Annotated in this window: 63 protein-coding genes and 1 tRNA gene (2 of these 64 only partly in view); 51 read left to right on the plus strand and 13 right to left on the minus strand. The window is 33.3% G+C overall.

What is annotated here, in order from left to right:
• Together pckA and ACFQ0I_RS12605 are read left to right on the plus strand one after the other, a co-directional pair.
• Window positions 1–319: the 3' end of a phosphoenolpyruvate carboxykinase (ATP) gene (gene pckA / locus ACFQ0I_RS12600; RefSeq protein ID WP_379942790.1), read on the plus strand. Its footprint begins 1313 nt before the window's first position; 319 of the gene's 1632 nt are visible here — the last part of the coding sequence; its start codon lies beyond the left edge, outside the window; it ends in the stop codon at window positions 317–319.
• A 158-nt stretch (window positions 320–477) separates the two neighbouring features.
• The gene (locus ACFQ0I_RS12605; RefSeq protein ID WP_379942791.1) at window positions 478–1134 is read left to right on the plus strand and encodes an HAD family hydrolase; all 657 of its coding nucleotides are present in this window, start codon (window positions 478–480) and stop codon (window positions 1132–1134) included.
• Between the two features lie 7 nt (window positions 1135–1141).
• Here the strand turns inward: ACFQ0I_RS12605 and ACFQ0I_RS12610 are convergent, their stop codons facing one another.
• From ACFQ0I_RS12610 to ACFQ0I_RS12620, 3 genes are all read right to left on the minus strand, one after another.
• A complete protein-coding gene (locus ACFQ0I_RS12610) occupies window positions 1142–1300 on the minus strand; it encodes a hypothetical protein (protein WP_379942792.1) in 159 nt (52 codons plus the stop codon).
• An 8-nt stretch (window positions 1301–1308) separates the two neighbouring features.
• Window positions 1309–4494, minus strand: a complete 3186-nt coding sequence (ccsA, locus tag ACFQ0I_RS12615) for a cytochrome c biogenesis protein (RefSeq protein ID WP_379942794.1) — start codon at window positions 4492–4494, stop codon at window positions 1309–1311.
• Between the two features lie 106 nt (window positions 4495–4600).
• Window positions 4601–4990 carry a group III truncated hemoglobin gene (locus ACFQ0I_RS12620; RefSeq protein WP_379943047.1) on the minus strand — a complete coding sequence of 130 codons (390 nt, stop codon included), beginning with the start codon at window positions 4988–4990 and terminating at the stop codon, window positions 4601–4603.
• 116 nt (window positions 4991–5106) lie between these two features.
• Between ACFQ0I_RS12620 and ACFQ0I_RS12625 the strand changes: the two genes are divergently transcribed.
• From ACFQ0I_RS12625 to ACFQ0I_RS12675, 11 genes are all read left to right on the plus strand, one after another.
• On the plus strand, window positions 5107–5874 hold the full coding sequence (locus ACFQ0I_RS12625) for a Rossmann-like and DUF2520 domain-containing protein (RefSeq protein WP_379942796.1): 768 nt from the start codon (window positions 5107–5109) through the stop codon (window positions 5872–5874).
• Window positions 5855–6385, plus strand: coding sequence for a KdsC family phosphatase (locus ACFQ0I_RS12630; RefSeq protein ID WP_379942797.1), 531 nt, complete (start codon window positions 5855–5857; stop codon window positions 6383–6385). The genes ACFQ0I_RS12625 and ACFQ0I_RS12630 overlap by 20 nt, the downstream gene beginning before the upstream one ends.
• 55 nt (window positions 6386–6440) lie before the next feature.
• Entirely contained in the window at window positions 6441–7355 is a 915-nt protein-coding gene (locus ACFQ0I_RS12635) for a geranylgeranylglycerol-phosphate geranylgeranyltransferase (protein WP_379942799.1), read from the plus strand.
• 1 nt (window position 7356) lies between these two features.
• Window positions 7357–7950: a Maf-like protein gene (locus ACFQ0I_RS12640; RefSeq protein WP_379942800.1), complete on the plus strand. Its 594-nt coding sequence runs from the start codon at window positions 7357–7359 to the stop codon at window positions 7948–7950.
• A 75-nt stretch (window positions 7951–8025) separates the two neighbouring features.
• A complete protein-coding gene (locus tag ACFQ0I_RS12645; RefSeq protein WP_379942802.1) occupies window positions 8026–8571 on the plus strand; it encodes a mechanosensitive ion channel domain-containing protein in 546 nt (181 codons plus the stop codon).
• 20 nt (window positions 8572–8591) lie between these two features.
• Complete coding sequence (corA, locus tag ACFQ0I_RS12650; protein WP_379942804.1) at window positions 8592–9659, plus strand: magnesium/cobalt transporter CorA; 1068 nt, start codon at window positions 8592–8594, stop codon at window positions 9657–9659.
• 126 nt (window positions 9660–9785) lie between these two features.
• The gene (locus ACFQ0I_RS12655; protein WP_379942806.1) at window positions 9786–12311 is read left to right on the plus strand and encodes a PIG-L family deacetylase; all 2526 of its coding nucleotides are present in this window, start codon (window positions 9786–9788) and stop codon (window positions 12309–12311) included.
• 114 nt (window positions 12312–12425) lie between these two features.
• Window positions 12426–14138, plus strand: coding sequence for a sodium:solute symporter (locus ACFQ0I_RS12660; protein ID WP_379942807.1), 1713 nt, complete (start codon window positions 12426–12428; stop codon window positions 14136–14138).
• Complete coding sequence (locus ACFQ0I_RS12665; RefSeq protein ID WP_379942809.1) at window positions 14116–15102, plus strand: Gfo/Idh/MocA family protein; 987 nt, start codon at window positions 14116–14118, stop codon at window positions 15100–15102. Before ACFQ0I_RS12660 ends, ACFQ0I_RS12665 begins: the two co-directional genes overlap by 23 nt.
• Before the next feature lie 115 nt (window positions 15103–15217).
• Entirely contained in the window at window positions 15218–17701 is a 2484-nt protein-coding gene (locus tag ACFQ0I_RS12670) for a DUF2339 domain-containing protein (RefSeq protein WP_379942811.1), read from the plus strand.
• Window positions 17694–18908: a hypothetical protein gene (locus tag ACFQ0I_RS12675; protein ID WP_379942813.1), complete on the plus strand. Its 1215-nt coding sequence runs from the start codon at window positions 17694–17696 to the stop codon at window positions 18906–18908. Before ACFQ0I_RS12670 ends, ACFQ0I_RS12675 begins: the two co-directional genes overlap by 8 nt.
• 71 nt (window positions 18909–18979) lie before the next feature.
• On the opposite strand, the gene ACFQ0I_RS12680 is transcribed toward ACFQ0I_RS12675, so the two are convergent.
• Together ACFQ0I_RS12680 and ACFQ0I_RS12685 are read right to left on the minus strand one after the other, a co-directional pair.
• The gene (locus tag ACFQ0I_RS12680; RefSeq protein ID WP_379942814.1) at window positions 18980–19831 is read right to left on the minus strand and encodes a DUF2911 domain-containing protein; all 852 of its coding nucleotides are present in this window, start codon (window positions 19829–19831) and stop codon (window positions 18980–18982) included.
• 158 nt (window positions 19832–19989) lie between these two features.
• On the minus strand, window positions 19990–20691 hold the full coding sequence (locus ACFQ0I_RS12685) for a DUF1003 domain-containing protein (RefSeq protein ID WP_379942816.1): 702 nt from the start codon (window positions 20689–20691) through the stop codon (window positions 19990–19992).
• 100 nt (window positions 20692–20791) lie between these two features.
• Here ACFQ0I_RS12685 and ACFQ0I_RS12690 point away from each other — a divergent pair, with 100 nt between their 5' ends.
• A complete protein-coding gene (locus ACFQ0I_RS12690) occupies window positions 20792–21691 on the plus strand; it encodes an alpha/beta hydrolase (RefSeq protein WP_379942818.1) in 900 nt (299 codons plus the stop codon).
• An 8-nt stretch (window positions 21692–21699) separates the two neighbouring features.
• Here the strand turns inward: ACFQ0I_RS12690 and ACFQ0I_RS12695 are convergent, their stop codons facing one another.
• A complete protein-coding gene (locus tag ACFQ0I_RS12695) occupies window positions 21700–22047 on the minus strand; it encodes a hypothetical protein (RefSeq protein ID WP_379942820.1) in 348 nt (115 codons plus the stop codon).
• Window positions 22048–22185: 138 nt separating this feature from the next.
• Between ACFQ0I_RS12695 and ACFQ0I_RS12700 the strand changes: the two genes are divergently transcribed.
• The 16 genes from ACFQ0I_RS12700 (at window position 22186) to ACFQ0I_RS12775 (ending at window position 33142) form a co-directional block, all read left to right on the plus strand.
• Window positions 22186–22842, plus strand: coding sequence for a TetR family transcriptional regulator C-terminal domain-containing protein (locus ACFQ0I_RS12700; RefSeq protein WP_379942822.1), 657 nt, complete (start codon window positions 22186–22188; stop codon window positions 22840–22842).
• 5 nt (window positions 22843–22847) lie between these two features.
• Entirely contained in the window at window positions 22848–24158 is a 1311-nt protein-coding gene (locus tag ACFQ0I_RS12705; RefSeq protein WP_379942824.1) for an ABC1 kinase family protein, read from the plus strand.
• Window positions 24158–24793, plus strand: a complete 636-nt coding sequence (locus ACFQ0I_RS12710) for a flavin reductase family protein (RefSeq protein ID WP_379942826.1) — start codon at window positions 24158–24160, stop codon at window positions 24791–24793. Before ACFQ0I_RS12705 ends, ACFQ0I_RS12710 begins: the two co-directional genes overlap by 1 nt.
• A gap of 1 nt (window position 24794) precedes the next feature.
• Complete coding sequence (locus ACFQ0I_RS12715) at window positions 24795–26219, plus strand: SDR family oxidoreductase (RefSeq protein WP_379942828.1); 1425 nt, start codon at window positions 24795–24797, stop codon at window positions 26217–26219.
• A gap of 85 nt (window positions 26220–26304) precedes the next feature.
• Window positions 26305–26736, plus strand: coding sequence for a hypothetical protein (locus tag ACFQ0I_RS12720; protein ID WP_379942829.1), 432 nt, complete (start codon window positions 26305–26307; stop codon window positions 26734–26736).
• Window positions 26733–27005, plus strand: a complete 273-nt coding sequence (locus ACFQ0I_RS12725; protein ID WP_379942831.1) for a TIGR03643 family protein — start codon at window positions 26733–26735, stop codon at window positions 27003–27005. The genes ACFQ0I_RS12720 and ACFQ0I_RS12725 overlap by 4 nt, the downstream gene beginning before the upstream one ends.
• A 54-nt stretch (window positions 27006–27059) precedes the next feature.
• Window positions 27060–27758 (plus strand): GTP cyclohydrolase I FolE, encoded by a 699-nt coding sequence (gene folE / locus ACFQ0I_RS12730; protein WP_379942833.1) that lies wholly within the window; start codon window positions 27060–27062, stop codon window positions 27756–27758.
• Window positions 27759–27762: 4 nt separating this feature from the next.
• Entirely contained in the window at window positions 27763–27993 is a 231-nt protein-coding gene (locus ACFQ0I_RS12735; RefSeq protein WP_379942835.1) for a hypothetical protein, read from the plus strand.
• Between the two features lie 5 nt (window positions 27994–27998).
• Complete coding sequence (locus ACFQ0I_RS12740; protein ID WP_379942837.1) at window positions 27999–28682, plus strand: SDR family NAD(P)-dependent oxidoreductase; 684 nt, start codon at window positions 27999–28001, stop codon at window positions 28680–28682.
• 30 nt (window positions 28683–28712) lie between these two features.
• A complete protein-coding gene (locus ACFQ0I_RS12745) occupies window positions 28713–29228 on the plus strand; it encodes a glutathione peroxidase (RefSeq protein ID WP_379943049.1) in 516 nt (171 codons plus the stop codon).
• Between the two features lie 5 nt (window positions 29229–29233).
• Window positions 29234–29416 carry a Lacal_2735 family protein gene (locus ACFQ0I_RS12750; RefSeq protein ID WP_379942839.1) on the plus strand — a complete coding sequence of 61 codons (183 nt, stop codon included), beginning with the start codon at window positions 29234–29236 and terminating at the stop codon, window positions 29414–29416.
• The gene (locus ACFQ0I_RS12755; RefSeq protein ID WP_379942841.1) at window positions 29403–29864 is read left to right on the plus strand and encodes a TspO/MBR family protein; all 462 of its coding nucleotides are present in this window, start codon (window positions 29403–29405) and stop codon (window positions 29862–29864) included. Before ACFQ0I_RS12750 ends, ACFQ0I_RS12755 begins: the two co-directional genes overlap by 14 nt.
• A gap of 2 nt (window positions 29865–29866) precedes the next feature.
• Window positions 29867–30361 (plus strand): SRPBCC family protein, encoded by a 495-nt coding sequence (locus tag ACFQ0I_RS12760; RefSeq protein WP_379942842.1) that lies wholly within the window; start codon window positions 29867–29869, stop codon window positions 30359–30361.
• Window positions 30362–30364: 3 nt separating this feature from the next.
• Window positions 30365–31669, plus strand: coding sequence for a cryptochrome/photolyase family protein (locus ACFQ0I_RS12765; protein ID WP_379942844.1), 1305 nt, complete (start codon window positions 30365–30367; stop codon window positions 31667–31669).
• 135 nt (window positions 31670–31804) lie between these two features.
• The gene (locus ACFQ0I_RS12770) at window positions 31805–32020 is read left to right on the plus strand and encodes a hypothetical protein (RefSeq protein WP_379942846.1); all 216 of its coding nucleotides are present in this window, start codon (window positions 31805–31807) and stop codon (window positions 32018–32020) included.
• Window positions 32021–32191: 171 nt separating this feature from the next.
• Window positions 32192–33142: a TIGR01212 family radical SAM protein gene (locus ACFQ0I_RS12775; protein WP_379942848.1), complete on the plus strand. Its 951-nt coding sequence runs from the start codon at window positions 32192–32194 to the stop codon at window positions 33140–33142.
• A 6-nt stretch (window positions 33143–33148) separates the two neighbouring features.
• On the opposite strand, the gene murA is transcribed toward ACFQ0I_RS12775, so the two are convergent.
• From murA to ACFQ0I_RS12790, 3 genes are all read right to left on the minus strand, one after another.
• Window positions 33149–34459, minus strand: a complete 1311-nt coding sequence (murA, locus tag ACFQ0I_RS12780; protein WP_379942850.1) for a UDP-N-acetylglucosamine 1-carboxyvinyltransferase — start codon at window positions 34457–34459, stop codon at window positions 33149–33151.
• A gap of 6 nt (window positions 34460–34465) precedes the next feature.
• On the minus strand, window positions 34466–35119 hold the full coding sequence (locus ACFQ0I_RS12785; protein ID WP_379942852.1) for a DUF4290 domain-containing protein: 654 nt from the start codon (window positions 35117–35119) through the stop codon (window positions 34466–34468).
• A gap of 64 nt (window positions 35120–35183) precedes the next feature.
• Window positions 35184–35477, minus strand: a complete 294-nt coding sequence (locus tag ACFQ0I_RS12790; RefSeq protein ID WP_379942854.1) for a DUF493 domain-containing protein — start codon at window positions 35475–35477, stop codon at window positions 35184–35186.
• 314 nt (window positions 35478–35791) lie between these two features.
• On the opposite strand from ACFQ0I_RS12790, the gene ACFQ0I_RS12795 reads away from it, so the two are divergent.
• From ACFQ0I_RS12795 to ACFQ0I_RS12815, 5 genes are all read left to right on the plus strand, one after another.
• Entirely contained in the window at window positions 35792–36331 is a 540-nt protein-coding gene (locus ACFQ0I_RS12795; RefSeq protein ID WP_379942856.1) for an AAA family ATPase, read from the plus strand.
• Entirely contained in the window at window positions 36332–38236 is a 1905-nt protein-coding gene (locus tag ACFQ0I_RS12800; RefSeq protein ID WP_379942858.1) for a RecQ family ATP-dependent DNA helicase, read from the plus strand.
• A gap of 76 nt (window positions 38237–38312) precedes the next feature.
• A complete protein-coding gene (gene fmt / locus ACFQ0I_RS12805) occupies window positions 38313–39260 on the plus strand; it encodes a methionyl-tRNA formyltransferase (RefSeq protein WP_379942860.1) in 948 nt (315 codons plus the stop codon).
• A 189-nt stretch (window positions 39261–39449) separates the two neighbouring features.
• The gene (locus ACFQ0I_RS12810) at window positions 39450–39722 is read left to right on the plus strand and encodes an HU family DNA-binding protein (RefSeq protein WP_117178369.1); all 273 of its coding nucleotides are present in this window, start codon (window positions 39450–39452) and stop codon (window positions 39720–39722) included.
• 122 nt (window positions 39723–39844) lie between these two features.
• On the plus strand, window positions 39845–40405 hold the full coding sequence (locus tag ACFQ0I_RS12815) for a YqgE/AlgH family protein (RefSeq protein WP_379942862.1): 561 nt from the start codon (window positions 39845–39847) through the stop codon (window positions 40403–40405).
• Here the strand turns inward: ACFQ0I_RS12815 and ACFQ0I_RS12820 are convergent.
• On the minus strand, window positions 40402–41244 hold the full coding sequence (locus tag ACFQ0I_RS12820) for an aminotransferase class IV (RefSeq protein WP_379942864.1): 843 nt from the start codon (window positions 41242–41244) through the stop codon (window positions 40402–40404). The genes ACFQ0I_RS12815 and ACFQ0I_RS12820 overlap by 4 nt on opposite strands.
• A gap of 138 nt (window positions 41245–41382) precedes the next feature.
• Window positions 41383–41772 carry an START-like domain-containing protein gene (locus ACFQ0I_RS12825; RefSeq protein WP_379942866.1) on the minus strand — a complete coding sequence of 130 codons (390 nt, stop codon included), beginning with the start codon at window positions 41770–41772 and terminating at the stop codon, window positions 41383–41385.
• 131 nt (window positions 41773–41903) lie between these two features.
• On the opposite strand from ACFQ0I_RS12825, the gene ACFQ0I_RS12830 reads away from it, so the two are divergent.
• A tRNA-Met gene (locus tag ACFQ0I_RS12830) sits at window positions 41904–41977 on the plus strand.
• Window positions 41978–42122: 145 nt separating this feature from the next.
• Here ACFQ0I_RS12830 and ACFQ0I_RS12835 read toward each other — a convergent pair.
• A complete protein-coding gene (locus ACFQ0I_RS12835; RefSeq protein WP_379942868.1) occupies window positions 42123–43100 on the minus strand; it encodes a D-cysteine desulfhydrase family protein in 978 nt (325 codons plus the stop codon).
• A 684-nt stretch (window positions 43101–43784) separates the two neighbouring features.
• On the opposite strand from ACFQ0I_RS12835, the gene ACFQ0I_RS12840 reads away from it, so the two are divergent.
• The 10 genes from ACFQ0I_RS12840 (at window position 43785) to ACFQ0I_RS12885 (ending at window position 52500) form a co-directional block, all read left to right on the plus strand.
• On the plus strand, window positions 43785–44108 hold the full coding sequence (locus ACFQ0I_RS12840; protein ID WP_379942869.1) for a helix-turn-helix transcriptional regulator: 324 nt from the start codon (window positions 43785–43787) through the stop codon (window positions 44106–44108).
• A gap of 255 nt (window positions 44109–44363) precedes the next feature.
• Entirely contained in the window at window positions 44364–45200 is an 837-nt protein-coding gene (locus ACFQ0I_RS12845; protein WP_379942871.1) for an RteC domain-containing protein, read from the plus strand.
• 241 nt (window positions 45201–45441) lie between these two features.
• Window positions 45442–45732 carry a helix-turn-helix domain-containing protein gene (locus tag ACFQ0I_RS12850; RefSeq protein WP_379942872.1) on the plus strand — a complete coding sequence of 97 codons (291 nt, stop codon included), beginning with the start codon at window positions 45442–45444 and terminating at the stop codon, window positions 45730–45732.
• Window positions 45729–46376, plus strand: coding sequence for a hypothetical protein (locus tag ACFQ0I_RS12855; RefSeq protein WP_379942874.1), 648 nt, complete (start codon window positions 45729–45731; stop codon window positions 46374–46376). Before ACFQ0I_RS12850 ends, ACFQ0I_RS12855 begins: the two co-directional genes overlap by 4 nt.
• Window positions 46360–47016 (plus strand): ATPase, encoded by a 657-nt coding sequence (locus ACFQ0I_RS12860; RefSeq protein ID WP_379942876.1) that lies wholly within the window; start codon window positions 46360–46362, stop codon window positions 47014–47016. The genes ACFQ0I_RS12855 and ACFQ0I_RS12860 overlap by 17 nt, the downstream gene beginning before the upstream one ends.
• Before the next feature lie 12 nt (window positions 47017–47028).
• Window positions 47029–48123: a hypothetical protein gene (locus ACFQ0I_RS12865; protein ID WP_379942878.1), complete on the plus strand. Its 1095-nt coding sequence runs from the start codon at window positions 47029–47031 to the stop codon at window positions 48121–48123.
• 128 nt (window positions 48124–48251) lie between these two features.
• Window positions 48252–49277, plus strand: a complete 1026-nt coding sequence (locus ACFQ0I_RS12870; RefSeq protein ID WP_379942880.1) for a CBASS cGAMP-activated phospholipase — start codon at window positions 48252–48254, stop codon at window positions 49275–49277.
• A 3-nt stretch (window positions 49278–49280) separates the two neighbouring features.
• On the plus strand, window positions 49281–50279 hold the full coding sequence (locus ACFQ0I_RS12875; protein ID WP_379942882.1) for a CBASS cGAMP synthase: 999 nt from the start codon (window positions 49281–49283) through the stop codon (window positions 50277–50279).
• Window positions 50279–52027, plus strand: coding sequence for a ThiF family adenylyltransferase (locus ACFQ0I_RS12880; protein WP_379942884.1), 1749 nt, complete (start codon window positions 50279–50281; stop codon window positions 52025–52027). The genes ACFQ0I_RS12875 and ACFQ0I_RS12880 overlap by 1 nt, the downstream gene beginning before the upstream one ends.
• Entirely contained in the window at window positions 52024–52500 is a 477-nt protein-coding gene (locus tag ACFQ0I_RS12885; RefSeq protein WP_379942886.1) for a Mov34/MPN/PAD-1 family protein, read from the plus strand. Before ACFQ0I_RS12880 ends, ACFQ0I_RS12885 begins: the two co-directional genes overlap by 4 nt.
• Before the next feature lie 25 nt (window positions 52501–52525).
• On the opposite strand, the gene ACFQ0I_RS12890 is transcribed toward ACFQ0I_RS12885, so the two are convergent.
• Window positions 52526–53164, minus strand: a complete 639-nt coding sequence (locus ACFQ0I_RS12890) for an N-acetylmuramoyl-L-alanine amidase family protein (RefSeq protein ID WP_379942888.1) — start codon at window positions 53162–53164, stop codon at window positions 52526–52528.
• A 110-nt stretch (window positions 53165–53274) separates the two neighbouring features.
• On the opposite strand from ACFQ0I_RS12890, the gene ACFQ0I_RS12895 reads away from it, so the two are divergent.
• The 5 genes in view from ACFQ0I_RS12895 to ACFQ0I_RS12915 are tightly spaced (at most 34 nt apart) and all read left to right on the plus strand, a layout consistent with a single transcriptional unit that may run on beyond the window.
• The gene (locus ACFQ0I_RS12895; protein ID WP_379943051.1) at window positions 53275–53601 is read left to right on the plus strand and encodes a TrbC/VirB2 family protein; all 327 of its coding nucleotides are present in this window, start codon (window positions 53275–53277) and stop codon (window positions 53599–53601) included.
• A 34-nt stretch (window positions 53602–53635) separates the two neighbouring features.
• Entirely contained in the window at window positions 53636–53908 is a 273-nt protein-coding gene (locus ACFQ0I_RS12900; protein ID WP_379942890.1) for a hypothetical protein, read from the plus strand.
• Window positions 53901–56297 (plus strand): TraG family conjugative transposon ATPase, encoded by a 2397-nt coding sequence (locus tag ACFQ0I_RS12905; RefSeq protein ID WP_379942892.1) that lies wholly within the window; start codon window positions 53901–53903, stop codon window positions 56295–56297. The genes ACFQ0I_RS12900 and ACFQ0I_RS12905 overlap by 8 nt, the downstream gene beginning before the upstream one ends.
• 11 nt (window positions 56298–56308) lie before the next feature.
• Window positions 56309–56878, plus strand: coding sequence for a conjugal transfer protein (locus ACFQ0I_RS12910; protein ID WP_379942894.1), 570 nt, complete (start codon window positions 56309–56311; stop codon window positions 56876–56878).
• 2 nt (window positions 56879–56880) lie between these two features.
• Window positions 56881–57545, plus strand: the 5' portion of a protein-coding gene (locus ACFQ0I_RS12915) for a hypothetical protein (protein WP_379942896.1). Its footprint extends 178 nt past the window's final position; only the first 665 of its 843 coding nucleotides appear in the window; the start codon lies at window positions 56881–56883; its stop codon lies off the right edge, out of view.

Here is a 57545-nt window from a genome sequence, read left to right on the forward strand (position 1 = left end):
TGGTGTTGGATCTCGCATTAAATTAAAATATACTCGAACCATGATTTCTGCCATACTTAATGGTGATTTAGACAAAGTAGACTACGAACAAAACTTTATTTTTGGCTTGTTCATGCCTAAATACTGCCCGGGAGTACCTACCGAAATGTTGGATCCAATGAACACTTGGTTACAAAAAGGTGCCTATGTTGGGAAAGCGATTCAATTGGCACATTCATTCCACTTAAACTTTGAGAAATTTGCGAGTCAAGCTTCTGAACAAATAATTGAAGGCGGTCCGCTAATTGATGAACATCATCATTTACACGAACACTTTTAATACGTTCTTTTTAATAGCAAAAGGAGTTCTTAACGAGCTCCTTTTTTGTTTAAATATAGAATGGTATTTGTCACCAAGCTTTCTCAAAAAAGGCACTTATTTAAAATTTTTATAGGGTATTCCTTAGCATTCTAATATCTTCGCAAAAAAAAATAAAAATGCTAAAAGCTGTAATTTTTGACATGGATGGTGTGATAATTGAAAGCGAACCATTACACCACGCAGCCTATCATAATATGTTTAAAGATGTAAATATTAAGGTTTCTACGCCCTTATACGAATCTTTTACAGGAAAATCGACCATAAACGTTTGCAAGCAAATTTGTGAATTGTATAATTTGGAAGAAACACCCGAATACTTAGTGTCGTTAAAACGAAAACATTTTGATTATATTTTTAATAATGATACTAATTTCGATTTAATTGATGGCGTTTTAGACATCATACAAGAGTATCATAATAACGGACTTACGCTTGTTTTAGCGTCATCTGCCACCATGTCGAGCATTGAACGCATTTTTAATAAGTTTGATTTAAATCCATATTTTAAAGCAAAATTAAGTGGTGCCGATTTAAAACAATCGAAACCCCATCCTGAAATTTTTATGAATGCGGTTAAAGAAACAGGTTATAACACACAAGAATGTATAGTTATAGAGGATTCTACAAGTGGTATTGCAGCTGCTAAAGGTGCAGGCGTATTTTGCGTTGGGTTTGATAGCTTCCACTCTAAAAACCAAGATTATAGTAAAGCAGATTTAGTGATAAAAAAGTTTGAAGAAATTAGTTATGCCAACATTAAAAATTTAATTTAAGCAATAACTAATTATCCTCATTTTCTTTTTTTGCCTTTTGAATAATGGCTTTTAATCTTTCTTTTCTGAGCTGTTCTTCGGCCTTTTTCTTGTTCTTTTTTTGAAGCATTAACTTAGAGTGCTTCGCTTTGTTTTTTGTGTTTTTATCGCGCCCAGTTTTTGCCATTACAACACTTACTTTTTATAATGCTTCGCATAACCTCGGTATGCAAAAAATGCAAGTAATGCAATTAGTCCAAAAGCAATTGCAATCGCATTAAAACTCGCTATTTGCTGACCAGACTGATACGAATGTAACCCTGAAAGGTAGAAATTAACACCAAAATAGGTGAAAATTATACTTGCAAACGCCACAATAGACATCAAACTAAAAAACCAACGACCACGAAGTCCAGGAATTAATCGCATATGTATAACAAATGCGTAAACCATGATGCTTATTAGCGCCCATGTTTCTTTTGGATCCCAACCCCAGTAACGTCCCCAACTTTCGTTGGCCCACATTCCGCCTAAAAAGTTACCAATGGTTAACATTACTAAGCCTACGGTTAAGGCCATTTCGTTTATTATGGTAAGTTCTTTAATATTAACATCCATTTTTGCTTTATTGTTTTTCGTAGTGAAAATCATAAGCAATAATGCCACAATGCCTAGAATCATTCCTAAAGCAAATGGCCCATAACTTGCCACAATAACTGCCACATGAATCATTAACCAATAACTATTCAATACAGGTTGCAGATTTGCAATTGCTGGATCCATCCAATTCCAATGCGCAATCATGAGCAACATGGCGGTTACAAATGCGGTAGAAGCTACGGTTAAATCACTTTTTCTTCCAAAAGCTAATCCGAAAAACATCACAGACCAAGCCACATAAATCATCGATTCGTAAGCATCACTCCAAGGCGCATGACCCGAAATATACCATCGGGTTATCAACCCTAAAGTATGCACTATAAACAATCCTAAAATGATGACTTTAAAAACCGTTACCGAAATATTAATCGCTTTATTTTTCTCTTTAAATATTTGAACAATCAATAACACAAACAACAAACTACCAGCATATAAATACCAGCTAAATAACTTTTTAAAAATATCGTATTTGTTGTATAAAACTTCGGCATTAATTTTCTTATCGGTAAGCATCACTGCAGCACCAATATCATGCTGTGTTTTTTTGAACGCTTCTAAAAGTTTTTCTGCTTCGGAATAATTACCCGTTTGTTTGGCATTATTTAAAGTATATAAATACATTTTGAATCCGTTCTTAATGAAGTTTCCGTATAAGGAATCTTCAACTTTAACCGTTCCATATTGGTAATCGTAAGCCGAAATCCATTTGTTGTTTTTATCATTTGGAATAGGAAATATTTTTAAAGACATCCCTTCAACGGTATTGTATAAAAGATTAACCCGTTGATCGGCTTCTTTAAATTCCTTCTGAAATCCGTTAGGCGCTAAAGCTTTATAGGCATCATCTAAATACGGTGACAATTTATATTCGCCGCGCTCGGTAAAAAAATCGGCCAGCGATACGTATTTTTCACTTTCAGCAACCCCTATAATATGTCTTAAAGAATCGGCCTTTTTTAATGCTAAGTAAATAATGGGCACGTTATACCATAACGTTGGACTTTCCTGAATAGATAAAAATACCTGATTGGCATCATAACCTTCATAATGATCACGCTTACTCAGTTTACGAAGCATTTCAGACGCATAGGTATTTACAGGCATCATTCGTCCGCTTAAATCTTGTATTACTAAACGCCCAAACAAATCGGCATGCTCTTTAGATGGCATATTTGCTGCTAAAACAGAATCAATCTGTGTTTTTGTTGGCTTATTATGATTATGGCCGTCATTTTCAGAATGCGTTTGAGAAAACGAATGCATTGCAAAACCCAACAATAAAACCGCTAACAATTTTGCTTTTTTTGCTTTCACTTTATTTAACTGTTTCTTTAAATCGCCAAACCTTGAATTTTTAGTAAATAAAATGGCCATTAAACCAAAATAAAGTAAAAAATAACCGATGTATGTTAACAAAGTCCCCCAATAATCGTGATTTACAGAAAGCACTGTTCCTTTTTCGTCGGGATCGAAACTTGATTGAAAAAAGCGATAGCCACCATAATCTAAAATGTTATTCATATAAATTTTATAATCAAAACTCTCTGCCTTTTCATCTATAACGGTAACCTGACTCGAGAACGACGAATAGCCCTTTTCTGTACCTGGGTAACGCTCTGCTTCGAAATCATTAAGCTTAATTGCGAATGGTAATTCTATAACTTTAGAACCATACTTAAAAGCAAAATCTAATCCACCAACTTTTATTTGCTTAAAGGCATTGTTCAATCCTTTACCACCTAAAAAACCGATGCTTTTAGATTCACCATTGGTAGTCACTCTCAGGACTACGCCAGCATCATCTTGTGGTGTAACTTCTTCTTTTTGAACGATACCAAATTCTCCTTTTACCAGTGGTTCTGGAAATACCATTTGCATATTCCCAATGATATAACGAGAGCGTAATATTAATGGCTGTATACTATCTTTAACCAATTTACCTTCTGCCATTGTAGCCATGGTCATGTACTCACCTTCAAACGGCGATTGTATGGTAAACGCATTGTCTTTATGCATAATATTTATGGCGCCATTGGTAGGATTATTAAGAGATATTAAAGTACCATGAAAACTTTTAATTTCGCCATCTTTCAAATAGTGTGTATGCCTCCCATCACCTCCGGCTTCAACAATTTTTAAATACGCACTTCCGTTTTCATCCGGAATAATTGCTTCTTCTGCACCTTCAATAAATTTTTCTAATTCTATAGTAACAGGCTGCTGATTGTATTTCGTTTTTATTTTAAAACGGTTATTTAAACGCGCAGAAAAATCAACTTCACGCTCTAAAGGTAAACGCTGTGGTACACCATCTATTAAATAATCGCCATCAATGTATGCCGTGATATATGTTTTTTGAGATAAAAATCTGTTTTCGGTAGCGCCTTCGCGAATGGCAATCATACCTTCATAACTTACATAACGGGTAACAAATGCCCCAAGCAAGATAAAAATGAATGACAAATGCAAAACCAAAGTAACCCATTTCTCTTTTTTATGTAATTTAAATCTGAAAATATTCCCTACAAAATTTACCACAAATAGCAGCATGATAGCTTCAAACCACCAGGCATTATAAATTAAATTTCGGGTATAAGGTGTTGGAGATGTATCCTGTCCTGCATCTAAAAAAGTACCTGTTGCCATTGCTGCAGCAAATACAATAAATAAGATACCAGTAAGTCGAGTTGAAAAAAGAATTTTGGCGAGTTTATTTTGCATAATGAGTTCTCTTTTTTTGAGGTCATGCAAATTTATGGGATTTATTTCATTCAGAAATGATAAAGGTCATATAAATAGAAGTGAAAAAAGAATTATTATTATGATTTTATTTATTCCGAGCCTGAAATATATTGAGATACAAAAACGTACTCATTTTTCTAGCGCGCTGTTTGGCATTGTTAGCATAATCGCCTACAAAAAGTTCATCAATGGTTTCAAACCATAAATTTAGCCATAATCCAAAATGCTCTTGTGTAATGGCGCTATCATGTGCTTTATCTACCTCAATGTGAACCTCGAGCGGATTACCTAAATACTTACTTTTCAAAAATAAACTCGACTCCCAAAACGAGGTTAAGTTTTCCAGATGCGCATCCCAGTCTTTTATGGTTTCATTAAAAAAAGGCCCTAAAACATGGTCGTTTCTCACCTTTTTATAAAAGGAGGTCACCAATAAAAAAATATCTGCTCTTGTTTGAATGTCTGTTTTCATCATCATCAAAATTACGGCTAAATTTATAAATAATCTTAATGTCTTTATTCTTTAAAAAGAGTTGTTAACTTTTAACTTTATACGCATAACTTTTAACATAACTTATGTATTTTTGCTGCATGGTTTCAGTAGTAATTCTTGGTGCTGGCAATGTCGCCACACATTTATTTAAGGCTTTTAGTAACACAAATCAAGCGGTCGTTATTCAATGGTATAATCGGAATTTAAACGCGTTAAAAAGTTATAAAACTTCGGTTGAAATTACAGATGATTTATCGCAACTTAAAGAAGCCGATTTATACATTTTAGCAGTAAGTGATGATGCCATAAAACCACTTTCATCGTTACTTCCTTTTGAAAACAGATTGGTGGCTCATACTTCTGGCAGTGTAAGTTTGTACGATATTGATAAGAAACACAAACGTGGTGTTTTTTACCCGTTGCAATCGTTTAGCAAATCTGCAGACATCAATTTTGCCGATGTTCCCGTTTGTATTGAAGCACTAAAAAGCGACGATTATCACGTTTTAAAAAATTTAGCCATTGCCATTGGCAGTCCGACTAAAAAAGTGAACAGCGACCAACGCAAAGTATTGCATTTAGCTGCGGTTTTTGTTAATAATTTTACCAATCAGCTTTACCGCATTGCCCATGAAATAACCGAAAGTGAAGGCGCCGAATTTGATGTGTTAAAACCACTAATTTTAGAAACTGCAAAAAAAGTTCAGGATTTATCGCCTTACATGGCACAGACAGGACCTGCAAAACGCAACGATAAAAAAACCTTAAGGAAGCATTTAAAACTTCTAAAAGACCCACACCATAAAGACATTTACAATTTATTAACCAGTTCGATACAACGCACCCATGGAAGAAAAAAGCTATAAAGAAATTTTAAATCAGATTACCACGTTTATTTTTGACATCGATGGTGTATTAACCGATGGCTCTGTTTTGGTAACCACTACGGGCGAACTTTTAAGAACCATGAACATTAAAGATGGCTATGCACTAAAAACGGCTATAGACCAAAAATTTAATATTTGTATTATTTCGGGAGGATCGAATGAAGGTGTTAAATCAAGATTAGAAGCTTTAGGTATAAAAGATATTTATCTGGGAACCCACGATAAGATTAAGCATTTAGAAGAGTTTTTAAATAAATACAACATTAAAAAAGAAAATGCGCTTTATATGGGCGATGACATACCCGATATGCTGGTAATGAAATTAGTTGGTTTACCTTGCTGTCCGCAAGATGCCGTACCAGAAATTAAAGCAATTTCAAAATACATATCGCACAAAAAAGGCGGCAAAGGCGCTGCAAGAGATATTATTGAGCAAGTATTGAAAGTTCAAGGAAAATGGCTGGGTAGTTTTGATGCCAAATATGATTAATTGGGTATATCTAGCATCGTTATCACGAAACATGTCATTAATAACCGTTCACTAAATGCGCAGTATTTTAAACCTAATCCGCTGGAAAAATTTACTTATGATTGCTTTAGTGCAATTATTAATAAAATACGCGCTTTTAGAACCGTTCGGGGTTCATACAAGTTTAAACACTTTAGGTATTTTACTGTTAATTTTTGCGACTACCAGTATTGCTGCTGCCGGAAATATTATAAACGACATTTATGATGTTGAAACAGATTTTATAAATAAACCAAGCAAGCTTATTGTCGGGAAAACTGTTTCAGAAAAAACTGCTTACAATTTATTTATCATTTTTAATGTTATAGGTGTTGGAGTTGGGTTTTATTTGTCCAACTATGTGGGCAAAAGTGCCTTCTTTTCCATATTCGTAATTGTTTCGGCTTTACTTTATATTTATGCAAGTTATTTAAAACAAATGCTTTTAATAGGCAACATAACCATTTCTTTTTTAGTTGCTCTTAGTTTAATTGTGGTTGGAATTTTCGAATTGCTTCCAGAGATTACCAATTTAAATAGACAAACGCAATTAACCTTTTTTAAAATAATTTTCGATTACGCTACTTTTGCGTTCATCATTAATTTACTTCGAGAAATTACAAAAGACATTGAAGACATTGACGGCGATTACAAGGTGGGCATGAATACATTACCCATTGTAGTTGGACGAGAACGCGCTGCCAAAATATTGTTTGCACTGTCATTTATTCCTATATTGGTAGTTGGGTATTATGTTGTGAATTCACTTTATAAAAATCAGTTCGCGGTACTTTATTTTTTAATGCTCATTATTGGTCCGTTACTTTATACAAGTATTAAAACATTTAATGCCACAACCAAAAAAGAGTTTCATCATATAAGTAGTCTTTACAAACTAATCATGCTATCTGGAATGCTTTCTTTACTTTTATACAAGTTTATTTTACTATAAAATGTTAAACGAAAAACTTAAAAATCATCACATTATTCTGGCATCTGGTTCACCCAGAAGACAAGCGTTTTTCAAATCGCTGGGTCTTGATTTTGAAATACGTTTAAAACCCGTTACCGAAGACTTTCCGCCGCGATTAAAACATTTTGAAATAAGTGATTATTTAGCGCAGTTAAAGGCATTACCCTTTAAAAATGAGTTAAAGGATAACGACATTTTAATTACAAGCGATACCATTGTATGGCACAATAATCAAGCTTTAGGAAAACCAAAGCATGAAGAAGAAGCCTTCAACATTTTAAAATCGCTAAGTAACGCAACTCATGACGTGATAACTTCTGTGTGTTTTACAACCAAAACTTTCGAAAAAACATTAAACGCTGTTACTAAAGTGAGTTTTAAAAACTTAACAGACGAAGAAATTCTTTACTACATAAAAACCTGTAAACCATTTGATAAAGCCGGTGCGTATGGCATTCAAGAATGGATTGGAGAAATAGGAGTTACCAAAATAGAAGGTTCGTATTTTAACGTTATGGGATTACCAACACACATCGTTTATAAAACATTGAATGATATTGTTAATGAATTGTAAAAACCAGAAAATCCTAATCACGGTTTTATTTTCTAACGTATATTTGTCTACCTATCAATCTTAACAGAACAACAAATGCATTTTATAGAAAAATTTCAAAGTGAATTAATTATAACCGGATTTGTTCTCCTTTTTTTACTCATTGTACGTTACAGCACTAATTTTGCAATAACAAAGATTGCACGAAAAAGTGGGATTAATGAAGCAAGAATCCGATTGATAAGACGTTACGTTACTGTAACTTTAGTGGTTATTGCTTTTCTTATTGAATCGTTTGTTTTTGGCACCAACCTAGAAAAAATTGCTTTTATTTTCTCATCGGTTTTTGCCGTATTAGGGGTTGGTTTATTCGCCATTTGGTCCATTTTAAGCAACGTTACTTCGGGCATCATTATGTTTTTTAATTTCCCTTACAAGGTGGGCGATAAAATAGAAATACATGATAAAGATTTCCCAATTACCGCAGTTATTGAGGATATTAGGGCATTTCAATTACACCTAAGAATAGATAACGGAAATCTTGTAACCTATCCTAACAATTTAATGCTTCAAAAAGCGGTTACTTTAATTGAAAAAGATGCCATTGAAGATGATTTTGATTCTGATATTGATGCCATTTAAAAATTCCATATATTTATAAAATGGGGAAGATTAAAACCAAAAGGCATCATAAAAAAGTAGGAAAAGCTCCGGGAAGTATGATTTATACGGGGCATAAATCTTCTAAAAAACTATTTATTGAAGCTTTTGATTACAACGTTGAACGATGTATAGAAAAAGAACTCAATAATGTAGAAGAAATATTTCAAATAAATCTATCCAACTCCATTACATGGATTAATTTAAATGGCTTAAACCATGTTACCGAAATTGAAAAATTAGGGAAACATTTCAATTTACACCCCTTAGTTTTAGAAGACATTGTAAGTATTTCGCAACGACCAAAAATAGATGAGCACGAAGATTACCTATTCGTTGTACTTAAAATGCTTTACAATGATAAAGATGATAATATAGTCTCAGAGCAGGTTAGTTTTATACTAGGCACAAACTATGTGCTAACTTTTCAAGAGTCTGAAGGCGATGTTTTTGATACCGTTAGAGAACGCATCCGCCACGGAAAAGGAAGGGTTCGCACCATGAAATCAGACTATCTTCTCTATATTTTAATGGATGCCGTAGTAGATCATTACTTTACAATTATTGAAACTATAGGTGATAAAATTGAAGTTTTTGAAACCGATATTTTCTCAGGCAACGTCGAAAAATCTATCAATAAAGACATTCAAGACTTAAAAAGAGAAATTCTTAGAATGCGTCGTGCCATTTTTCCGCTTCGCGAAGTTATTAACCGCATTGAAAAACACGAAAGCGAACTTATTCAACCCAAAACAAAAGCCTTTTACCGCGATATTTACGACCACTTAATTCAGGTTTCTGAAAATCTGGATATATATCGGGAAATGATTTGGAGTTTAATGGATATGTACATGACCTCCATTAGTAATAAAATGAACGAAGTGATGAAAGTACTAACCATTATGGCTTCTATCTTTATTCCACTTACATTTATTGCTGGTATTTATGGTATGAATTTCGATTATATCCCAGAATTGCATTATAAGCATTCTTATTTTATTTTATGGGGTGTAATGATTGTTCTTTTTCTTGGAATGCTCCATTACTTTAAACGTAAAAAGTGGCTTTAAACTAGTTAATAAGTAATCGTTATTAACCATAACAATCAAGAGACAATTTAACGTTAAATAAACATTAAAAGCAGCGTCTTCCCTATTTTACTTTGTTATATTTGGTTTTTAGCTAACCCTAACTCTATGCAAAAAATAATACTTTCATTAGTACTAACGCTTTTTTCTTTCTCTTTTCTAACGGCTCAAAAACCAATAACACCAAGTTCTACTCAGATTTTTGAATCCGTTCAAAAACTAAATTTTTTAGGTACGGTATTATATCTTGCGGCGCATCCCGATGATGAAAACACCCGATTAATCGCCTATATGGCTAACAATATTAAGGCAAGAACAGCTTATTTATCGTTAACCCGCGGTGATGGCGGACAAGACCTTATTGGTCCGGAAATAAGAGAATTATTAGGGGTTATACGAACTCAAGAATTGCTAGCAGCGCGAAGGATTGATGGTGGTGAACAATTTTTTACACGCGCCAACGATTTTGGCTTTTCTAAACACCCAGACGAAACTTTAACGATTTGGAACAAAAACGAGGTTTTAAGCGATGTAGTTTTAGCCATTCGAAAAATTAAGCCAGACATTATTATCAACCGGTTCGACCACAGAACACCAGGAACCACGCATGGTCACCACACAAGTTCTGCGATTTTAAGCGTTGAAGCTTTCGATTTGGCAGGCGATAAAAATGCCTTCCCCGAATTACTAAATCAGACCAGTACATGGCAACCAAAACGATTGTTTTACAACACCAGTTCGTGGTTTTACCGCAACCAAAAAGAATTTGATGATGCTAACAAGGATAACAGAATACGATTTGATATTGGCACCTACTACCCGCTTAAAGGATTATCTAACAACGAAATAGCCGCTGTTGCAAGTAGTCAACATTTAAGTCAAGGCTTCGGGCGTTTATCTCAACGCGGAACACAAAACGAATATTTAGAGTTTTTAAAAGGCAATGCACTAAAAGATAGCAACAACATTTTCGAAGGAATTGACACGTCTTGGAATCGTATAAAAGGAGGAAAAGCTATTGGGGATATTTTATATAAAGTGGAAACTAATTTCAATTTTAAAAACCCTGCTTCGCACCTTAATCAATTACTTGACGCGTACAAATTACTTCAAACTATTGAAGACACCCATTGGAAAAATCAAAAAACAAAAGAACTCAAAGCGATTATTGAAATGTGCGCTGGCTTGTATTTAGAAGCTTCGGCAAACCAATCTTCGGTAACGTTAAATCAGCAAGCTACTATAAATATTGAAGCCATTAACCGAAGCAATCAAAGCATCCTTTTAGAAAGTATTACACAAGGCGACGGCAAACTCATTTCAAAAAATATAGAACTTAAAAATAACGCTTCAGAAAAATTTGATATTGACTATTTTATTTCATCTAAAGAAAATTTCACATCACCATATTGGTTAAATAAAAAAGGCAGTTTAGGCATGTATGAAGTGGAAGATACTGCATTAATTGGACTGCCTGAAACACCCAGAAATATTAAAATCAAATTCAATTTAAAAATCAATAATGTACCAATTACTTTTGAAAAGGATGTAATTTACAGATATTCGAAACCTGATAAAGGCGAGCTTTATCAACCTTTTGAAGTGATTCCGGAAGCCTCGGCAAAAATCTCTGAAAAAGTCATCATTTTTGAAAACGACAAACAACGCGATATTACGGTAATAGTAAAAGCAGGTCGGGATAACCTAGAAAGTTATGTTGAAGTATGCCACCCAAAAGACTGGAATATCTTTCCCGAAAAACAGAAAGTATCTATCACAAACAAAGGTGAAGCGCAAACAGTAACATTCACCATTATTCCTCCAAAAAATCAAAGCGAAGGCATTATAAGTCCTATTGTTCATGTAAACGATAATGCCTATACCAAAGAGCTCATAGAAATAAATTACACTCACATTCCCGTGCAAACGGTTTTACTTCCAAGCGAAAGCAAAATAGTACGTTTAGATATTAAAAAGAAAGGCGATAACATAGCCTACATTGCTGGCGCTGGCGATGTGGTACCCGAAAGTTTGCAGCAAATTGGTTACAATGTTTTAACCTTAAAACCAGAGGAACTCAATGCCCAAACTTTAAGCAGATTTGATGCTGTTGTTGTAGGTATTAGAGCCTATAATACTGTAGAAAATCTTGAATTTAAACAGCAAGTGTTATTCGATTTTGTGGCGAATGGCGGCAATATGATTGTGCAATACAATACAAGCAGAGGGTTGATAACAGACAACATAGCACCATACGATTTAAAATTATCGAGCGATCGCGTTACCGACGAAAATGCCGAAGTTAAATTTATAAACCCAACCCATCCTGTTTTAAACTACCCCAACAAAATAACTCAAAAAGATTTTGAAGGCTGGACACAAGAGCGCGGTTTATATTTTCCTAATTCTTGGGCCAAAGAATTTACGCCCATTTTTTCTATGAACGATAAAAATGAATCGCCTAAAGAAGGCAGTTTACTTATTGCAAAACACGGAAAAGGCCATTATATATACACTGGTTTAAGCTTTTTTAGAGAATTTCCTGAAGGCGTTTCGGGAGCCTACCGATTATTTGCCAATATGTTATCTTTAGGAAAAGAAGATTTAAAACCTAACACCAAACTAAACGATTAAATATGAGTCAAGAAAAGCAAACCAAACAACCATGGCTAAAACTTTACTCGATAGTTTTAATTGCCAATGCCATCTATTTTATCGTGTTTTATTTAATCATGCAAGCCTTTTAATATGCACGCACTAAACTGGGTAGATTGGGTTGTAATGAGTGCCACGTTATTGGCTATTGTTATTTATGGTACTTGGCAAACCAGAGGAAGTAAAAATGTTCAAGATTATCTAAAAGGAGGTAATACGTCTAAATGGTGGACCATCGGTTTATCGGTTATGGCAACCCAAGCAAGCGCCATTACTTTTCTATCAACACCAGGGCAAGCCTTTAACGACGGTATGGGCTTTGTGCAATTTTATTTTGGTTTACCCATAGCAATGGTGGTTATTTGCATGGTATTTATTCCTTTATATCATCGTTTACAAGTTTATACAGCTTACGAATTTTTAGAAAATAGATTCGATTTAAAAACCAGAACCTTAACAGCCATTCTTTTTTTAATTCAGCGTGGTTTAGCGGCAGGAATTACCATTTTTGCACCTGCTATTATTTTATCGGTGGTACTAGGTTGGGATCTATTAACCCTTAATATTATAATTGGTTTTTTAGTGATTATTTACACCGTTTCTGGTGGCACACGAGCCGTTAACGTGACCCAAAAACATCAAATGGTGGTAATATTTATTGGCATGCTGGTGGCATTTTTTTTAATAGTTGATAAGCTTCCGCAAGACATTACTTTTAGTAAAGCCCTAAGTATTGCGGGTGCTGGCGGAAAAATGGAGATTCTAGATTTTTCAATCGATTTAAACAATCGCTATACGTTTTGGAGTGGCATTATTGGCGGTACGTTTTTAATGCTTTCTTATTTTGGAACAGACCAAAGCCAAGTGCAACGTTATCTTTCAGGAAAATCTGTAAAAGAAATGCAATTGGGGCTCATTTTTAACGGCTTGTTAAAAGTGCCCATGCAGTTTTTTATTTTGCTAGTTGGTGTCATGGTATTTGTCTTTTATCAATTTAATCAGGCACCTATCAATTTTAATCCCACAGCAACCGAACTCGTTCTAAATTCTGAATATTCGAATGATTATAAAGCCTTACAACAAGAACAACAAGCCGTTTTCGAAGAGAAACAAATTCTTATTAATTCATTTTTAAAATCGGAACAAACCGATGCAGATTCTACTATTTTGGCAGCAAACAAGCGTAGTGATTCGCTTAGAAATGAAGCTAGAAACATTATTGATAAAGTTGCCAAAAACCAAAGTATAAAAGTTGAAAGCAACGATAAAGACTACGTGTTTATTCATTTTATCTTAAAGAATTTACCACGCGGACTTATTGGATTATTATTAGCGGTTATTTTAAGTGCAGCAATGTCCAGCACTTCAAGCGAGTTAAACGCTTTAGGATCGACTACCACAATAGATTTATACAAACGAAATACTTCCGAAAAAACAGAAGCTCACATGGTAAAAGCTTCTAAATGGTTTACGTTTGGATGGGGCATCATCGCTATTGGTGTTGCTTGTATTGCCAATCTTGCCGAAAATTTAATACAATTAGTAAACATTATCGGCTCCATTTTTTATGGCAATGTTTTAGGAATATTTCTATTAGCTTTTTTCTTCAAATTTGTAAAAGGAAATGCTGTTTTTATAGCGGCTTTAGTCACTCAAGTTATTATTATTGGGTTATATCTATTAGATTTATACGAGCTAATTAATCTGCCATTTTTATGGTTAAACTTTGTAGGTTGCTTTATTGTTATTTCAATGGCCTGCATATTTCAATTAATTAAAAAAAATGAAAACACACTCAAAACCTAAAAAAATTAAATGGGGCATTATCGGATTGGGATCTATTGCCAGCAAATTTGCAACCGATTTATTAACTATTGAAGACGCCGAATTGTATGCCGTAGGTTCCAGGTCGCAGGAAAAGGCAGATGAATTTGCCAAAAAATTTGGAGCCACTAAAGCATATAATAGTTACGAAGCCATTGCAAACGACCCGAATATTGATGCGGTTTACATTGCAACCCCACATGCACTGCACAAGGAAAACGCATTGATGTGTTTAGAAAATGGCATTGCTGTTTTAGGCGAAAAACCTTTTGCTATGAACGCAGCCGAAGTAGACGAAATGATAGCCAAAGCACAAGAAAAAAATGTACTGCTTATGGAAGCCCTTTGGACCTACTTTCTACCCCATTATCAATACGTTTTAAATCTTTTAGAAAACAAAACTTATGGAAACATTCTAAAGATAGAAAGCAATTTTGGTTTTGCGCGTCCTTATAATACGGATGCAAGACTTTTTAATAAATCGATGGGTGGAGGTAGTTTATTAGATATTGGTATCTACCCTATTTTCACGGCGCTTTCAACACTTGGTGTACCTAAAAACATGGATGCTTCGGCCACTTTTTTTGAAAATGGAACTGATTCAACTTGTTCTATGACATTTGATTACGCCAATAATATAAAAGCACATTTAAAAAGTTCTCTTATAGAAGTTTTGCCAACCGAAGCCATTTTTTATTGCGAAAAAGCAACCATTAAGATTAACACCATGTTTCATATGCCAACTACCGTGTCAATAATTATTGACGGGAAAGAAGACATTAAAGATTTTGGATACAATACCATTGGGTACAATTTTGAAGCCATTCATTTTAATCAACTTTTAAGAAAAGGAAAAAAAGAAAGCGACATTATGACTTTTGATTTTAGTAAACAACTTATAAAAACACTTGATACTGTTAGAAGTTTAATCGATTTAAAATATTAAACCACGCTATAGATTTTCCTCCTTATTTTGTTCTTTTAGAGATACATTAAGTAAATAATTGAATCTCTTTTTTGTAAAAAATAGATTATATTTGGTTTTACACTAAAAACATATTATGGAGGGTTTTCTACTAATAATTATCCTAATCTTAGTCATTGTAATTCTATCTAAAAGCAATACCCATTACAAAAATTTAAACAATTCTATAGACGATATCCATCAACGATTAAATCAACTAAAAAAGGACTTATCGTCTATTCAAACGCTTGAAAAAACAAAATCGGACGAAAAACCAGCTCCAAAAACAGCGCCCGACATAATAAAACAAGTTGAACAAAAACCAATTGTTGTTCCGCCTAAACCAAAGGCGGCTGATGCGGTTTCAAAGCCTGTTGCTGTAACAAAACCAGCTCCAGTTTCAGAACCTGTAAAACCAGCAATTCCAAAAAAATCTTGGTTTGAAACGTTTAAAGATAACAACCCCGATTTAGAAAAATTTATTGGCGAAAATCTCATCAATAAAATTGGCATCCTCATATTAGTTTTAGGCATTAGTTTTTTTGTAAAATACGCTATTGATAAAAACTGGATAAATGAATACGCCCGTGTTGGAATAGGTATATTGTGTGGTTCGCTAGTTATGGCCATTGCCCACAGACTCAAAACCAATTATGCCGCTTTTAGTTCGGTAATGGTAGCTGGAGCCATTAGTATATTTTATTTCACGATTGCTATCGCTTTTCATGAATACCATTTGTTTAATCAAACCGTGGCATTTGTTATTATGGTAATTATTACTGCTTTTAGCGTTTTAATTTCGGTGGCTTATAACAGACAGGAACTTTCCGTTTTATCGTTAATTGGTGGTTTTGCTGTGCCTTTTATGGTGAGTACCGGTAGTGGAAATTACATAGTATTATTTACCTATATTGCTATTTTAAATATCGGCATTTTAGCGATTTCGTATTTTAAAAAATGGAACATTGTTACCATATTATCGTTCGTTTTTACTTCCCTCCTGTTCTTTTCGTGGATTATAAAAGAACTCTTTAACGATTCGCTACCACATTACGGAGCACTTGCTTTTGCAACTTTGTTTTATTTTATTTTCAGCATAACAGTCGTACTAAACAACCTAAGAAATAAAGGCACATTCTCAATAATTGAATATGGTATCCTTATAGCGAACACCTTCTTTTTCTTCGGAATGGGCTTAACAATTATTCATGATTGGGAACTGCAGATAAAAGGATTGTTCACACTTTCATTGGCAGTTTACAACTTAATATATGCTGCTATTCTTTTTAAAAAATTTGGATTCGACAAAACAGCCATTTACCTTTTAATAGGCTTAACATTAACCTTTGTTACGCTAACAATTCCGATTCAATTTAAAGGAAATTATATCACACTCTTTTGGGCAGCCGAAGCCGTTTTATTGTTCTGGCTATCTCAAAAATCTAAAATTAATGGCTTTAAATTTGGTGCTATTATAGTTCAGTTTTTAAGTATTTTTAGTTTAGTGATAGACTGGGGGCAAAAATACCTGCTTTCTCAAGACGACTTTCTACCTATTCTTTCTAACGGGATATTTATTACAGGGCTCGTTAGCTTAGCGGGATTAATAGTAAGTTACTACATTATTAAAAAAGAAACCTATAGTATTAAAATTTTAGGTTACGATATAAATCTGTCGTTATACAAAAGTTTACTTTTAATCGCAGCCGTTGGTATTGGTTATTTTGTTGGTCTTTTCGAAATTAGTTACCAATCCAATCAATACATTGCCAACCAGCCATCTGCCCTGGCATTTGCTGTTACCTATCATTTTGTATTTAGCGCAGGTTTATTATACTTTGGATTGATAGCCAAAAGCACGATCTTTAAGAAATTTGTTTCGATACTCGCCATAGTAAATATTGTAGTATACATTCTTTTTTATTACAAGCTTTCTTCAAACGAAATGTCTGCAAATTATTATTTAAACACTACTTACAACTATGCTTTTTTGTTTCATTATGTTATTCTTGGATGCTTAATTTACTTTGGTGTTCAACTAGTAAAGCAATCAAAAGACAAACCTGTTTTTAAATTTCTAAATTCGAACTTAGCGCTTTGGATATTCGCTTTTGCCACTGTTTATGTCTTTAGTAATGAGGTGATTATTCATAGTTTAAAATTCACTCCAGAATTAGTCGATGTAAACGAACTCAATGCAAGCTTTCCTAAAACAGTTTCAGACAATTACTATTATGAAGATTACGGTAGATCGAGTTTTATTAACGTTGAATTTAATGCTGTTAAACGCCAAATTATAAAAATTGGATATCCTATTTTATGGGGAGTTTTTTCGTTTGTATTTCTAATTATTGGCATAAAAAGACAATGGAAACAGCTGCGCATTATCGCTCTTTCACTTTTAGGAATCACCATCATAAAACTATTTGTTTACGATATTAATAACGTTTCTGAAACTGGAAAAATAATTGCTTTTATACTTTTGGGCATACTTATTTTAGTAATTTCTTTTGTTTACCAAAAAATAAAAAAATTAGTAGTAGATACCGATTCTTCCAAAAACCTCGATACCGATGCATAAAAAGATTTTCACTATTATATTAATACTTATCACCGCTACTGCAGTTTCTCAAAATTATAAAGGAACTATTGAAGGCATCAACGAAAGCGGATTTCATAAAATACTGCTATCTCCAGAAGTACGTTCGGCAAGTGTATCGAACCTTAATTATTTCCGAATTTTAGATTCTAAAAAAAATGAGGTGCCATATGTGTTGTTAAATGAAGAAAGCACCATGCAATCTTCGTTTTCACCATTCACCTTTCAAACCATTAACAACGCCAAAGACTCCATTACTACGATAATTATTGAAAATAAAAACAAACTTAAACAAGATCATTTCACCCTTAAAATGGCGAATACAAAGGTAAAAAAGACCTTTACCATAAGCGGAAGCAATGATAAAAAGGAATGGTACGGACTTGCCACCAATCAATTGTTTTTAGGCTTGAATGAAGCTGAAAAAACCACCGTTGAACAAACGTTTTCTTTTCCTTTAACCGATTATGCCTTTATAAAATTTGAGTTTAACAACAAAAATTCCCTACCGCTTCAAATTTTAGAAGTTGGTGTGTACAACAACCTTTATTCGCTGGTTTCTCAAGTAGAAATTAGCAATTTCAAAATTAAAAACAACACCGATAAAGAAAAGAAAACAACACAATTAACAGTTAGCTTCTCGATGCCTCAGCATATTGAAAGCATGACTTTTGATATTGATAATGAGGTATTTTTACGTGATGCCAAAATTTTAGTAAACAAAACCAGAACTATTAAAAAACGAATAGAACCCTATCAAGAGCAGGTGTTTAATTTTGTTTTGCACTCGGGTACGCACAACAACTTTGAGCTGCCTTTTATTTTTGAAAAAGAAATAATTATTGAGATAGAAAATAATGATAATCCGCCGTTAAATATTAAGCAACTAAAATTCTTTCAGAAGCCACTTTATGTTATTTGTAATTTAAAAAGTGGCGAAACCTATGAAGCGATAATTGACTCAACTTTACAAAAACCGATTTACGACTTGGTTAATTTTAAAGCATCTTTTAATACCGATTTACCCCAAGCACGAATTACAAATCTGAAGAAATTAAATACTCAGAATAAATCTTCAGCAAATAAATCGTTTTGGCAAACTAACGCATTCATGTGGCTTTGCATTTTGTTGGCAATCGTCGTAATTAGTTATTTTGCTTTGGGCTTGCTTAAAGATTTAAAAAAATAAAAATCCTCAGAAGTATTAGAACCACTGAGGACTTTTAAATTTTTTATTCTAACGCAGAACGCTTTAAGAATTTATTTTGTTTCCCACTCTTTTATTGAGTCTGTATTCATCTTAACATAATCTGCATTTCCAGCAACTTCGGCAGCAGCCAACGATTTTTTTGCAATCGCGATAGCGCCTTTTTTATCTCCAGATTTCGCATAAATTAACGACTGTTGTCTTAATTGCCAAAATTGCACTTTATCACCTGCCATAGAAATGGCTTTATCAATCCAAGTTTTGGCTTGCTTTATATCTTTACCTTCTTGTAAATAGTAAACTGCAGCAGCATAATAATCATTTGCCGTTGGGGTACCATTCATAACATCATTTATGTTAGTTAAAACCATGTTGTCTGTTGGAACTTCAATTTTAACACCCACATACACTGCTTCCCAAAGCATGCCTAAAACAGCACTACTACTGGTTAAATCATCAAACGTCATTGTAAACGTTTCCACATTCATTGGCATTGGGTAAATTTCTGCAGTTAGCATTGCAACCACTTTAGAATCATCCCAATTTTTTGGTAATCCCGAATTATTAGCGTCGCTGTAAAACATAACATTCCAAGAAGTTTCGCTAGGAATGGCGTAAATAGCATACGATCCAGCCTTTACATTATAATCTCCAATAGTTACGTCGGTACTAAATGTAATTTTTGTGTTCGCATTTGCTCCTAAACGCCAGGTTTTTCCATAAGGAACCAAGTCGCCAAAAATAGTACGTCCGCGCATACTTGGTCTTGAATATTCTAAAGTAATATCGGTAAGCCCGACTTTTTGCTCAATTTTGGCAAACGGACTCGGTTGAGGGCTTTTAATTTGTCCGCTAACATTTATACTAAAAGTAAGCAGCAAAACAATCAATAAAAGTTTTTTCATAACGGTTGTATTTAATTATATGTTTTAGTTAGTCATAAATTTACGCATACAATTTCCTTTTATTGTTAACAAAACCTTAAAATACGTTGTGTTTAATGCTTCGGAAATTGAATTTTTAATTTCATTTGAAAAACACTCATGATTTTATAAGATGCATATTATTTTGCTTTTATCTGTTTCATGATATCTTCCATCATTTCTACCTGAACTTGTTGAATGGTAAGCAGTTCTTGTTGTTGATGAACAATTAAATGATCTATTTTTTCGTGTAACATTCTAATTTCTAATTCCGATTTTAAATTTACCATATAATCTTGCTTAGAACGCTCTCTATCTTTTTCTTCCTGACGATTCTGGCTCATCATAATAACGGGAGCTTGTAATGCCGCTAAACACGAAAGAATTAAATTTAATAAAATAAATGGATACGGATCGAAGGCCTTACTGGCTAAGAAAATAATATTGATTAGCATCCAAACCAGAATAAAGATTCCGAACATCATGATAAATTTCCAACTACCTCCAAAAGAAGCAATTTTATCTGCCAATCGTTGCCCATAAGTAAAGCCGGTTCTATCAGATTCAATGGCTATTTTACTGGAAATAGTTTCTTGATTTTGCAATGTTTTAAGCACATCTTCTTCCAATTCATTTAACTCTCCAACTTCCTGAATTAAGTATTCGGCAATATATTTTTGTCGATACTGATTGAGTTCTACAACGGCTATTAAACTCTTTGAATTAAACTCCGGATGTTCTTTTTTTATTAAATCAAAAATGGATTTTCTAATGGCACTGGCATGAACCTTTTCACTTTCTTGAAATTCTACTTGAGAAATACTGCTTACAAATGTTTTCATACTTAAAAATTTATAAAATACTAATTTGTTAAACCTATTAATTTTACAACTACTTTAGCCGAAATTTTGACAATCAAAAAATAGTTGTCTTTTAATAATTATGAATACCAAGATAGCAACTTATATACTTATATTTTCAAACTTAATTGCCTTTTCTCAAACCCGATATGTAGATGCTGTTTTTGAAAACGCAACGGTTAAAACCTACAACTATTCGGTGCGCAATAAAGACACCTTAAAGCTAGATATATATGAACCTGAAAACGATAGTATCAACAAAAGACCGCTCATGGTTTTGGTACATGCAGGCGGGTTTACTTCGGGTGAACGAAATAGTAATTCCCTGGTTTATATAGCCGAAAACATTGCGAAAAAGGGCTATGTTGTCGCCTCGATAGACTACAGATTATACAAAGCTAGAGCTTGGAATTGCAGCTTACCTGCTAAAAACAAAATAAAAGTATATGCGAATACCGCAGAAGATTTACTGAATGCCCTATCTTATTTAGTAAATTATAAAGAATCGTTTAATATTGATGATAGCAAAATAATATTATTTGGTGCGAGTGCTGGTGCCGAAACCGCTTTAAATATAGTGTATAACAGGGAATTTTTAATCAAATCTTCAGAAGCTTATAAAAGCATTAAACCAGCTGCGGTTATATCCATTTCTGGCGCTATTCTGGAAGCCAGTTTAATTACCAAAGAAAATGCGATTCCAACAGTACTCTATCATGGTGTTAATGATAAAGTTGTACCGTATAATACCAGTGCGCATCAATCATGTTTACCCACAGCTCGAGGCTTTTTACTAATTTCTGGATCGAAAACAATCGCCGAAAAATTAGAAAATAATAACACTAGTTTTTTACTCTACAGCTATCAAAATAAAGGGCACAACATCTTTAATTTACCTAATGACGACTTATACCAAGCATTTGTATTTTTAAATAAAACGGTTTTCGATAAAAAATTCTATCAAGCAAAGATTACACAATAAAGCTTGCGCTATTCTTCGTCTGGAATATGCAAAATATGCAATAACCGATGAGCAATGGGCGCAAAAATTACTGCGACTGTACTTAAAAACACAATACCACTAAAAAGCGCATAAAACGAAGCAAATAATTTTGCCGCGGTGGTGTGCATTTCATTTACAGGTCCCATCCCGGTTAAAATTAAAGAAGCATTATAAAACCCATCGATCCTGGAAATTTCCCCATAATAATGGTACCCCAAAGTGCCAATCGCTAGCGACAACACAATTAACAAACTAGAGAATAAAAAATACTTAATAACCCTTTTTATAAAGTCTTTAAGCGGAAGTATTTGCCGGTTAAGTTGTTTTGTTTTCATATATACCTAATTAGTACTACTAAAGATACCGATTTTATTAGCTTATAGCAATAGCATAAAAAGCGAATTTTTATTTTTTGTTTAACTTTTTGTGTATTTTGTTAAACATTTTGTATATTTGCTAAACAAATCAAAATCATGGCAAAAAAAGCACAAATTTCAGAAAAAGACATTGTTACATTTTACATGGACTATGTTTTAGAGCATAATGAGAAACCCTCATCGGTTTATTCATTTGCAAAAGCAAATAACTTTGAAGAATCGAAGTTTTACGAATTTTTCGGATCCTTTGAGGCGATCGAAAAGCATATTTTTAAAGTGTTTTTCGATAATTCTATGCTGGCGTTGAATAATAGCGCTGAGTTTCAAAAGTTTGATGCGCGAAACAAACTATTAAGCTTTTATTTTACATTTTTTGAGAACTTAACAGCCAATAGAAGTTATGTGCTTCATGCGCTGAATGAGCATAAAAATGCTTTAAAAAATCTGGCTGTACTCGCCAATATAAGAAAACCGTTTACGCAGTTTATAAAAGACCTAGATATCGAAACGATTGATATAAAACAAGAACAGCTGCAAAACTTTCAAAATCGCGCATTACAGGAATCGGCTTGGATACAGTTTCTTTTAACTATTAAATTCTGGATGGACGATACTTCGCCTTCTTTTGAGAAAACAGATATTTATATAGAGAAATCGGTAAACACGAGCTTTGATGTTTTAAATGTGGTGCCACTAAAAAGTGTGATTGACTTTGGAAAATTCATTTTCAAAGAAAAAATGCACATGAATTAAAACTTATGAAAACAATAGACACCATTCCGGTTTCCAAAATACAACGTGCCTCAAAGTTAGTCTCAACAGGTGCTAAAGTTGGCGTTAATTACCTTAAATATTACGGTGATAAACTAACCAAAACTGAAGTCGAAGCCAGAGCCACGTTAAACGAAAACAATGCCGGCGATATTTACGACAGTTTAAAACAGCTTAAAGGAAGCGCTTTAAAAGTAGCGCAAATGTTAAGTATGGAAAAAAGCATCATGCCTCAGGCTTATGTAGAAAAATTTTCGTTAGCTCAATTTTCCGTACCGCCTTTATCGCCGCCGTTGGTATTAAAAACCTTCAAAAATTATTTTGGCAAATTGCCGAACGAACTATATGATTCCTTCAACTCAACATCAGTAAACGCTGCCAGCATCGGACAGGTGCATGTGGCAGAAAAAAACGGGAAAAAACTTGCTGTGAAAATCCAATATCCTGGTGTTGCCCAAAGTATCGCGTCTGATTTGGCTCTGGTTAAGCCAATTGCTATGAAAATGTTTAATATCAAAGGGAAAGACTCAGACAAATACTTTAAGGAGGTTGAAGGGAAGTTAGTTGAGGAAACAAATTATGTGTTAGAAATTAAGCAGAGCAAGGAAATTGCTGCTGCTTGCTCTCACATTTCTAACCTTTTGTTTCCTCAATATTATGAAGAACTCTCGTCCGACAGAATTATTACCATGGATTACATGGAAGGTGAGCATCTATCGGAATTTACCGCCTATAACACCAATCAAGCTACTGCTAATACATTAGGACAGGCGCTTTGGGATTTTTACATGTTCCAGATTCACAACTTAAAAAAAGTGCATGCAGATCCGCACCCGGGCAATTTTTTAGTATCTAAAAATTCTCAATTAATTGCTTTAGATTTTGGCTGCATGAAAATTATTCCAGACGATTTTTATATTCCCTATTTTGAATTAGCGAAACCCGAGAACATTACCAATAAGGCATATTTTGTTTCTAAATTATACGAACTCGAAATTCTTAGAAAAGACGATTCGGAGGAAGAAATCGCTTTTTTTACTGAAATGTTTCACGAATTATTAAGCTTGTTTACCCAACCGTTTCATGTGGAAACCTTCGATTTTTCGGATGCTGGTTTCTTCGGAAAAATAACCGAATTAGGACAACGCTATTCTAAAAACACAGAATTGCGCAAAATGAATGGGAATCGTGGTTCTAAACACTTTATTTATATGAATCGCACCTTTTTTGGTTTGTACAATTTAATGTTCGATTTAAAAGCAAAAGACATCAAAATCAATAATTTTAAGAATTTATAATGCCACACTTCAGTACAAACGATTTCAATAATATGCATCATGTATACCGCATCAACCTTATTAATAGTTGTTCCGGTTTTAAATCTGCAAACTTAATTGGTACGAAGTCTTCCAGCGGTATTTCAAACGTTGCCATTTTTAGTTCGGTAACACATATTGGTTCAGACCCTGCCTTGTTAGGTTTCTTTTTACGACCAACCACCGTTGTTAGGAATTCGTACGATAACATTAAAGAAACCGGCTGTTTTACTATTAATCACATTCACGAATCTATTCTAAAAGATGCACACCACACCTCTGCTAAATATGATTCACAGATTTCTGAATTTGATGTCACCCAATTAACCGAAGATTACAAAAATGGCTTTTACGCCCCTTTTGTAAAGCAATCGCCCGTACAAATGGCAATGACTTATGTTGAAGAATATCCTATTAAAGCCAACGGCACTATTTTACTTATTGGAGTCATAAAAGATTTATATATTCAAGATAACTTGCTTGAAAAGGATGGTTTCGTTAACTTGTCTGAAGCAAATGTTGCCGCTATAAACGGACTTGATGGTTATGCGCTACCAAAATTGAAAACCAGATTAGCATACCAAAGACCAAAAGATTTATCCACTCTAAAAACATAAAATGAAAATACTCGTTACAGGTTCTACAGGCTACATTGGTAAGCGGTTAATACCAATACTTATTAATGAAGGCCATCATGTAGTATGTGCTGTACGCGATGCTTTAAGAGCGGATAAAAATTACATTGACGACGATAACGTAACCATTGTTGAAGCTGATTTTTTAAATCCAGAATCGCTTAAAAACATCCCAAACGATATTGATGTTGCCTATTATTTAATTCATTCAATGTCTAATTCTTCTAAAGATTTTCAAACTTTAGAAGCCAATTGTGCTAGCAATTTTAAGAATTTCTTCGAAACCACAAAACTTAAACAGGTTATTTATTTGAGTGGCATCACCAATGAAGATGAACTATCTAAACATTTGCAATCACGAAAAAATGTTGAAGATATCTTAAATTCAAACACCTATGCACTTACTGTTTTTAAAGCTGGTATTATAGTCGGTTCTGGAAGTTCTTCCTTTGAAATTATACGCGATTTAGTAGAAAAACTACCCGTAATGATTGCTCCTAAATGGCTTAATACCAAAACACAACCTATTGCTGTTCGCGATGTGTTGGCAATCTTATCGAGAGCAAAAGGTAACAAAGTACTTTACAACCAATCTTATGATATTTTTGGGCCAGAGGTTTTAACCTATAAGCAAATGCTTTTAGAATTTGCAGAGGTTCGGAAACTTAAAAGACATATTTTAACGGTTCCTGTAATGACGCCTAAATTATCATCTTATTGGTTGTATTTTGTAACATCTACCTCGTATAAGCTTGCTTCAACACTTGTGGATAGTATGGGCGTAGAAATAATTGGCAAGAAAAGCGACATTAATGCGATTCTTGATGTTTCCCCTATTTCGTACAAAGAAGCTGTAAAACTTGCTTTCGAAAAAATAGAACAAAACAGTATTGTTTCTAGCTGGAAAGATTCCATGATTAGCAGTGGCAGGTTAAAAAACAACCTTCATAAATATATTAACGTTCCAAAATTTGGATGTTTTAAAGATTATAAAGAAGCCAAGGTAACATATAGCGACAAAACCATAGATAAAATTTGGGCAATTGGTGGCGAAACCGGATGGTATTACGGCACCTATTTATGGAAACTTAGAGGTTATTTAGATAAACTAGTGGGTGGCATTGGTTTAAGACGTGGGAGAACGAGCCCTACAGAACTTCATGTAGGCGATGCCTTAGATTTTTGGCGAGTTATTTTTGCCGACAAATCAAAGAAAAAACTATTACTATACGCCGAAATGAAATTACCCGGTGAAGCGTGGCTAGAGTTTAAAATTGAAGATAATATACTAAAACAAACAGCCACATTTAGACCGCATGGTATTGCAGGCAGAATATATTGGTACAGCGTATTACCGTTTCATGGGATTATTTTTAATGGCATGATAAAACAACTTGCCAAATCATAGCCTAAAAAATTTTAAATTGTTAATTTTTGTTTAATCTTTTTGATTATTTCTTAAACATTTTAAAATATTTTATTATCTTTATGCTATGATACTGGAAACCACCTATACTATCAAAGAACATAAAGAATTAATCAACGATTTAGTTGGAAAACCCTATGGCTTTTTTCAGGCGATAAAAATAAAAGGTATTGGCTCCAAACGAATGATAATCGACGATGCCAGTGTTAACATGAAACAATACATAAACGACATTGCAGATACGACCTATGCCAACATAGAATTACGCCCCATTGGTGTGCTAATAAGAATAAATAAAGGCTTAAGAAATTTTACTTGGGTCATTCCATTTTATCAACTTGTTATTTACAAAACCGATGGTATTAGCATTCATGCTCAAGGGCGCTATGTTCATTTTAAAAATAGCATCACGTTAAGAGAAAATAAGAACTTTTTTAAGAAGATGCTAAATGCAAAATTGAAATACAACTCGAAATTTAAATTATCAATCGTACAATGACCTATTCAGACCGTGATATTGACCGCATTATAGAAATGGCTTGGGAAGACCGCACCCCTTTTGAAGCCATAACCTATCAATTTTCACTCTCTGAACAACAAGTAATTGCCCTGATGCGCAAGGAAAAGAAACCTAGCAGTTTTAAAATGTGGCGTAAGCGTGTACAAGGTAGAACAACCAAGCATCTCAAACTAAGACGCTTCGAAACGGGACGATTTAAATGTTCCAGACAAAAACAAATAACGCACAACGCCATTTCAAAACGATAACGTGACTTTGCTTTTCATAATTCATAAAAAAAGACAGCACATAAAAAAGACGCTATGACAACAGAAACAATCACATTAAAGAAAAAAAATCATTTTAAATTAAACGGATTTTCTCATGAAGATATTGGGGATGACCATTTGTATACAGGTTTAGAAACGCCTATGAAACCCGATGCGTTTAAACTTTCTGATACCGAGAAAAAACAACGAATTGCCTTATTGTTTGAAGAAATTATGGAGGTTATGGGTTTAGATTTAACCGATGATTCTCTTAAAGGCACACCCGAACGCGTAGCTAAAATGTACATTGATGAAATATTTTCTGGTTTAAACCCTGCAAACAAGCCAAAAATAGCCCTGTTTGACAACAAATATCAATACGACCAAATGCTGGTTGAAAAAAACATTAGTTTTTATTCCAACTGCGAGCATCACTTTGTGCCGATCATAGGAAAAGCCCATGTAGCGTATATCTCTTCAGGGAAAGTTATAGGGCTATCTAAATTAAATAGAATTGTGCAATATTATGCCAAAAGGCCACAAGTTCAAGAGCGTTTAACCAATCAGATTGCCGAAGATTTAAAACATATTTTAGGCACCGAAGATGTTGCAGTCATCATTGATGCCAAACATTTATGCGTCTCATCCAGAGGTATAAAAGACGAATCGTCTGCAACCGTAACCGCCTATTATGGTGGACAATTTAATACCCCATCGAAAATAGCAGAATTACAAAACTATCTTAAAGATTAAAATCATGGATATTATAAACGAAGCATTAGAATTTGAAAAAACTAAATTTAGATCGCTTTCTACAAGCGACAGAATTGAAATTTCAAGAAGAGCAAAAGCATTAATATTAGGCCTTAACGAAATATACAAGCGTAAGAAGGATGAACAACTCATGGACATCATGAAACGGTTAACAGCCATTAAACGAAAAGTTGAAAAGCGCTTAAACGGTAAACATCTTATCGCTAACATATAAAAAACATGAAAACCTTAGTTGTAATTGGCGGAAGTAAAGGCATCGGTAATGCGATAATTAACACATTAGTGGATGATTATAAGATTATTAATCTTAGCCGAACTGAACCAGAATTAAAACATCCAAATTTAATACATTACACGTGCGATATTCTTAAAGACGAATTACCCGAAATAGACTCTGTAGATAGCTTGGTTTATTGCCCAGGAAGCATTAACTTAAAACCTATATCTAGATTGAGTTTAGATGATTTTAGGGAAGATTTTGAAATTAATGTATTAGGTGCTGTAAAAGCTATTCAACACTATTTAGAGGCTTTAAAGAAGGGTAATAAACCATCGGTTTTACTTTTTAGTACAGTCGCCTCAAAATTAGGAATGCCGTATCATGCCAGTATTGCTACTTCAAAATCTGCTGTTGAAGGTTTGGTAAAATCTTTAGGAGCCGAATTAGCTCCAACTATTAGAGTAAACGCCATTGCTCCAACGGTTACAAACACAGATTTAGCTTCAAAATTATTACGAAACGACAAAATGATTGAAAACATAACCGACCGTCATCCTTTAAAAAAGTTTTTAGACCCTCAAGAAGTTGCAGATATGGCGGCGTTTTTACTTTCGGATAGTGCTGCTTCTTTATCTGGACAAATATTCGAAATGGATTGTGGTATTGTGTCTTTTAAAATTTAAAAAATGAAATTATTAATTATAACCTATTGTATGTTTTCACTATTTAGTAGTTCACAGCCAAAAACCGACCCAACAGAGTCGATTTACAACATAAAAATAAATGCGCTTAATGGAGATCCTATAAACCTATCCGATTATAAAAACAAATACATTTTATTTGTAAATGTGGCTTCTAAATGCGGGTTTACAGGTCAGTACGAAGACTTGCAAAAGCTCTACGACATTTACAAAGATAAACTTATGATTATTGGGGTGCCGTGTAATCAATTTGGTGCTCAGGAACCTGGAACAGCCAACGAAATTCAAACATTTTGCCGTCAAAATTACGGCGTTTCGTTTTTAATGACCGAGAAAATGGATGTTAAGGGAACGAATCAGCATCCGCTTTATCAATGGTTAACAAAACAAGAAAAGAACGGAAGCTCCAGTTCGACAGTAAAATGGAATTTTCAAAAATATCTTGTCGGAAAAAAAGGGGAATTAATAGACTATTATTATTCTGTTACAAATCCGATGAGTAGTAAAATAACAAATCACATAAAATAATTGCTATGTTTAATTTATTCAGAAAAAAATCAGAAATAGAAAAATTAGAATTAAAGTTTAAAAAACTAATGAGCGAATGGCATGAATTGTCGAGTATAAATAGAAAACTAAGCGACGAAAAATATGCTCTTGCTCAGGCATTAATTCCTAGAATTGATCAATTAAAAAAAAGACATGAAGCTTATTAAATTAATTGCTGTCTTTCTAATTATTAATTTTTCGGCTTTAGGCATAGGAAGTTGGTTAATGAATAATGGCCCTCGAAGTGCGTGGTACACAACATTAAATCAAGCCCCTTGGACACCACCCGGGTGGGCATTTGGTGTAGCATGGACAAGCATTATGGTCTGCTTTTCAATTTATATGGCATACTTGTATTTAAAAACACCAACCACAAAAGTCATACTTCTTTTTGGTGTTCAATTTATGTTAAATGTTATCTGGAATTATATATTTTTCAATCAACATTTAATTGGCTTAGGTTTGGCAGTTATTGTAGCTTTAACATTAGTTGTTGCGGCATTTTTACTGGTTTTTAAAAACGAGTTAAAATTAAAAACCCTGTTAATAGCACCTTATTTTGTTTGGCTTTGTATTGCCACCTCGCTTAATGCCTACATTTTATTTAACAACTAAACATGAAAATATATACGCTTCATAAAAAGCAAAATTTACCCATTTCAATACAAGAAGCCTGGGATTTTTTATCAAATCCTAAAAACTTAAAAGTAATTACGCCAGATTATATGGGTTTTCATATCTTATCTGGTGCCAACAAACCTATGTTTGCAGGACAAATAATTCAGTATATTGTAACGCCTGTTTTGGGCATTAAAACAAAATGGGTAACCGAAATCACCCATGTTATTGACAAACATTATTTTGTGGACGAGCAACGTTTTGGTCCGTACGCTTTATGGCATCACAAACATTTTATAAAAGAAATTGATGGCGGAGTTGAGATGGAAGACATTATTGATTACAAAGTCCCTTTTGGAATTTTAGGTCAATTAGTACACCCTATAATAGTAAAACCAAAATTGGAAGAAATTTTTAATTATAGAACTAAAAAGCTCGAGGAGCTATTCGGAGTTTATGATGTATCTATCTCAACGCAAACCAAGGCCATTTAAACTATGAAAAAAGCTATTAACATTTTCTGGTTTCGGCGTGATTTAAGATTGGATGACAATAAAGGATTCTATGAAGCATTAACAGGAAACAATCCTGTTTTACCAATTTTTATTTTTGATTCTGAAATTTTAGAGTCGCTTGCAAAAGATGATGCCCGCGTAACTTTTATTCATGACACCCTACAGACGATGCAGGCCAATTTGAAGGAATCGTATGGTAGCGGCATCGCCATGTATCATGGAAAACCAATCGCTGTTTTTAGAAAACTTGTAGCCCAATATAATATAGAAACCGTTTATACCAATCATGATTACGAACCCTATGCTAAAACCCGCGATTTAGAAATTGAAAACTTTCTTTCAAACCATTCAATAGCTTTTAAAACCTACAAAGACCAGGTTATTTTTGAAAAAGAGGAGATCGTTAAAAGTGATGGGACGCCCTATGTGGTTTACACGCCTTATATGAAAACCTGGAAAGCAACTTTTAACTCCAATAAATTACATTTTTTTGAAACCGAGTCATTTTTTGATAGGCTTTTAAAAACTGAAAACTTGCCAAATTTAAGTTTATCAGACATTGGATTTATAAGAGCAAGCAAAACAATTTCTGAGTATACTGTTACCCCTGGGCTTATTCAAAACTACGAAGCTACCAGAAATTTTCCAGCAAAAAACAGCACCTCTAAACTTGGTCCGCATCTGCGTTTTGGCACGGTTAGTATTCGAAAAATAATAGAAAAAGCTATTTCAGAACAAAACGAAATATTTTGGCAAGAACTTATTTGGCGAGAATTTTTCATGCATATTTTATGGCATTTTCCGCATACCGCAACACAAAGTTTTAAACCTCAATACGACCGTATAGAATGGCGTAATAACGAACACGAATTTAAAGCGTGGTGCGAAGGAAACACCGGGTATCCATTAGTTGATGCCGGTATGCGCCAACTAAACGAAACTGGTTTTATGCACAATCGTGTGCGTATGCTAGTAGGTAGTTTTCTGTGCAAACATTTACTTATAGATTGGCGCTGGGGCGAAGCCTATTTCGCCGAAAAATTACATGATTACGAAATGGCCAGTAATGTTGGTAACTGGCAGTGGGTTGCTGGATGTGGCGTAGATGCGGCACCTTATTTTAGAATATTTAATCCAACTACACAAATAGAAAAGTTTGACAAAAACTTAGAGTATATAAAAAAATGGTGTCCCGATTTTCAAGAATTAACGTACCCCGCTCCTATTGTCGACCATAAAATGGCGCGAGAACGCTGTTTACAGGTTTACAAATCGGCTCTTCAATAACAGATTTTAAAGTCGCAATTGTTAAGGTTGTATTAATTAACCTCCTAAAAATCGTATAACCTATTTATTTTTAGTATTTTGGGGGATTCTGATAATTAAATATTATCAATCGTTTATTAAAATACATTAAAATTCATGGAAATTATTGAAAACGCTTTAGAGTTCGAACAAAGAAAACAATCTTTTAAAAACACAAGCGAACGTATAGAAGCATCAAGAGAAGTAAAAGACCTTATCTTAAGCTTAAATACGATTTACAAAGAAGAGCAAGACCCAAAAATTATGGATCTTATGAAACGCCTTACCGGCATAAAACAAAAAATTGAAAAACGATTAAAAGGAAGACCTTAGTGCTTCTTTATCATACATCAATAAGGCCTCCATATTTAATAATGGAGGCTTTTTTTTGCAATGCTCCAACCTAAAATTAGTTTACAATCCCAAACCAACGCCCATTTATTCACCAATATAAAAACAAACATCTCATTTAATTTTTAGTAATTTTGCGTTTAACTTTCAGATATGCCAATTACAGGAAAACGCTACTTAGACTATTCTTCGTTTATAAAATCGATATTTGGAGAACGCGTACAAAAAATCTCTTTAGATATTGGTTTTTCATGCCCCAACAGAGACGGATCTAAAGGCTTTGGCGGATGCACCTACTGTAACAACAATACCTTTAATCCAGATTATTGTGCGCCTACTAAATCAATCACACAACAACTGGAAGAAGGCATCAATCGGTTTTCAAAAAAATACAAAACACAACAATACTTTGCTTATTTTCAAGCTTATACTAACACCTATTCCGATTTAGATTCTCTTAAAAACATGTATGAAGAGGCATTACAAGTACCTGGTGTTATCGGTTTGGTAATCGGTACCCGACCAGATTGTATTTCTGAAGACATCATAAATTATCTGTCGCTTTTATCTAAAGAATACTATATCTCATTAGAATTTGGGGTAGAAAGTACTTTAAACAAAACGCTGAAGGCTGTAAACAGATGCCACAGCTTTGAAGACACTATTGCCGCTTATGAAATGTGTAAAAACAAAGGCTTTCATTTAGGTGCCCATGTTATTTTAGGATTACCTGGCGAATCTAAAGAAGAATTGTTGATGCATGCCGTAGAACTATCAAAATTACCGATTTCAACCTTAAAACTGCACCATTTACAAATTGTAAAACAGTCTGTTATGGCGCATCAATTTAAAAAGGAACCGGAGAAATTCGATTTATTTACTGCTGACAATTATATTGAGTTGGTTTCAGAGTTTATAGAGATTTTGCGTCCGGACATCATCATAGAACGCTTTATAAGCGAAACGCCTCCGGACTTACTAATAGCTCCAAAATGGAATGGCCTTAAAAACTTTGAAATTGTTGCAAAAATTGACAAACTACTCACCAAAAATAATACCTGGCAAGGCAAGTATTATAAACAGCAAGCAGTAATCAGTAAATAATTCCTATTAAGGTACACGCTCAATATGAGCACCAATAGCACGTAAACGCTCATCGATACGCTCGTAACCGCGATCTATCTGTTCAATATTTTGAATAATAGACGTTCCTTTTGCAGACAAAGCCGCAATAAGTAACGAAACCCCAGCACGAATATCTGGCGATGTCATGGTAGTTGCTTTTAAAGTCGATTTATAATCATGCCCAATTACAGTAGCACGATGCGGGTCGCATAATATAATTTTAGCACCCATATCTATTAATTTATCAACGAAGAATAAACGGCTTTCAAACATTTTCTGGTGTATTAACACACTACCTCTGGCTTGCGTTGCTACCACTAAAATAATACTTAGTAAATCGGGAGTAAACCCTGGCCAAGGTGCATCAGAAATAGTTAAAATAGATCCATCAATAAAACTTTGTATTTCATAACCATCAACATGTGCAGGAATATGAATATCGTCGCCACGTTTTTCAACAGTGATACCTAATTTTCTAAACACATTCGGTATAATACCCAAATCGTCCCAAGATACATTGGTAATAGTCAGTTCACTTTTGGTCATGGCAGCTAATCCAATCCAGCTACCAATTTCAATCATGTCTGGTAACATGGTATGTTCGGTACCACCTAATTTTTCAACACCATCAATCACTAATAAGTTAGAACCAACACCGCTAATTTTAGCTCCCATTCTATTCAGCATTTTACATAATTGCTGTAAATAGGGCTCGCAAGCGGCATTATAAATTGTGGTGCGTCCTTCAGCTAAAACAGCTGCCATAACAATATTGGCAGTTCCAGTAACCGAAGCTTCTTCAAGAAGCATGTAAACGCCTTTTAATCTGTCGGCTTCAACACCGTAAAACTGTTCTTCTTTACTATATCTAAACTTAGCGCCTAAATTAATAAGCCCTTCAAAATGTGTATCTAAACGACGACGACCAATTTTATCGCCTCCTGGCTTTGGGATATACCCTTTACCAAAACGCGCTAACATAGGGCCAACTATCATGATAGAACCGCGTAAACCACGACCATCTACCTTAAATTCGTCCGATTCTAAGTACTTTAAATTAACATCGTCCGCTTGAAATGTGTAGGTGCCTTGTTTAATTTTTTCAACCTTAACACCTAATTTTTTCAATAAACTAATTAGTTTATTTACATCTACAATATCTGGAATATTATTAATAGTTACCAGTTCTGGTGTTAGCAAAACGGCGCATAAAATTTGCAGTGCTTCATTTTTTGCACCTTGTGGTTGTATACTCCCTTTTAAACGGTGACCGCCTTCAATTTTAAATGTACTCATATTGGTTTAGAAACGTTTTCTTTGGCGACCAGAAGATCCTTTTTTATGGTGACCGCCCTTTTTGTTAGTACTTGTAAACTTTGTTTTTGTGCGCATTAAACTCGTCGCATCCGATAAATCTTCATCAGAATTCTTCAAGTTTATTTTTCCGCCAGAAAGCTCGTATAAATGCCCATAAATAACATCATCTTCCACCGTGTCTTTATTCCAATTTAAAAAACACTTTTTCATGTGGTTGGCAATAGTATAGGTTAAAGCTTCTTTAAGTTCGCCATCTTCCCAGGTATTTGCCACATCAATCATGGTTTTAATATTATTTCCGTAGAAACGATATTTTGGAAAATTCTGTGGGTATTTTAAAGGTTCTGGATGTTCTTCCAGTAATTCTTTTGTAGGTTTTTCGTAAGGAGAATCTACATCCAATTCAAAATTAGCCATAATAAAAAGCTGATCCCAAAGTTTATGCTGAAAATCTGGAACGTCTCTTAAATGTGGTTGCATGTTGCCCATTACGGCAATAATAGCTTTAGCCACTTTATTGCGTTCTTCTTTTGTTTCTCGTGTTTTCGCGTAATTAATCATTTTCTGCATATGGCGTCCATACTCAGGTATAATTAAATGTTCACGCTCTGTGTTGTATTCTAAATCGTCTATTGTCAAAATAAAGTGTAGAGTTAAATGTTGCGCATGTAGTAGTTATGCAAGTGCAAAGTACAAAAAAAAACTAAAGACTAATAACTCCTTCTATTTTTTCTGCTACTTCCTTGTACTTTCCTATCACAGCATCGGGGTTTTTCATCATTACGTTTATAGAAACGCTGGTATATTTGCCATTTTTGCTTTCTATAGTATTAATTACTGCACCCATATTATCGAAGATAGCATCAATTTTGGCAATTTTAATGCTTTCCGTTTTAATAATAAACTTATACAAATATTCCGCAGGCCAAAGCGATGTATCGTATAATTGCCCTCTTAATTTATCGTAAAATTCGTCCTGATTTGGAGCTGTACTCATAGTTTTTTAATATCGTGCAAATATACAGTTAGTACGTGCATTATAAAAAATAAAATAAAATAATTTTGGGTGTTACCCTCCTAAGGTCGGGTCGGGCTTTCCCTTACAAGTCCTCGCTCCCCCGTCCCGATAGCAATCGGGACAAGGGTCGCTGTGGGCTTTTCAGTACAATCCCTAACACACAATGCCTAATGGTTTTGTCGTAAAAGCCAGCTTCACATAACACCAGTGTTTAAAGTTTATTATCAATTATTAATTGTTCATTTTTTTTATAGCGCTTAAATTCCGATTTTTACAGCTTAAATTATCACTTCTTGAAAACGAAAAAAATTGTAATTACCGGAGGTCCAGGAACCGGAAAATCAACATTAATAAACGAATTAATTAAACGCGGTTACACGTGTCTTGAAGAAATTTCGCGTCAAGTAACTTTAGATGCTAAAAAAGAAGGGATAGACCAGTTGTTTTTAACCAACCCCTTATTGTTTAGCGAAATGCTTCTAAAAGGCAGGCATCAGCAATATTTAAAAGCCGATACCTTAAATGCCGATGTAACTTTTTTCGACCGTGGGGTTCCAGATGTATTGGCTTACATGGATTATATTGGCGACACCTACCCGCCTGCGTTTATACATGCCTGCGAAAATGCCGTTTACGATACCGTTTTTATATTAAAACCCTGGGCAGCCATTTACACAAACGATAACGAGCGCTACGAAAATTTTGAGCAAGCATTAGAAATACATGATTGCCTTTTAAACACCTATCAAAAATACGACTACGATTTAATAGACGTACCTTTTGACACCATTGAGAACAGAACCGATTACATTTTAAAAGCGTTAAAGCTATAAATGCAACAACCTTTAGACATACTAGAACGTTATTGGAATTTTACGCAATTCCGCCCAGAACAAGAAGCCATCATCAATGCGGTTATTGAAGGGGAAGATACGTTTGTACTGCTTCCAACGGGTGGCGGAAAATCGTTATGTTTTCAAATTCCGGCCCTAGCAAAACCGGGTATTTGTGTGGTTATTTCACCCTTAATCGCTTTAATGAAAGACCAGGTGCAGCAACTTAACGACAAAGGCATTAAAGCTATGGCGCTAACCAGCGGCATTACCTACAGTCAGTTAGACACCTTGTTAGACAATTGTATTTACGGGAATTACAAGTTTCTCTACCTTTCTCCAGAACGTTTACAACAAGAGCTCGTTCAAGAACGCATTAGGCAAATGAATGTAAATTTAATTGCGGTAGACGAGGCGCATTGTATTTCGCAGTGGGGAAGCGATTTTAGACCAGCATACAAAAACATAGCTATTTTAAGGCAATTGCAACCTTCGGTAAATGTCGTAGCACTTACTGCTTCGGCAAAACCCGATGTGGTAAACGATATTATAAAAGAACTCGATTTTATAAATCCTAAAATTTTTAAACAATCGTTTTCTAGGCCTAATTTAGGCTATATGGTGTATCATGAAAACGATAAATACTATCGCATTGAAACCATATTAAAAAAATACAAGGAATCATCAATCATTTATGTTCGAAACAGAAAATCAACCTTAGATCTCAGTGCTTTTTTAGAATCTAAAAAAATTTCGGCAACCTATTACCATGGCGGCTTACCAACCGACGAAAAAGATAAAAATATGACGCTTTGGTTGCAAAACCAAAAGCAAGTTATGGTTGCCACCAATGCCTTTGGCATGGGCATAGACAAACCCGATGTTAAAACGGTTATTCATTTAAACCTACCGGAAAGTATCGAAAGTTATTTCCAAGAAGCTGGTCGTGTGGGGCGTAACGGCGAAAAAGCATTTGCCGTTATTTTAAAAAACAACAGCGACGAAGTATTAGTCAAAAATCAGTTTTTAAGCGTATTGCCGCCTGTGGATTTTGTAAAACAGGTTTACCGAAAACTATGTAACTATTTCCAGATATCATATGGTGAAGGTGAATACGAGACTTTCGATTTCGATTTTAATAGCTTTTGCAAAACCTATAATTTCAATCCTGTTTTAACCTATAATGCGCTGTTAATGCTCGATAGAAATAGCGTCATTATTTTATCGAAACAGTTTAAAAACAAAGTGTCTGCGCAGTTTATCATTTCCAGTGCCTCCCTTTTTAATTACCTCGAAACACATCCAAATTTTAATGTAATCGTAAAATCTATATTAAGAATGTATGGGGGTATTTTTGATCACGATACTAAAATTGATATTGCCAAAATTTCAGAAAAAGCATCAGCGAACGAAACAGTTGTAACTAATACGCTCAAGCAATTAGAAAAAGACGAAGTCATCACATTAAATTTAGCTAAAACCGATGCTCAGGTCACCTTTATAGAACCTCGAGAAGACGACAAAACCATTAATCGCATCGCGAGTATCATCGAGCAACAAAACGAGTTAAAACAGCAGCAGGTTAAAGCGATGCTAGCATATATAGACAACGACTCTGTTTGTAAAAGCATGCAACTCCTCGCCTATTTTGGAGAAAAAGACACCAAGCCTTGCGGTATTTGTTCAGTATGTGCGAGCACGCAAAAAAATGCAAAACCGCAAGACATCATGAACATTAAAAACCGAGTTATAGAATTACTAGAAACAGGAAACCAATCCTCTAGAAATATGATTAGCGCTTTAAATTGCTCAGAATCCGAATTAAAAAGTGTTTTAAAATTACTCTTAGAACACAATATTATAGCCATAACACCAACCAACACTTATAAATTAAGTCATTTGTAATACCAAATTTCTGAATAATGAACCTTGTGATCGAAACGGAAATGCGCATCAAAACAAAAAACAATAAACACCTACAATGAAAGAATTAAGAATTATATTTATGGGTACGCCCGATTTTGCCGTAGCAACTTTAAAAACATTGGTAGAAGCCAAATATAATATTGTTGGTGTTATTACGGCACCAGACAAACCAGCGGGACGCGGACAAAAACTTCACGAAAGTGCCGTAAAACAATATGCGGTTGCGCAAAACTTAAGTGTTTTACAACCAACAAACTTAAAAAACGAAGACTTTTTAAAGGAATTAAAACAACTTAATGCCAATCTACAAATTGTAGTAGCATTTAGAATGTTACCAAAAGTAGTGTGGCAAATGCCAGCATACGGCACCTTTAATTTACACGCCTCATTACTTCCAAATTATCGTGGCGCCGCCCCTATTAATTGGGCTATAATTAATGGCGAGACCAAAACGGGTGTTTCAACATTTTTTATTAATGAAGAAATTGATACTGGCGATATGATTCTTCAAGAAACTGTGGAGATAAAACCCGATGAAAACGCTGGAAGCTTACATGATACACTTATGAACATAGGAAGCGCTCTCGTTTTAAAAACAGTTAAATTGATTGAAAACAACTCTGTAAACACCGTTCCTCAAAAAGACACATCAGATATTAAAACTGCTTATAAACTTAACAGGGAGAATTGCAAAATAAACTGGAACGACTCCTTAGAAAAAATTTATAATTTAATTCGTGGTTTAAGCCCATATCCGGCAGGATGGTGCACCTTAATTAACGGAAATGACACCTTGGATATTAAAATTTATAAGGCAGATAAAGAACAGGTTTCGCATAACCATGCGGTTGGAACTATTCTAAGTTCAAAAAAAGAATTAAAAGTTGCTGTATCAAATGGTTATATAATTATTAATGAAATAAAGCTTCCGGGAAAACGTAGCATGGACGTAAAATCGCTACTAAACGGATACACCTTCGAAGCAGGAGCCAGAATGCTGTAACCCCTTAATTACATTGGTATTACGCAAAAACTCGACAAAATACAGCCTCCTTATTAACAAAAGTGTCGATTTATCAACAATACGATGTATTTCCCTATATTTTACTTGCATGAAAGCATAATCCGTATAAATTTGTAATAGGATTTAAACAAAATTTTAACCAATTTATTAATAATTAAATTTAATATTATGAACAAAACAGATTTAATCGATGCAATGGCAGAACATGCTGGAATTACAAAAGCTGCTGCAAAAAAAGCATTAGAATGCGCACTAATTGAAATTGAAGGTGCTTTACAAAAAGGCAACCGTGTTTCTTTAGTTGGATTTGGATCATGGTCAGTTTCTAAAAGAGCTGCAAGAGAAGGTAGAAACCCACAAACTGGAGCTACTATAAAAATTAAAGCTAAAAAAGTGGTAAAATTTAAAGCTGGTGCAGATTTATCAAACGCCGTAAATTAATTATTTACTTCATTCATATTTAAAATGCCTTCCATATTTGGGGGCATTTTTTTTATATTTTATTAAAACAGTTGCTTTTTTAATAAATTAATATTAGATTTATTTGCTAATTCCTCACAAGTATGGTTACAATAACACCAAAAAAAGGTAATTTGTTAATCGCTGAACCTACAATAATTGGCGATATGTCTTTTAATAGATCCATTATTTTATTGGCCGACCACTCTGCGGAGGGCTCGATAGGTTTTATACTTAATAAACCATTAGATTATACTATAAACGATTTAGTACCCGAAGTAGAAGCCAAATTTAAAGTTTATAATGGCGGTCCTGTAGAACAGGATAATTTATACTTTATTCATAAAATACCTGAATTAATTCCGAATAGCATTGAAATTTCGTTAGGCGTTTATTGGGGTGGAGATTTTAATAAAGTAGCCGAACTTATTGCCAAAGAAGTTATAAATGAAAATGATATTAAATTTTTTCTTGGATATTCTGGTTGGGATGCAAATCAATTAGAAAAAGAGTTAAAAATGAATTCTTGGGTTGTTACCGAAAACATTTATAAAAACGAGATTATTGAAAAGAATTACGAAACTTTCTGGAAAGAAAAAATGTTAGAATTTGGCGATAACTACAGTATTTGGAGTAATGCCCCCGAAAATCCTAACTACAACTAACTTAATCTTAGTTTTACATTTATTTTTTCAAGGACTCTTTTTGAAACATCAGCTGTAAACAATTTTTTCCTGTATTTAGTAACTGGTTGTATGCCAACTATCACATTTGTTACAAAAATTTCGTCTGCTTTTTGAAGTTCAAACGGCGAGATAGATGCTTCAACCAATTCATAATCCTTATCCGTTTTTAATATATCTATAATTTGTTTTCTCATTACCCCTTTTAAACACCCATCATTTATTGGAGGTGTTTTAATAACATTTCCAGTAACAACAAACACATTTCCGTTTAAGGCCTCAACCACATGCTTATTTGTATTCATAATTAAGCAATTATTCAAATTGTTATCATATGCATAAATGCTTCCAATTACGTTTAACGCTTTATTATTCGTTTTTAAGGTAGATAACAATGTTGGAGATACATAGTAATCTTTAAACAAATCAACTTCATAAAAATCATTTCTAAGCTCGTAAAAATCGCTTTCCATTTTTTTCACGGTTATTACAAAGCTAACATCATTGGTTTTTGGCAAATACAAACCGCCTTCGTTTCTAAAGACAGATAATTTAACTCTTGCCGAAGACTTATCTAAATTCGATGTTTTTAATGTTTGCTGAATTTGGTCTTCTAGAAATTCCATGGTGAAATTCATTGGAATCTCCATGCGCATAATACGCATAGACGCCATAAGTCTAAAATAATGATCTTCCCAAAAAAACAATTTACCATGCGAAGCTTTTATAGTTTCGAAAAGCATATCGCCATAAGCATAACCTCTGTTTTGAATGGATAATAATTGTTCTTGAGCTGAAATAGTACCGTTAAAATTTGTCATAAAAAAAGTCCCGATTAATCCCGATAACTATCGGGACGGGACAAATATAATTTAAATTCTTTATTTAGATTTCTGTTTTCGAAGGAATGACAAGTTCCATAAAGCCTTCGATGCGAAATTTCAATGAATTCTTTTCCATTAGGCTGAACCTAATACTTGCTTTAAACTAGAAATTTGATTTTCCCAAAGCATTTTAGACTCTTCGACCTCATCTTCTTCGGCAAAATCTGTAATTATTAACGAAACGTCTTTAGTAATTTCATCTACTTGAATCTTAATTTCAAAATAGGAAGTTTGGTCATCCTCCTCTGTAATCCATCTAAATTTAATACGTTCGCCTGTTTTTTTACTAATAAGTTTTGCTTTTTCTTGGCTATCGTCCCAAATAAAAGTAAAAAATTCACCTCTAGAGTTTACATTATCTGAAAACCATTCCGATAAACCAGATGGTGTTGAAATATATTGATAGATTAATTGTGGTGATGCTTGAATAGTAAATTCAATTTCAAATTTAACTTTTTCGTCCATAAGTACTATAAAAATTTTGAGTTCCCAATATATACATTAATTGATAAGTAATACAATAAAATTTAATAATAATTTACTTAAGTAATATTTGCAGAGAATAATATTGTTTTTATATTTGCAGCCTTAAATTAGGCGAGGTAGCTCAGCTGGTTAGAGCGTCGGATTCATAACCCGGAGGTCGGGGGATCGTGCCCCCCTCTCGCTACAAGGTAAACAAAGGAAAGCCAAGAAAAAAATTTCTTGGCTTTTTTATTTTGCTAAAACATAGCTAAAACATTTGGCACTTTTTTACACTGGTATCACAAACAAACTCAAATAGCACCAAATTCAATTAAACTCTTATTATTTTCTTACATAAATTCTTTAGAATAATAAAAATTAGCTGGCAAACCTCCCGTATGCCAAAAAAGAACATTAGAATTTTTTCTTAATTCTTTATTTTTTAAATGGTCTAACATGCCATAAAATGCCCTTCCTGTATAAACAGGATCCAGTAAAACACCTTCGCTATGGGCCAATTCTTTGATTGCATGTTTCTCGTTTGAAGTAACAACACCATATCCTTGGGAATCATAACCTCTAATTAGCGTTGCATCATTAATTGAATATGATTTTTGAATGCTTAAAGCTTTTTGACCTTCAAACAATAGCTCAAGTACCGCTTCATCCAATGTTATATCTCCATAACCCAATTTATCGATGCTTATGGGCATTAGTTTTATATCAAGTCCATATAAATCAACTCCAAGTTTAAGTCCTGCTTGCGTTCCACCAGAACTAGACGCAAAGAATATATAATCCATTTTCAAGTTCATGGTGGATAATTGCTCTTTTAATTCTTTTACGGCATCTACAAATCCATAAGCACCAATTAAATTTGAACCACCATAAGGAACAACATAAACCTTTTTATTCTGTGACTCTAATTCAACTTTAATTGACTCTAAGTTTTCTCCTTTTCTATTATCTCCAGTAAAGTGAATGTTTGCACCCAATAAATGTGAAAGCAAAAGATTTCCATTATAATTGATTGGTTTTTCTCCGCCTAACAATAAATTGCATTGTAACCCTACCTTAGCACAAGCAGCTGCCGTTTGCCTGCAATGGTTTGATTGCTGTGCTCCAGCGGTAAGGATCGTGTCGTACCCTTTATCCAGTGCATCATATATAAAATACTGAAGTTTCCTTACCTTATTCCCTCCTGATGCTAACCCTGAATTATCATCACGTTTAATAAATAAATTATAGTCAGGGTATTTTTTTGACAAGTTTTCCATGGCCTCTAGAGGTGTTGGGAAAAAACCTAAAGTGAATTTTCTGTTCAGCATTTTTAATTATTTTTCTTTATAAGACTAATATAATGTATCTTTAGTTGTAAAGAAAATATTGAAATAACATTATGTTATTCAACAATTTAAATGCTTTTTCTGAAACAACAATATCGCTTTACGGCGGAATATGAATATTCCTCGTCGATGCACTGGATTGTACTATTCATGTGTATTATTATTGGTCTTATTATTGTTTTTCAATTATTTAAAATAATCTTCTCTAAACAAAAAGCGAACAAAGCTGCTTATCGCTATCTAGTCTTGGCTATTTTATTCCTTCTTTATAATATTTTGAATGGTTTATTACCTGATCAATCCTTACCAGGTCCAATCTTCCTTCAATACATTGCAACATATAGTATCTCTATAATTATGTGTATCTATCTAGTTTGGTATTTATATATTGAATTCAATATTATTACTCCTAACCGATTTTTCAAAATAAAAAACTTGACAATAATACTATTGTTTAGCTTTTTGATTTTCTTCATTATACCCTATTATTATACTAAATCTCTCAACTTCGCAAGGAGCCTTTTCCTAATATTCCCCATATTTTTGTCCATTACATTCCTCATTTACTTCTTTCTAACTATAAAAAATGAAGTAAAAAGACAACGCTACTTTAAAACACAAACGTATCTAGGACTGACCTCTATATTGTCCATTATTCTTTTGCCTTTGCTAACTTATTTCGGCGATTTTCAACCAATCACACAACCATTGGTTACCATGGCTTTCTTTTTAGTTACCATTATGGAAATTAATAGTTACCTGTATAGATTGAAAAACACTTATATTTTAAAACGGAATATTGCAAAAGAATATAATTTCACAAATAGAGAAAATGAGATTGCCATACAAATCATTAAAGGTAATAGCTATAAAAAAATATCAAAAAACATGTTTATTGCTTATAGTACTGTTAGAAAACATGCTTCAAATGTTTTTATCAAATCCAACGTTTCGAATAAAGAAGATTTTATAAAAAAGTTCGGCAAATAAGCTTAATTACAATAGGTTACCTATTTGTTGTGAATAAAATTCACATTAAAATACGCAACAATTACACAACCTTATATTTGATTCAGTTTAAATATTTTTTACATTATCGCTACAAATAATAAAACTAAAACTAAGAGAGACATATTAAATGAACGAGTAATTATATTAATCCTTCTCTCTTTTCTTCATCAATTATTGTCCTTTTAAGTTTGAAATACTTTTTAGCAACTACTAATTCGGAATTAGCTAATCCAAATGGACTTCAATACTATTAATAAGAATTTTTTAGAAAGATTGGATGATATAAAATATACTTCCAAAGGGATTATAGAACGCTCCAACCAAAGTATTATTGCTAGTCGAAACCTTCTCAATTCTTTTAAGAAAGAAATCATTAAACAAGGTTTCAAAACTACCAACGAAGAAATCAAGTTTTTTAAAAGTATTAAACAAACACCTTTAAACCAATTAATTTACTTTTCTGAAATCCGTTCTTTTGAAATCCAATTTCCAAGAGCAGATATAACCAAACAGAATAAATATGTAAAAAAGAAGTTGTCTAAACTTAACCGCTTTTTTCTTTACAATATGGACTTTGCTCAATATATAGAGTCAAAACACACGCATCTTGACGAGCAATACTTCACAAGGGATTATTTTGACAATCTTCCTATTACATCTTCAAAATTCTACTTTCAAGATCCCGATTTCTGTACGCCTTATGATATGTTATTAGGGAAACTCAAAGCATACAATAATTTTATTACCTACCTCCAAAACAGATTGATTATCAATAAAAAGCCAAAAAGCAATAACGAATTAAAGGTTACAAATCAAGTTGAACTACAATGGACTTCAACGAAAACAGATCTAACGGAATTAATTTATGCCCTTCATCATAATAGAGCTATAAATAATGGTAAATCCGATATTAAAGAAATAGCTTCTGTACTAGAAAGGGTTTTACATTTTGACATTGGGGATTGCTACAAAACCTTTGCCGAAATAAAAACTAGAAAAATGAGTCGTACAAAATTTTTGGATGACCTAACCGAAGGACTAACAACCTACATCAATAATTCTGAGGAATAATACTTCGAAATCACCGTAGTCGGGTGCACCTCCTGTAATCACCGTTTTATTTACTTTTTTTCTATTTACTCAACTCAAATAGTCCTTTAAAAAACTCAAATCACTACAAATTCCAACTTTTTTACAATTAAAAAATTTTACCCGACTACGGTTCAACTACTGCTTAAACACCATCAAAACTTATCAAATTTGCTAAAAGTAAGTCAAACACCTACATAAACAATAATGTAATAATCCTAACATGGCAACAAGTATCATAACCACCGACGACCTAAGAGAATTCAAAATTGAGCTACTAAGTGATATTAAAAAGATGCTATTAAAACAATCCGGTACAGGATTAAAGAAGTATCTCAAATCATCAGAAGTCATGGATTTACTGAGCATAAGTGCTGGAACTTTACAAAACTTTAGAATGAATGGCACAATCCCACACACTAAAATGGGAAATATTAATTTTTATGAAGCTGATGAAATCCAGAAAATAATGATAGAAAACAGGGTTCAAATTAAATTGAGTGAAGATTTATGAACTATATAAAACATTTAAACGCTGTGTTTCAACAATTCTCAAAAGACTCCCGATTAAATCCCACCCATATCAGTTTGTATATGTCCTTGTTTCAGTTTTGGAATATCAATCGCTTCCCTGAAGAATTTTATATTAATAGGGATGAAGTTATGGGAATAGCCAAAATTGGCGGAATTGCAACCTATCACAAATGCATAAAAAACCTTAACGACTGGAAATATCTGTGCTATTTACCTTCATATAACATTTTCAAAGGGAGTAAGGTTAGAATGTTCATTTTTAAAACAGGCTCTGAACAAGCTCTGAACAAGCCCGAAACAGGCTTTGAACAGGCATTGATACATAATACAAACATTAATAAACAAATAGAAAACATTAATAAACTTAAGCTACCAAAAAATAAAAATGAAGCTGTCGCTTTTTTTAAAATGAACAATTGGCCAGAAATTGAAGCCTTAAAATTTTACAACCATTACAAATCTATTGATTGGAAACTTGGAGGTAAAATTAAAATTACTGATTGGCATGCCACCGCTTCAAATTGGATGCTGAAAGCAAATGAAATAAAAAAAAATGAGCCAGGGTCTCAAAACAAAGACAACCTTAAAACCTCTAAAATCAAAGATTATGACCAACCCCTCTAAAATTACCGAAGGAGGTGTAGAATTTTCGATAGGAACTTTCGATGGAAAAGCAGTTACCTATGATTTTCAGAAAATTTTAATTTATCTCGATGCTAAAGGAAAACTGCTCCTTGGCAACCATTTTAAAATCTATGAAGAAGACCATGACGTCCTTATGAAACTGTGCCATTATTTTATAAAAGACATAGAAAATTGCCAGCGCCATGACATCGACCCAAATAAAGGCATCTTACTTTCTGGTCCTGTTGGCTGCGGTAAAACCAGTTTGATGCGACTTTTAAAATTCATTGTGCCACATCAACGTCCGTACATTTTAGTGCCTTCACGAAACATCGTTTTCGGGTTTAACCATATAGGGTACAAAACCATTGAAGATTATGGCAACAGTCAGTTTTTTTGTTTTGATGATCTGGGTGTAGAACCCATTGGCAGACATTATGCAAAGGACTGCAATGTTATGGGAGAAATACTATTATCACGCTACGAAATATTCATAAAACATAATATAAAAACTCACGCAACAACAAATTTAAATGCCAAAGAATTGGAAGATTTATATGGCAATCGCGTTCGAAGCAGAATGCGCCAACTGTTCAACCTCATTGCTTTTGATAAGCACACAAACGATAAACGAAAATAAAACCACAACATCATGAAAATAGCAACCTTCAACATCCAGAATTTATTCCATCGCGATAAAAGCATATTAGAAAAACCATTTGGAAAAAATCTATCCGATTGGATAAATGAGCTGGATGATTTAATGCGAAAACCATCCATATCCTTAATAGACCAAAACCGCATTAGGGAACTCTCATTTTTAACGGGATTTGAAAAATCCAGCCCACGACCTTATGCTGTTTTGCGTAGAAAAGCAGGGTTCTTATATATGAAAGGCCTAAACTATTCCACCGAATCCAAAGCCAGCGATCTAACAAAATGGAATGGTTGGATAGAATTGCAAACCACTCCCATTAGACCAGAAGCTACCGATAACAAAGCACGCGTTATTGCAGCTGTTAATCCAGATATATTATTGCTTCAAGAAATTGAAGATAGAGCGTCTTTGGAAGAATTCAACCAATTGATTTTACCAAAATTTGACTGCAAACCCTATGCACAATCTTTTGTTGTACAAAGTGAGTCACTTAAAGGTTTAGAATTGGGTATTTTACTTCGTGAGGATTACAAACTAGTTTCAATAAAAACACATCCCATAAATTGCCTTGTTGAGTATGAAGTTCTAACACCAAATAATTTAACCATTCATATGTTATCAACCCAGTTACAGAAACAAACAAAAGATAAAGATTTCACAGATGCCATAAGAAAAAAACAAGCAAACTATATGGCGACTATCTACCAGGAACGGATAGTTGAAGATAAAACCAACATCATAATTGCAGGCACGCTTAATGCACCGTCTTATTGCGATTCTTTATCGCCTCTGCTCCAACAAACCAATTTAAAAGACATTACCAAACACCTGTCTTTTGAGGTTGATTGTGATGCTGGAAATGATGCCACTTACCATCGGTTAGGAGCGTATAGAAAAGGTGTTAACATCAAGCAAAAAGATTATATGTTAGTATCTCCGGCCCTATTTGAAACCATGAAAGATAGTGGCTTAAACCGTAAAGCGGTATGGCCAGAAAACCGACCACAATGGTCAATATATAAATCTGTCACTAATAAAAATATTGCGGCTAGTGAGCATCCTTTGGTTTGGGGGAAAATTAAAATTTAATTAAATATTCATGTTTATTAAAAAGAAACATATCAATTTATTAGAAATATTCTTACCAAATTGTGATATTTATTTTTTATAAAAAAGTTATAGTTTTTAAGAAATATATTACATATTTTTATGGTATTATGAAAAAAGTATTTAAAATTCTATCAATAGATGGTGGTGGCATAAAAGGTTTATACTCCGCATCAATATTAAAAAAATTTGAAGAAAAATTTAATTGTAAAACTAGTGATCATTTTGATATGATTTGTGGTACTTCAACTGGTGGTTTAATAGCCTTGGCTTTATCTTTAAAAATATCAGCAAAAAATATCTGTGAATTTTATGAAAATAAAGGAGAACTAATTTTTCCAAAGCATAAAAAGAGAAAAATTCCATTTTTTGGCACAATCGATTATGGGTTTTTAAAACAGATTGCAAAAGGGGGAAAGTATTCTGACAAAGGATTAAAAGAAGCATTGATTGAAATTTTTGAAAAAAAACAAATAAAAGATTGTTCCAATTTGTTATGCATCCCCAGTTATTCTATAACAGAAGCTAAACCAAAAGTATTTAAGTTTGATCATTTAAAAGGGAAACTATCAAGAGATAATGAAGCTCCAATCATAGACATTGCTTTAGCAACAACTGCAGCACCAACATATTTTCCAATGGCAGAATCCGAATTTTACGATAACGAACAATTTATTGATGGGGGAGTTTGGGCCAATAATCCAGCTCTAGTTGGTTTATTAGAGGCTCTAAATTATTTTGTTGGAAATAGTGAAAGTAAAGAATATGATTCTATTGAAATACTATCTCTGAGTAGTCTTACAATTACTGGAGGCAAAAAAATTGGCTTAAAACGAGAGCGGTCATTTAAAGATTGGGGAGCTGATTTATTTGAAACTTCAATGAATGGCCAAAGTTATTTTACAGATTTTTTCTTATCCAAAATAACAGAGATATATAATGTAGATATAAAATATATTAGAATTCCAAGTGTTTCAATTGCAACTGAACAAGAAAGTTTAATCCAACTTGATGTCGCTAATAAGCAGGCATATAATTTAATGAAAATAAAAGCAAAAGATCAGGCACTGATATTTGAGAAAAAAGAAGAAATAGAAAGATTATTTACAACAAAAAAAACATTTATAATAAGATAAATTATGGCTGATTTACATGAAACTTTTACAGAATTTAATAGAATAATTGCATTAAGTTCAACAAAAAAGAATGAGTTGAGAACTTCTAGAAATTCAATAAGAAAAGATATTGAAACTTATTTTGATAAAAACAGAGATAAACATACTGTAAAGTTTAAAGGACAAGGTTCTTTTGCTATGAATACTACAATTTTACCAATAAGTGGAGAATATGATGTTGATGATGGAGTTTATATTTTTGGAAAGGAAGAAGATAAACCAACACCTAATACTGCTCATAATTGGATTTTCAAAGCGGTTGAAAATCGTACAAATCAAGAAACAATTGATAAAAACACTTGTGTTAGAGTTCAGTATGCTAAAAGCTATCATGTTGATTTGCCTATTTACTATAAAACAACTGATACTGATAACGAGAATTTCTTCGATAGTGAAGATATTCCAGAACTTGCTCATAAAACTAAAGGATGGATAGAAAGTGATCCCTATGCCTTCAAAAAATGGTTTGATGAAAAAGCGAAGGATAAAAATCAATTAAAGAGAATAGTGCGTTATTTAAAGGCTTGGACAGATAATAAAAGTCACTTGAACCTCCCGAGTGGTATGGTGTTCACAATTCTTGCAGTTAATAATTATGTTTCAAAGGATAGAGACGATGAATCATTTTTAGAAACTTTACAAGGAATACAAAAATCTATAGACGACACAAGACATATCTGGGCAAAATACGAATGTTATAGACCTACTGTTGACACTTTAGAAAACTTATTAGACAAGTATTCATCCGAAACGAGAAAAAAAGATTTTCTTGATGCTTTAAACAGTTTAATAACTTCTGGAAAACAAGCTGTCGAAGTAAAAAGTAAAAAAGACGCTTGTGCAAAATGGCAAAAACATATAGGAGATAGATTTCCTTGCTCTAGTATTAATGAAAAGGATGAAGATGTGGCTAAAGCATTCGCATCTCCTGACCTATTGCGATATGATAATAAATCTGCTTAATGATTGATTACGGATTACTTTTAAAAGAATTTAGCAAAATTGAAATCTGTAAAAATTTAGAATGTGAGGAATTAAAAGCACTCGATTATAAATTTTTTAAAGAAAGTATTGTTTGGGAGATTGAGACAGAAATAACATTTAACCATAAAAATGTTGATGTTAAATTATATCTGAACTTTCCAAACGATTTCCCTTTTGTAACGCCCAAGATCTTTATTAGTAAGGAAAGTTATCATAATTTAAAATACATTCCTCATATAAACGAGGATTTAAGTATTTGTGTTTTTGATGAAGGGCTGAATTTGATTTTGCCGAAAACTAATTTTGTTGTTTTTATTGAGTTAATAGTTTCAAAAGCAAAAAAGCTAATTCGTGACGCCGAAGATATTGATTATCGAAAAAAAGAATTTAAAAAAGAATTTAAAGCATATTGGGAACTGGCTTATTCTAAAAATGATGTTATATTAAATTTAGGATTTCATACTATTAATAATAGCAGTGATGAAGAAATAAAAGGTATAAAATTTACAAATAATTACCTTTCAAATTATGAGTACTTTATCAGTAATAATGCTAATGATTTAAAAAAAATAAAAGAGTATGCAAAAGAATACAAATGCAATTTCAAAGAAATTGGTATATTGATTATTGAAAATAATTTTATTGAACCCCCATTTGAATTAACTTTTACAGAAACTTTAACAATTATAAAAAAAGATAATATTAACTACAATAAATTTAAAGATTTATGTAGAAGTAATGATTTTGATAGTGTTTTAGTGATTTTTACAAATAACAGCAATTCATCTAACGAATACTATGGATGGACATATAAAAATTTAGAGATTTTGTCTAGAAAAAAAGGAGGGCTTAGAAAAATCAATTCAAAAATAGATCATTTATCCAATCTCATTAATAAAAAAAAATATGCAACAAGAATAACGTTTGACAACTTAAGTCTAGATAGATTACAATTAAGAACAACTGGATACATAGAATCTAAAAAAAGCTTAGTAATCAGTGGTTTAGGAAGTATTGGTTCTAATCTTATTTTCTACTTAAAAAACTTGCCTATCAACAAATTCAACCTAATTGATAAGGAAATTTTATCATCAGAAAATATTAATAGACATTTATCAGGATTTTCATTTTTGAAAAATAACAAAGTTGATGCAATAAAATATGAATTAAAAAACTCTAACCCTTTAATTGAAGTAGAAGTCAGAAAAAAATCGGTAACAACAATTATTCAAAACGAGGTAAACTTTATAAATGATTGTGATTTTCATATTGTAGCCGTTGGCAAGACAATGATTGAGGAATTTATATTAAAAGCTTCAATTGAAGAAAAATTAACGAGGCCATTATTTATTTTTTGGGTAGAACCTTTTTTAGCAAGTGGACAGATGTTATTCATAATGCCAAATGATGCACAGAGGGCTTTAGCTTTAATTAAAAATGAAAATTACCCTTATAGCGTTTTATCAAACTCAGAAAAACAACATGACAAAACATATTTGATTGAAGGAAGTTGTCAAACGGGTTATTTTCCATATTCGGCTTCATATTTAATTCAATTTCTTTCAACCATTTTTCCATATATAAAGGGACATATTGTCAATAACGATAATGTTTCGAAAGTTTATTCTTGGATTGGAAATAAAGAATTACTAAATAGTAAGGGATTAGTAATTACAGATTTTGCCAATGATAATAACTTATATGACCTAGTAATAAATGATTTATGATAGAATTTAAGTTAGGAAATTTATCTATCAAAATATCCGAAGAAGTATTCGAAAAAATGAAGTCATTTATTCAAGATGAAAACCACAAGCCAGAAGCTGGCGGAATTCTAATTGGTTATTATTTAGAAGATAATAATTATTCAATTATTGATTCTTCTTTACCTAGTAGATTTGACAAATCAAGTAGATATAATTTTACTAGATCTAAAAAGAATGCGCAAAAAATAATTAATAAAAATTTTAAAGACAGTAAAGGAAAGAAAATATATTTAGGTGAATGGCACACTCATCCCGAAGATTATCCTACTCCCTCTTGTCTTGATAAGAAATCTATTTTAGAACAAATAAGAGGCAATATTCTTAATTCTAAGATAATTTTTATGCTTATTTTAGGCAGAAAAGGTATTTATATTTCATATGCAGACAAGAATGAAATAAAGGCTTTTAAAAATATTAATTTCATTAATCTCTGAATTTATTTTTTATTAAAAGAAATTATCAATTGAGAATTAATTTTAGTAATTCTATTGCTATTACGTTTTGCCCATCTTTAGAAATTAAGGCTATATTCTCATCCCAATTACTCAAAAACCCTAACTCTACTAAAAAAGCTGGACAATAATTAGTCGTTTCTCTCAAAACCTGAAAATCTCCATATTTTACCCCTCTACTTTCAAAACCAATCTTGGTTTTCATTTGCTTTTGTAATGCATAAGCCAGAAGAACTGATTCCTTTAAAAAATTACCACCTCTTGCTTTAACATAAACTTCCACACCCCTAGCCTTTGGGTTTTCAGACTGATTACAATGCAAGGAAATAAACAAATCCGCTTTTAGGTTTCTAGCTAATCGTGTTCTGTCGGCTAATGAAATTAAGGTGTCTTTATAGCGTGTTAAATAGATTTCGAAATCACTTTTGGTATTAGTATTTAATCTAACCATCGCCTTTGCTATACTTAACACAATATCCTTCTCCATTATTCCATTTAGTCCAATAGCTCCAGAATCGGTTCCTCCATGCCCAGGATCAATAACCACAATCTTTTTATCTTCAACATTTTGTGAATTAAGAGATAAAACCATGAGACATAAACTCATGGTAAATAGTATTTTATAAAATGGTTTCGAAGTGTACATCTCGATTCTTGTTTGCACAAAATTCAAGAAATCCATCACAACATTAAGAATCTTCCAAAGTTTAACATGAAGTTGCGTTAAAGTTTAGCTTTTTTATTCCATAAGCCTCAATTCATAATAGATTTCGCAAATCTAAAAATCGAACTATTATGAAAAAATCAATTCTACTGTCAACTTTTCTGTTATTACTATCTTCATCAAGCTTCGCGCAAATTGGTGGTATTGAAGATTCTGTAAATGATGTTTCAGACACCATTAGAACCATTTTTCCAATCATCTTGGGTGTTATTTTCCTTATCGGGTTTCTATTTAATGCTGGTCATTTTTTTGGCGAGAATGCTGACCTTAAAAAAGGAATTACCCGTGTTTTAGTATTTGTACTCATAGCTGGCGCCGTAGTAGGCATATTCACTTACTTAATAAGCATCGTGGTATAATGCCCCTTATTGAGGGTTTTATTGAAATAGCTTTATGAAGAAATACGAAGTCTATAAAAACATAAGAAAACGAGCCATTATTTTTGGCTTGCCCATTCCCCTGTTTGCACTAATGATGAGTTCCATAATAGCATCACTATTGATTATCATTTTCTCATTCAGCTTCCTAGTTGTTTTGGGTGTTCTAATAGGCAATGCCATTCTTTATATAGCATTAACGAAGTTTACCCACAATCCACAACTATTTCAGGTTGCTAAAGTGTTCCCTAAAATAATCAGCAATAAAAAATCAACCACCAATGAATAAAATAAATCTGCTATCCTATTACCCCATTGTAGATATTCAAGATCATGTTGTTTTTGCAAACAATGGCAATGTAGTTTTATGCTATAAGGGTTCGTTACCAGAAATTTATTCACTTTCTGAAAAAGATTTTGAAGACATGCATGGTGCCTGGTTTCAAGCCATTAAATCGCTGCCAACCGGATGTGTGGTTCATAAACAAGACGTTTACTTAAAAAAACAATACACTTCAGAAAATCTACCTAACAAAAGCTTCTTAGAAAAAGCAACACATCGGCATTTTAAGGGTCGTGAATACATGGAACATCAATGCTACTTGTTCTTCATTTTAACCAAGAACAACGCTTTAAATAATAGCAAGTATGTAAATCCTTTTAGAAAAGTATCAAAAAGCATTGTTCAAGAAATGGACGACACCATATACACCTTTATAGGCTCGGTAAGTGATTCCGTTTCTTTTATTAATAACAGTCGGAAAATGACTTTTATACCCATGGATGCCGATGGTATCCACGCATTAACTAATAACTACTTCAACGGTTTTAACAATGGTTTTGATACTGACATTCTTTTGGAAAAAAATAATACCACTATTGGGGAGCATTATTTTGACGTACTATCGGTCAATAGCGAATTATGCTTCGGGGAAAGCGTCCAAACCAGCAAAACGAATGAAAAGTTTACTTCAGACGATTTTGTATTTCATCAAGGGTTTATAGATGGCATGGGGCTAACGCTGAATGAAAACCATATAGTGAACCAAATTATCTATTTAGACGATAAACAAAAATGGCGTAAACTATTGGATAAAAAGGTTGAGGAACTTAATAAGAGTTCCAATTTTGGTTCGCAGAATAAAGTTGTATTAAAAAAAATCCAGCATATCCTCGATCAAATCAATGCCGATGATAAAGCACGGGTTATTCGAGGGCATCTCAATATCATTTACTGGGCTCGGGAAGCCGGAGAGCTAGACAGAATATCCTCAAAAATTAAGACTGAGTTTAAGGAATTGGATATCATTCCATATTATCCACGGGGTGAAGAACGTAAAAATTACATTTTAAATAGTTATTTCTGTTTCTCGTCCAATTTTTCAAACGAAGATTTATATGTGACCGATTTAAAGCATGCTTTGTGTTTATTAATCAACAACAGTAATTATAAGTCGGATAAAACAGGCATCATTTTTAACGATAGAGAACACAATATTCCTATTCTAAAAGATGTTTGGGATGAACAGAAAAAACGTGTCAAAGCCAGAAACTTTGCCATTTTCGCCCCTACTGGGGAAGGAAAATCCTTTTTAGCGAATAACATACTGCGTCAATATTTTGAAAGTGGTGTGCGCTTGGTTATTATTGATTTGGGTGGTTCTTACACCAAATTCGCAAAACTATACCCCGAACAATACACCGTTCTGCGCTATGAAAGTGGCAAGAATTTAGGTATCAATCCATTCTACATTAGTAATCTGAACGACCTCACGCCAGAGCGTATTGAAGATTTATCGGTGTTTCTTTTTGAATTGTTTGCTTCAGATTTAAAAGTTACCAAAGCACAATCTGTCTCCGTAAAGAAAATATTGCGGCACTACTACCACCAAATCGCTGAAGGTTACTCACTAAATAGTTTTTATGAGTTTATTGAAATGAATAAAGACAGCTTATTAAAGCAGTTAAAAATCCATGAGGATTATTTCAACATTACCAACTTTCTGCACATCATGTCTGAATATGTTGGTGATGGACTGTACAGTTTTCTTTTTGAAGTGAGTGAAGACCAAACCTATAAAATTGAAGACAAACGCTTGATTGTTTTTGAATTGGATGAAGTTAAAGACAATAAAGAGATCTTGTCCGTTATGCTGAAGCTCATTAAATCTGCCATACAGCGTACCATTTGGAAAAATAGAGCTGAAAAGGGCATCATCCTATTTGATGAATTTGCTAAACAATTGAAGTTTGAAAATGTATTGGAAAGCGTGGAATTCTATTACCAAGCCATAAGGAAACAAAATGGTGCTATTGGAATCATTTTGCAATCCATCAATCAATTACCGAATAATTCAACTTCTGCAAGTATTCTTGAAAACACACAGGTGATTTATAGCCTGAACAATGAAAAAGGATATGTCGAACTTCAGAAACGCTTGAATCTATCCAGCCACGATTTGAATCAATTGAAATCCATCAAAAACAATTTAACAGGTCCAAGAAAATACACCGAAATGTTTATCAAAATTGGGAAGGAAAGCAACATTTTTCGCCTTGAAGTTCCAAAGGAAGTCTATGCCGCTTACCTAACAGATGGTAAAGAAAACGAAGACATTATGAAACTCTATGAAAAACATCAAAACATGGAAAAAGCAATCACTGAATACACAACTTAAAATACAATACCATGAACAAAACAATCTTAATTCTAGTAATGGCAATCTTTTTTAGCTTCAAAACAAGCGCTCAAGGTATGCCAGTTTATGACAACACAAATTTTATAAGTCTTGCCAAATCGCTTATTGAATCTGCAAAACAAACCTCCCAATTATTAAAAACGGTTCAGTTTTTAAAAACACAAAAGGAAAATATTGAGAAGGTAAACAATGTAATAAAGCAATTAAAGGCTGTTAAGGAATTAGCTAAAAACAATCAAAAACTTTTCAATGTTGTTAGAAATGATTTGCGGGATATTCTAAACTCGCCTTACATCAAGCCTGAGGAAGTGACCCGAATTTCAGATTCGTTCAATGCCATTATTGAAAGTTCTTTGGAAGATCTGAATTATATAGAGCAAATACTTTCCAGCGATTTCTTGAAAATGACCGATGCTGAACGAGCCGATGTTCTATCTAAAAAAGAAGAATCCTCTAAAGAAATGGTGGCGGAAATTACAAAGAAAACGGAACGCTATAGAGATATTATTTCCTTTAGAAAAATGCAGGATAAAATAAACAATCGAGAAACAAACTATTAAAAATGGCAGCCACATTCTTTTTAGGGATTGGACTTGAATATATCGACACGGTATTTCAAACCATAAAGAACAGTGATTTTTCACAATACACCATTACTGGCATGAAAACACTTGCTGTACTTTTTTTTCTAGTCAATATCCTTAAAAAATACAATGAAGGGATTGCTGATAAAGATGGCTACACTTGGGGATTAAGCCCTGGAGAGCTCGCTAAGAATTTTGCGATTGTTCTTCTGGTTATTTTCTCGACACAGATTTTAGGTGTTTTTGATGGGATTTTGGTTGCCATTGAATCTCAATACCGAAACACGGCTCCCGCGCTCCTTCCACTTCAAATGCAAGATATGCCACTTGAAGAAGATGTGGGCGTGTTGGAAGCCACCAAAAAAGCCATGGCGCTCTTGTATGACGCACTAGTAACCCCATTATATGGTTGGAAGATTATATCTTTTATTATCAGTCTTGGGCTTTGGATTTTAGATCTTTTCATCTATCCCCTGTTTTTAGCCGAACGCTATTTTCTACTAGGTATCATGCAAGCCTTTTTTCCTTTAATATTAAGTCTAGCTGTTTTTGAAAAGTTTCGTTCTATGGCGTACTCCTTTTTCAAACTTTATGCAGCGGTCTATATGCTTGTTCCTGCCTTCTTTTTAGTGAATGTTTTTAT

The organism is Mariniflexile aquimaris (assembly GCF_042676825.1).
In the GTDB taxonomy this organism is placed as follows: Bacteria; Bacteroidota; Bacteroidia; order Flavobacteriales; family Flavobacteriaceae; genus Mariniflexile; species Mariniflexile aquimaris.

Excerpts from the sequence above, each read along its gene's own strand:
- ACFQ0I_RS12605 (WP_379942791.1), top strand. The coding sequence starts at position 478 with ATGCTAAAAGCTGTAATTTTTGACATGGATGGTGTGATAATTGAAAGC.
- ACFQ0I_RS12610 (WP_379942792.1), bottom strand. The coding sequence starts at position 1,300 with ATGGCAAAAACTGGGCGCGATAAAAACACAAAAAACAAAGCGAAGCAC.
- ccsA (WP_379942794.1), bottom strand. The coding sequence starts at position 4,494 with ATGCAAAATAAACTCGCCAAAATTCTTTTTTCAACTCGACTTACTGGT.
- ACFQ0I_RS12620 (WP_379943047.1), bottom strand. The coding sequence starts at position 4,990 with ATGATGAAAACAGACATTCAAACAAGAGCAGATATTTTTTTATTGGTG.
- ACFQ0I_RS12625 (WP_379942796.1), top strand. The coding sequence starts at position 5,107 with ATGGTTTCAGTAGTAATTCTTGGTGCTGGCAATGTCGCCACACATTTA.
- ACFQ0I_RS12630 (WP_379942797.1), top strand. The coding sequence starts at position 5,855 with ATGGAAGAAAAAAGCTATAAAGAAATTTTAAATCAGATTACCACGTTT.
- ACFQ0I_RS12635 (WP_379942799.1), top strand. The coding sequence starts at position 6,441 with ATGCGCAGTATTTTAAACCTAATCCGCTGGAAAAATTTACTTATGATT.
- ACFQ0I_RS12640 (WP_379942800.1), top strand. The coding sequence starts at position 7,357 with ATGTTAAACGAAAAACTTAAAAATCATCACATTATTCTGGCATCTGGT.
- ACFQ0I_RS12645 (WP_379942802.1), top strand. The coding sequence starts at position 8,026 with ATGCATTTTATAGAAAAATTTCAAAGTGAATTAATTATAACCGGATTT.
- corA (WP_379942804.1), top strand. The coding sequence starts at position 8,592 with ATGGGGAAGATTAAAACCAAAAGGCATCATAAAAAAGTAGGAAAAGCT.
- ACFQ0I_RS12655 (WP_379942806.1), top strand. The coding sequence starts at position 9,786 with ATGCAAAAAATAATACTTTCATTAGTACTAACGCTTTTTTCTTTCTCT.
- ACFQ0I_RS12660 (WP_379942807.1), top strand. The coding sequence starts at position 12,426 with ATGCACGCACTAAACTGGGTAGATTGGGTTGTAATGAGTGCCACGTTA.
- ACFQ0I_RS12665 (WP_379942809.1), top strand. The coding sequence starts at position 14,116 with ATGAAAACACACTCAAAACCTAAAAAAATTAAATGGGGCATTATCGGA.
- ACFQ0I_RS12670 (WP_379942811.1), top strand. The coding sequence starts at position 15,218 with ATGGAGGGTTTTCTACTAATAATTATCCTAATCTTAGTCATTGTAATT.
- ACFQ0I_RS12675 (WP_379942813.1), top strand. The coding sequence starts at position 17,694 with ATGCATAAAAAGATTTTCACTATTATATTAATACTTATCACCGCTACT.
- ACFQ0I_RS12680 (WP_379942814.1), bottom strand. The coding sequence starts at position 19,831 with ATGAAAAAACTTTTATTGATTGTTTTGCTGCTTACTTTTAGTATAAAT.
- ACFQ0I_RS12685 (WP_379942816.1), bottom strand. The coding sequence starts at position 20,691 with ATGAAAACATTTGTAAGCAGTATTTCTCAAGTAGAATTTCAAGAAAGT.
- ACFQ0I_RS12690 (WP_379942818.1), top strand. The coding sequence starts at position 20,792 with ATGAATACCAAGATAGCAACTTATATACTTATATTTTCAAACTTAATT.
- ACFQ0I_RS12695 (WP_379942820.1), bottom strand. The coding sequence starts at position 22,047 with ATGAAAACAAAACAACTTAACCGGCAAATACTTCCGCTTAAAGACTTT.
- ACFQ0I_RS12700 (WP_379942822.1), top strand. The coding sequence starts at position 22,186 with ATGGCAAAAAAAGCACAAATTTCAGAAAAAGACATTGTTACATTTTAC.
- ACFQ0I_RS12705 (WP_379942824.1), top strand. The coding sequence starts at position 22,848 with ATGAAAACAATAGACACCATTCCGGTTTCCAAAATACAACGTGCCTCA.
- ACFQ0I_RS12710 (WP_379942826.1), top strand. The coding sequence starts at position 24,158 with ATGCCACACTTCAGTACAAACGATTTCAATAATATGCATCATGTATAC.
- ACFQ0I_RS12715 (WP_379942828.1), top strand. The coding sequence starts at position 24,795 with ATGAAAATACTCGTTACAGGTTCTACAGGCTACATTGGTAAGCGGTTA.
- ACFQ0I_RS12720 (WP_379942829.1), top strand. The coding sequence starts at position 26,305 with ATGATACTGGAAACCACCTATACTATCAAAGAACATAAAGAATTAATC.
- ACFQ0I_RS12725 (WP_379942831.1), top strand. The coding sequence starts at position 26,733 with ATGACCTATTCAGACCGTGATATTGACCGCATTATAGAAATGGCTTGG.
- folE (WP_379942833.1), top strand. The coding sequence starts at position 27,060 with ATGACAACAGAAACAATCACATTAAAGAAAAAAAATCATTTTAAATTA.
- ACFQ0I_RS12735 (WP_379942835.1), top strand. The coding sequence starts at position 27,763 with ATGGATATTATAAACGAAGCATTAGAATTTGAAAAAACTAAATTTAGA.
- ACFQ0I_RS12740 (WP_379942837.1), top strand. The coding sequence starts at position 27,999 with ATGAAAACCTTAGTTGTAATTGGCGGAAGTAAAGGCATCGGTAATGCG.
- ACFQ0I_RS12745 (WP_379943049.1), top strand. The coding sequence starts at position 28,713 with ATGTTTTCACTATTTAGTAGTTCACAGCCAAAAACCGACCCAACAGAG.
- ACFQ0I_RS12750 (WP_379942839.1), top strand. The coding sequence starts at position 29,234 with ATGTTTAATTTATTCAGAAAAAAATCAGAAATAGAAAAATTAGAATTA.
- ACFQ0I_RS12755 (WP_379942841.1), top strand. The coding sequence starts at position 29,403 with ATGAAGCTTATTAAATTAATTGCTGTCTTTCTAATTATTAATTTTTCG.
- ACFQ0I_RS12760 (WP_379942842.1), top strand. The coding sequence starts at position 29,867 with ATGAAAATATATACGCTTCATAAAAAGCAAAATTTACCCATTTCAATA.
- ACFQ0I_RS12765 (WP_379942844.1), top strand. The coding sequence starts at position 30,365 with ATGAAAAAAGCTATTAACATTTTCTGGTTTCGGCGTGATTTAAGATTG.
- ACFQ0I_RS12770 (WP_379942846.1), top strand. The coding sequence starts at position 31,805 with ATGGAAATTATTGAAAACGCTTTAGAGTTCGAACAAAGAAAACAATCT.
- ACFQ0I_RS12775 (WP_379942848.1), top strand. The coding sequence starts at position 32,192 with ATGCCAATTACAGGAAAACGCTACTTAGACTATTCTTCGTTTATAAAA.
- murA (WP_379942850.1), bottom strand. The coding sequence starts at position 34,459 with ATGAGTACATTTAAAATTGAAGGCGGTCACCGTTTAAAAGGGAGTATA.
- ACFQ0I_RS12790 (WP_379942854.1), bottom strand. The coding sequence starts at position 35,477 with ATGAGTACAGCTCCAAATCAGGACGAATTTTACGATAAATTAAGAGGG.
- ACFQ0I_RS12800 (WP_379942858.1), top strand. The coding sequence starts at position 36,332 with ATGCAACAACCTTTAGACATACTAGAACGTTATTGGAATTTTACGCAA.
- fmt (WP_379942860.1), top strand. The coding sequence starts at position 38,313 with ATGAAAGAATTAAGAATTATATTTATGGGTACGCCCGATTTTGCCGTA.
- ACFQ0I_RS12810 (WP_117178369.1), top strand. The coding sequence starts at position 39,450 with ATGAACAAAACAGATTTAATCGATGCAATGGCAGAACATGCTGGAATT.
- ACFQ0I_RS12815 (WP_379942862.1), top strand. The coding sequence starts at position 39,845 with ATGGTTACAATAACACCAAAAAAAGGTAATTTGTTAATCGCTGAACCT.
- ACFQ0I_RS12820 (WP_379942864.1), bottom strand. The coding sequence starts at position 41,244 with ATGACAAATTTTAACGGTACTATTTCAGCTCAAGAACAATTATTATCC.
- ACFQ0I_RS12825 (WP_379942866.1), bottom strand. The coding sequence starts at position 41,772 with ATGGACGAAAAAGTTAAATTTGAAATTGAATTTACTATTCAAGCATCA.
- ACFQ0I_RS12835 (WP_379942868.1), bottom strand. The coding sequence starts at position 43,100 with ATGCTGAACAGAAAATTCACTTTAGGTTTTTTCCCAACACCTCTAGAG.
- ACFQ0I_RS12845 (WP_379942871.1), top strand. The coding sequence starts at position 44,364 with ATGGACTTCAATACTATTAATAAGAATTTTTTAGAAAGATTGGATGAT.
- ACFQ0I_RS12850 (WP_379942872.1), top strand. The coding sequence starts at position 45,442 with ATGGCAACAAGTATCATAACCACCGACGACCTAAGAGAATTCAAAATT.
- ACFQ0I_RS12855 (WP_379942874.1), top strand. The coding sequence starts at position 45,729 with ATGAACTATATAAAACATTTAAACGCTGTGTTTCAACAATTCTCAAAA.
- ACFQ0I_RS12860 (WP_379942876.1), top strand. The coding sequence starts at position 46,360 with ATGACCAACCCCTCTAAAATTACCGAAGGAGGTGTAGAATTTTCGATA.
- ACFQ0I_RS12865 (WP_379942878.1), top strand. The coding sequence starts at position 47,029 with ATGAAAATAGCAACCTTCAACATCCAGAATTTATTCCATCGCGATAAA.
- ACFQ0I_RS12870 (WP_379942880.1), top strand. The coding sequence starts at position 48,252 with ATGAAAAAAGTATTTAAAATTCTATCAATAGATGGTGGTGGCATAAAA.
- ACFQ0I_RS12875 (WP_379942882.1), top strand. The coding sequence starts at position 49,281 with ATGGCTGATTTACATGAAACTTTTACAGAATTTAATAGAATAATTGCA.
- ACFQ0I_RS12880 (WP_379942884.1), top strand. The coding sequence starts at position 50,279 with ATGATTGATTACGGATTACTTTTAAAAGAATTTAGCAAAATTGAAATC.
- ACFQ0I_RS12885 (WP_379942886.1), top strand. The coding sequence starts at position 52,024 with ATGATAGAATTTAAGTTAGGAAATTTATCTATCAAAATATCCGAAGAA.
- ACFQ0I_RS12890 (WP_379942888.1), bottom strand. The coding sequence starts at position 53,164 with ATGTACACTTCGAAACCATTTTATAAAATACTATTTACCATGAGTTTA.
- ACFQ0I_RS12900 (WP_379942890.1), top strand. The coding sequence starts at position 53,636 with ATGAAGAAATACGAAGTCTATAAAAACATAAGAAAACGAGCCATTATT.
- ACFQ0I_RS12905 (WP_379942892.1), top strand. The coding sequence starts at position 53,901 with ATGAATAAAATAAATCTGCTATCCTATTACCCCATTGTAGATATTCAA.
- ACFQ0I_RS12910 (WP_379942894.1), top strand. The coding sequence starts at position 56,309 with ATGAACAAAACAATCTTAATTCTAGTAATGGCAATCTTTTTTAGCTTC.